Source organism: Candidatus Saccharibacteria bacterium (genome assembly GCA_016699955.1).
GTDB lineage: Bacteria > Patescibacteriota > Saccharimonadia > Saccharimonadales > UBA4665 > JAGXIT01.
In genome coordinates this window covers 403,701-460,454 of sequence record CP064993.1, presented here as the reverse complement: position 1 = coordinate 460,454, position 56,754 = coordinate 403,701, and the positions used below count along the sequence as shown (strand labels likewise).

General features: G+C 47.4%; 61 protein-coding genes, 2 tRNA genes and 2 pseudogenes (2 of these 65 running past the window's edge). 32 read left to right on the top strand and 33 right to left on the bottom strand.

All coding sequences use genetic code 11. From position 1 onward, the window contains the following. The 6 genes from IPL85_02395 to IPL85_02370 all read right to left on the bottom strand — a co-directional run. A protein-coding gene (locus tag IPL85_02395) for an MmcQ/YjbR family DNA-binding protein (GenBank protein ID QQS20274.1) crosses the window boundary here: on the bottom strand, positions 1-107 show its 5' end (the start). Its footprint begins 238 nt before the window's first position; 107 of the gene's 345 nt are visible here — the first part of the coding sequence; its start codon is at positions 105-107; its stop codon lies beyond the left edge, outside the window. Positions 108-157: 50 nt separating this feature from the next. After that, positions 158-1,381 (bottom strand): CapA family protein, encoded by a 1,224-nt coding sequence (locus IPL85_02390; protein QQS20273.1) that lies wholly within the window; start codon positions 1,379-1,381, stop codon positions 158-160. A gap of 131 nt (positions 1,382-1,512) precedes the next feature. Then, positions 1,513-2,157 carry an HAD family hydrolase gene (locus IPL85_02385; protein QQS20272.1) on the bottom strand — a complete coding sequence of 215 codons (645 nt, stop codon included), beginning with the start codon at positions 2,155-2,157 and terminating at the stop codon, positions 1,513-1,515. Next, positions 2,141-2,815 (bottom strand): HAD-IA family hydrolase, encoded by a 675-nt coding sequence (locus IPL85_02380; protein QQS20271.1) that lies wholly within the window; start codon positions 2,813-2,815, stop codon positions 2,141-2,143. The genes IPL85_02385 and IPL85_02380 overlap by 17 nt, the downstream gene beginning before the upstream one ends. Continuing rightward, positions 2,812-3,387, bottom strand: a complete 576-nt coding sequence (orn, locus tag IPL85_02375) for an oligoribonuclease (protein QQS20270.1) — start codon at positions 3,385-3,387, stop codon at positions 2,812-2,814. Before orn ends, IPL85_02380 begins: the two co-directional genes overlap by 4 nt. A gap of 141 nt (positions 3,388-3,528) precedes the next feature. Next, positions 3,529-4,098: an NAD(P)H-dependent oxidoreductase gene (locus tag IPL85_02370; GenBank protein QQS20269.1), complete on the bottom strand. Its 570-nt coding sequence runs from the start codon at positions 4,096-4,098 to the stop codon at positions 3,529-3,531. Between the two features lie 131 nt (positions 4,099-4,229). On the opposite strand from IPL85_02370, the gene IPL85_02365 reads away from it, so the two are divergent. Next, complete coding sequence (locus IPL85_02365) at positions 4,230-4,568, top strand: helix-turn-helix transcriptional regulator (GenBank protein ID QQS20268.1); 339 nt, start codon at positions 4,230-4,232, stop codon at positions 4,566-4,568. Between the two features lie 113 nt (positions 4,569-4,681). On the opposite strand, the gene IPL85_02360 is transcribed toward IPL85_02365, so the two are convergent. The 9 genes from IPL85_02360 to argS form a co-directional block, all read right to left on the bottom strand. Beyond that, positions 4,682-5,791, bottom strand: a complete 1,110-nt coding sequence (locus tag IPL85_02360; protein QQS20267.1) for a hypothetical protein — start codon at positions 5,789-5,791, stop codon at positions 4,682-4,684. A gap of 799 nt (positions 5,792-6,590) precedes the next feature. Beyond that, complete coding sequence (locus IPL85_02355; GenBank protein ID QQS20266.1) at positions 6,591-8,294, bottom strand: polysaccharide deacetylase family protein; 1,704 nt, start codon at positions 8,292-8,294, stop codon at positions 6,591-6,593. Between the two features lie 97 nt (positions 8,295-8,391). After that, positions 8,392-8,736, bottom strand: coding sequence for an IS30 family transposase (locus IPL85_02350; GenBank protein ID QQS20426.1), 345 nt, complete (start codon positions 8,734-8,736; stop codon positions 8,392-8,394). Between the two features lie 55 nt (positions 8,737-8,791). Then, the gene (locus tag IPL85_02345; GenBank protein ID QQS20265.1) at positions 8,792-9,562 is read right to left on the bottom strand and encodes an IS30 family transposase; all 771 of its coding nucleotides are present in this window, start codon (positions 9,560-9,562) and stop codon (positions 8,792-8,794) included. A gap of 288 nt (positions 9,563-9,850) precedes the next feature. After that, positions 9,851-10,246, bottom strand: a complete 396-nt coding sequence (locus tag IPL85_02340) for a peptide-methionine (R)-S-oxide reductase (protein QQS20264.1) — start codon at positions 10,244-10,246, stop codon at positions 9,851-9,853. After that, on the bottom strand, positions 10,243-10,638 hold the full coding sequence (locus IPL85_02335) for an MscL family protein (GenBank protein QQS20263.1): 396 nt from the start codon (positions 10,636-10,638) through the stop codon (positions 10,243-10,245). Before IPL85_02335 ends, IPL85_02340 begins: the two co-directional genes overlap by 4 nt. Further along, the gene (locus IPL85_02330) at positions 10,635-11,111 is read right to left on the bottom strand and encodes an NADAR family protein (GenBank protein ID QQS20262.1); all 477 of its coding nucleotides are present in this window, start codon (positions 11,109-11,111) and stop codon (positions 10,635-10,637) included. The genes IPL85_02335 and IPL85_02330 overlap by 4 nt, the downstream gene beginning before the upstream one ends. A gap of 24 nt (positions 11,112-11,135) precedes the next feature. Then, on the bottom strand, positions 11,136-12,053 hold the full coding sequence (locus tag IPL85_02325; protein QQS20261.1) for a hypothetical protein: 918 nt from the start codon (positions 12,051-12,053) through the stop codon (positions 11,136-11,138). Positions 12,054-12,055: 2 nt separating this feature from the next. Beyond that, positions 12,056-13,729 (bottom strand): arginine--tRNA ligase, encoded by a 1,674-nt coding sequence (gene argS, locus IPL85_02320; protein ID QQS20260.1) that lies wholly within the window; start codon positions 13,727-13,729, stop codon positions 12,056-12,058. A 297-nt stretch (positions 13,730-14,026) separates the two neighbouring features. Here argS and IPL85_02315 point away from each other — a divergent pair, with 297 nt between their 5' ends. Next, the gene (locus IPL85_02315) at positions 14,027-15,106 is read left to right on the top strand and encodes a mannose-1-phosphate guanylyltransferase (GenBank protein ID QQS20259.1); all 1,080 of its coding nucleotides are present in this window, start codon (positions 14,027-14,029) and stop codon (positions 15,104-15,106) included. Between the two features lie 14 nt (positions 15,107-15,120). Beyond that, the gene (locus IPL85_02310) at positions 15,121-16,461 is read left to right on the top strand and encodes a UDP-N-acetylglucosamine 2-epimerase (GenBank protein QQS20258.1); all 1,341 of its coding nucleotides are present in this window, start codon (positions 15,121-15,123) and stop codon (positions 16,459-16,461) included. A gap of 36 nt (positions 16,462-16,497) precedes the next feature. On the opposite strand, the gene IPL85_02305 is transcribed toward IPL85_02310, so the two are convergent. Beyond that, positions 16,498-16,893 (bottom strand): cupin, encoded by a 396-nt coding sequence (locus IPL85_02305; GenBank protein QQS20425.1) that lies wholly within the window; start codon positions 16,891-16,893, stop codon positions 16,498-16,500. Between the two features lie 111 nt (positions 16,894-17,004). Here IPL85_02305 and IPL85_02300 point away from each other — a divergent pair, with 111 nt between their 5' ends. Genes IPL85_02300 through IPL85_02290 form a run of 3 tightly spaced genes read left to right on the top strand, consistent with a single transcriptional unit; the run spans position 17,005 to position 18,254 of the window. Further along, positions 17,005-17,280 (top strand): hypothetical protein, encoded by a 276-nt coding sequence (locus IPL85_02300; protein ID QQS20257.1) that lies wholly within the window; start codon positions 17,005-17,007, stop codon positions 17,278-17,280. Further along, the gene (locus IPL85_02295; GenBank protein QQS20256.1) at positions 17,232-17,570 is read left to right on the top strand and encodes a hypothetical protein; all 339 of its coding nucleotides are present in this window, start codon (positions 17,232-17,234) and stop codon (positions 17,568-17,570) included. The genes IPL85_02300 and IPL85_02295 overlap by 49 nt, the downstream gene beginning before the upstream one ends. Before the next feature lie 48 nt (positions 17,571-17,618). Continuing rightward, positions 17,619-18,254 (top strand): sortase, encoded by a 636-nt coding sequence (locus IPL85_02290; protein ID QQS20255.1) that lies wholly within the window; start codon positions 17,619-17,621, stop codon positions 18,252-18,254. A gap of 236 nt (positions 18,255-18,490) precedes the next feature. Here the strand turns inward: IPL85_02290 and IPL85_02285 are convergent, their stop codons facing one another. After that, positions 18,491-18,646, bottom strand: coding sequence for a hypothetical protein (locus IPL85_02285; GenBank protein ID QQS20254.1), 156 nt, complete (start codon positions 18,644-18,646; stop codon positions 18,491-18,493). 167 nt (positions 18,647-18,813) lie between these two features. Between IPL85_02285 and IPL85_02280 the strand changes: the two genes are divergently transcribed. From IPL85_02280 to IPL85_02260, 5 genes are all read left to right on the top strand, one after another. Beyond that, positions 18,814-19,017 (top strand): twin-arginine translocase TatA/TatE family subunit, encoded by a 204-nt coding sequence (locus tag IPL85_02280; GenBank protein ID QQS20253.1) that lies wholly within the window; start codon positions 18,814-18,816, stop codon positions 19,015-19,017. Next, positions 18,965-19,354, top strand: coding sequence for a twin-arginine translocase subunit TatC (locus IPL85_02275; GenBank protein QQS20252.1), 390 nt, complete (start codon positions 18,965-18,967; stop codon positions 19,352-19,354). Before IPL85_02280 ends, IPL85_02275 begins: the two co-directional genes overlap by 53 nt. After that, a complete protein-coding gene (locus IPL85_02270) occupies positions 19,321-19,992 on the top strand; it encodes a twin-arginine translocase subunit TatC (protein QQS20424.1) in 672 nt (223 codons plus the stop codon). Before IPL85_02275 ends, IPL85_02270 begins: the two co-directional genes overlap by 34 nt. A gap of 70 nt (positions 19,993-20,062) precedes the next feature. Next, positions 20,063-20,245: a hypothetical protein gene (locus IPL85_02265; GenBank protein ID QQS20251.1), complete on the top strand. Its 183-nt coding sequence runs from the start codon at positions 20,063-20,065 to the stop codon at positions 20,243-20,245. Positions 20,246-20,324: 79 nt separating this feature from the next. Further along, positions 20,325-20,864: a hypothetical protein gene (locus tag IPL85_02260; GenBank protein ID QQS20250.1), complete on the top strand. Its 540-nt coding sequence runs from the start codon at positions 20,325-20,327 to the stop codon at positions 20,862-20,864. A gap of 176 nt (positions 20,865-21,040) precedes the next feature. Here IPL85_02260 and groL read toward each other — a convergent pair. Both groL and IPL85_02250 read right to left on the bottom strand, forming a co-directional pair. Continuing rightward, positions 21,041-22,677, bottom strand: a pseudogene (gene groL / locus IPL85_02255) (chaperonin GroEL). A 135-nt stretch (positions 22,678-22,812) separates the two neighbouring features. After that, positions 22,813-23,082 carry a co-chaperone GroES gene (locus tag IPL85_02250; protein ID QQS20249.1) on the bottom strand — a complete coding sequence of 90 codons (270 nt, stop codon included), beginning with the start codon at positions 23,080-23,082 and terminating at the stop codon, positions 22,813-22,815. 431 nt (positions 23,083-23,513) lie between these two features. Between IPL85_02250 and IPL85_02245 the strand changes: the two genes are divergently transcribed. From IPL85_02245 to IPL85_02230, 4 genes are all read left to right on the top strand, one after another. After that, positions 23,514-24,350, top strand: coding sequence for an integrase (locus tag IPL85_02245; GenBank protein QQS20248.1), 837 nt, complete (start codon positions 23,514-23,516; stop codon positions 24,348-24,350). Next, the gene (locus tag IPL85_02240; GenBank protein QQS20247.1) at positions 24,347-24,574 is read left to right on the top strand and encodes a hypothetical protein; all 228 of its coding nucleotides are present in this window, start codon (positions 24,347-24,349) and stop codon (positions 24,572-24,574) included. Before IPL85_02245 ends, IPL85_02240 begins: the two co-directional genes overlap by 4 nt. 148 nt (positions 24,575-24,722) lie before the next feature. Beyond that, complete coding sequence (locus tag IPL85_02235; protein ID QQS20246.1) at positions 24,723-25,610, top strand: amidinotransferase; 888 nt, start codon at positions 24,723-24,725, stop codon at positions 25,608-25,610. A 157-nt stretch (positions 25,611-25,767) separates the two neighbouring features. Continuing rightward, entirely contained in the window at positions 25,768-26,889 is a 1,122-nt protein-coding gene (locus tag IPL85_02230) for an alpha/beta hydrolase (GenBank protein QQS20245.1), read from the top strand. Between the two features lie 87 nt (positions 26,890-26,976). Here the strand turns inward: IPL85_02230 and murE are convergent, their stop codons facing one another. From murE to IPL85_02210, 4 genes are all read right to left on the bottom strand, one after another. Further along, on the bottom strand, positions 26,977-28,332 hold the full coding sequence (murE, locus tag IPL85_02225; GenBank protein ID QQS20244.1) for a UDP-N-acetylmuramyl-tripeptide synthetase: 1,356 nt from the start codon (positions 28,330-28,332) through the stop codon (positions 26,977-26,979). A gap of 97 nt (positions 28,333-28,429) precedes the next feature. Next, the gene (locus tag IPL85_02220) at positions 28,430-28,735 is read right to left on the bottom strand and encodes a hypothetical protein (GenBank protein ID QQS20243.1); all 306 of its coding nucleotides are present in this window, start codon (positions 28,733-28,735) and stop codon (positions 28,430-28,432) included. A 44-nt stretch (positions 28,736-28,779) separates the two neighbouring features. Beyond that, positions 28,780-29,868: a hypothetical protein gene (locus IPL85_02215; protein ID QQS20242.1), complete on the bottom strand. Its 1,089-nt coding sequence runs from the start codon at positions 29,866-29,868 to the stop codon at positions 28,780-28,782. Positions 29,869-29,889: 21 nt separating this feature from the next. Next, positions 29,890-31,254 (bottom strand): hypothetical protein, encoded by a 1,365-nt coding sequence (locus tag IPL85_02210; GenBank protein QQS20241.1) that lies wholly within the window; start codon positions 31,252-31,254, stop codon positions 29,890-29,892. A 179-nt stretch (positions 31,255-31,433) separates the two neighbouring features. On the opposite strand from IPL85_02210, the gene IPL85_02205 reads away from it, so the two are divergent. The 3 genes from IPL85_02205 to IPL85_02195 all read left to right on the top strand — a co-directional run bounded on the left by IPL85_02205 (position 31,434) and on the right by IPL85_02195 (position 36,763). Beyond that, a complete protein-coding gene (locus IPL85_02205) occupies positions 31,434-32,747 on the top strand; it encodes a tRNA (adenosine(37)-N6)-threonylcarbamoyltransferase complex transferase subunit TsaD (protein QQS20240.1) in 1,314 nt (437 codons plus the stop codon). Between the two features lie 408 nt (positions 32,748-33,155). Further along, entirely contained in the window at positions 33,156-35,798 is a 2,643-nt protein-coding gene (locus IPL85_02200; GenBank protein ID QQS20239.1) for a valine--tRNA ligase, read from the top strand. A gap of 116 nt (positions 35,799-35,914) precedes the next feature. Continuing rightward, positions 35,915-36,763, top strand: a complete 849-nt coding sequence (locus IPL85_02195; protein ID QQS20238.1) for an HAD-IA family hydrolase — start codon at positions 35,915-35,917, stop codon at positions 36,761-36,763. Positions 36,764-36,909: 146 nt separating this feature from the next. Here the strand turns inward: IPL85_02195 and IPL85_02190 are convergent, their stop codons facing one another. Both IPL85_02190 and IPL85_02185 read right to left on the bottom strand, forming a co-directional pair. Continuing rightward, positions 36,910-37,083 (bottom strand): hypothetical protein, encoded by a 174-nt coding sequence (locus tag IPL85_02190; protein QQS20237.1) that lies wholly within the window; start codon positions 37,081-37,083, stop codon positions 36,910-36,912. Beyond that, the gene (locus tag IPL85_02185) at positions 37,080-37,487 is read right to left on the bottom strand and encodes an HIT family protein (GenBank protein ID QQS20236.1); all 408 of its coding nucleotides are present in this window, start codon (positions 37,485-37,487) and stop codon (positions 37,080-37,082) included. Before IPL85_02185 ends, IPL85_02190 begins: the two co-directional genes overlap by 4 nt. 36 nt (positions 37,488-37,523) lie before the next feature. Between IPL85_02185 and IPL85_02180 the strand changes: the two genes are divergently transcribed. Further along, the gene (locus IPL85_02180; protein ID QQS20235.1) at positions 37,524-38,129 is read left to right on the top strand and encodes an HAD family hydrolase; all 606 of its coding nucleotides are present in this window, start codon (positions 37,524-37,526) and stop codon (positions 38,127-38,129) included. 128 nt (positions 38,130-38,257) lie between these two features. Here IPL85_02180 and carB read toward each other — a convergent pair whose 3' ends face one another. The 3 genes from carB to IPL85_02165 form a co-directional block, all read right to left on the bottom strand. After that, on the bottom strand, positions 38,258-41,434 hold the full coding sequence (carB, locus tag IPL85_02175) for a carbamoyl-phosphate synthase (glutamine-hydrolyzing) large subunit (protein ID QQS20234.1): 3,177 nt from the start codon (positions 41,432-41,434) through the stop codon (positions 38,258-38,260). After that, the gene (gene carA / locus IPL85_02170; GenBank protein ID QQS20233.1) at positions 41,431-42,534 is read right to left on the bottom strand and encodes a glutamine-hydrolyzing carbamoyl-phosphate synthase small subunit; all 1,104 of its coding nucleotides are present in this window, start codon (positions 42,532-42,534) and stop codon (positions 41,431-41,433) included. The genes carB and carA overlap by 4 nt, the downstream gene beginning before the upstream one ends. 235 nt (positions 42,535-42,769) lie before the next feature. After that, a tRNA-Ser gene (locus tag IPL85_02165) sits at positions 42,770-42,861 on the bottom strand. Positions 42,862-43,199: 338 nt separating this feature from the next. On the opposite strand from IPL85_02165, the gene IPL85_02160 reads away from it, so the two are divergent. Then, positions 43,200-43,276: transfer RNA gene (locus IPL85_02160), tRNA-Arg, on the top strand. A 1,134-nt stretch (positions 43,277-44,410) separates the two neighbouring features. Here the strand turns inward: IPL85_02160 and IPL85_02155 are convergent. The 3 genes and pseudogenes from IPL85_02155 to IPL85_02145 form a co-directional block, all read right to left on the bottom strand. Further along, positions 44,411-44,878: pseudogene (locus tag IPL85_02155) on the bottom strand (recombinase family protein). 125 nt (positions 44,879-45,003) lie between these two features. After that, the gene (locus tag IPL85_02150; protein ID QQS20232.1) at positions 45,004-46,041 is read right to left on the bottom strand and encodes an AAA family ATPase; all 1,038 of its coding nucleotides are present in this window, start codon (positions 46,039-46,041) and stop codon (positions 45,004-45,006) included. Positions 46,042-46,045: 4 nt separating this feature from the next. Continuing rightward, the gene (locus IPL85_02145) at positions 46,046-46,195 is read right to left on the bottom strand and encodes a hypothetical protein (GenBank protein ID QQS20231.1); all 150 of its coding nucleotides are present in this window, start codon (positions 46,193-46,195) and stop codon (positions 46,046-46,048) included. A 719-nt stretch (positions 46,196-46,914) separates the two neighbouring features. Between IPL85_02145 and IPL85_02140 the strand changes: the two genes are divergently transcribed. Further along, positions 46,915-47,472 carry a DUF4352 domain-containing protein gene (locus IPL85_02140; GenBank protein ID QQS20230.1) on the top strand — a complete coding sequence of 186 codons (558 nt, stop codon included), beginning with the start codon at positions 46,915-46,917 and terminating at the stop codon, positions 47,470-47,472. Between the two features lie 66 nt (positions 47,473-47,538). On the opposite strand, the gene IPL85_02135 is transcribed toward IPL85_02140, so the two are convergent. After that, complete coding sequence (locus IPL85_02135; protein ID QQS20229.1) at positions 47,539-48,084, bottom strand: NUDIX domain-containing protein; 546 nt, start codon at positions 48,082-48,084, stop codon at positions 47,539-47,541. A 127-nt stretch (positions 48,085-48,211) separates the two neighbouring features. On the opposite strand from IPL85_02135, the gene IPL85_02130 reads away from it, so the two are divergent. The 11 genes from IPL85_02130 (at position 48,212) to IPL85_02080 (ending at position 55,861) form a co-directional block, all read left to right on the top strand. After that, the gene (locus IPL85_02130) at positions 48,212-48,403 is read left to right on the top strand and encodes a hypothetical protein (protein QQS20228.1); all 192 of its coding nucleotides are present in this window, start codon (positions 48,212-48,214) and stop codon (positions 48,401-48,403) included. A gap of 41 nt (positions 48,404-48,444) precedes the next feature. Continuing rightward, positions 48,445-48,771 carry a hypothetical protein gene (locus IPL85_02125; GenBank protein QQS20227.1) on the top strand — a complete coding sequence of 109 codons (327 nt, stop codon included), beginning with the start codon at positions 48,445-48,447 and terminating at the stop codon, positions 48,769-48,771. Then, complete coding sequence (locus tag IPL85_02120; GenBank protein QQS20226.1) at positions 48,768-49,178, top strand: heme-binding protein; 411 nt, start codon at positions 48,768-48,770, stop codon at positions 49,176-49,178. The genes IPL85_02125 and IPL85_02120 overlap by 4 nt, the downstream gene beginning before the upstream one ends. Further along, positions 49,179-49,826, top strand: a complete 648-nt coding sequence (locus IPL85_02115) for an SDR family oxidoreductase (GenBank protein ID QQS20225.1) — start codon at positions 49,179-49,181, stop codon at positions 49,824-49,826. A gap of 9 nt (positions 49,827-49,835) precedes the next feature. Continuing rightward, positions 49,836-50,474: an HAD family hydrolase gene (locus tag IPL85_02110; protein ID QQS20224.1), complete on the top strand. Its 639-nt coding sequence runs from the start codon at positions 49,836-49,838 to the stop codon at positions 50,472-50,474. Beyond that, positions 50,471-51,022 (top strand): NUDIX hydrolase, encoded by a 552-nt coding sequence (locus IPL85_02105; GenBank protein ID QQS20223.1) that lies wholly within the window; start codon positions 50,471-50,473, stop codon positions 51,020-51,022. Before IPL85_02110 ends, IPL85_02105 begins: the two co-directional genes overlap by 4 nt. Before the next feature lie 321 nt (positions 51,023-51,343). Then, positions 51,344-52,393, top strand: a complete 1,050-nt coding sequence (locus IPL85_02100; protein QQS20222.1) for a hypothetical protein — start codon at positions 51,344-51,346, stop codon at positions 52,391-52,393. Further along, positions 52,371-53,186, top strand: a complete 816-nt coding sequence (locus IPL85_02095; protein ID QQS20221.1) for a hypothetical protein — start codon at positions 52,371-52,373, stop codon at positions 53,184-53,186. Before IPL85_02100 ends, IPL85_02095 begins: the two co-directional genes overlap by 23 nt. A gap of 128 nt (positions 53,187-53,314) precedes the next feature. Further along, positions 53,315-53,878 carry a hypothetical protein gene (locus IPL85_02090; protein QQS20220.1) on the top strand — a complete coding sequence of 188 codons (564 nt, stop codon included), beginning with the start codon at positions 53,315-53,317 and terminating at the stop codon, positions 53,876-53,878. Continuing rightward, positions 53,872-55,128 carry a YcaO-like family protein gene (locus IPL85_02085; protein QQS20219.1) on the top strand — a complete coding sequence of 419 codons (1,257 nt, stop codon included), beginning with the start codon at positions 53,872-53,874 and terminating at the stop codon, positions 55,126-55,128. The genes IPL85_02090 and IPL85_02085 overlap by 7 nt, the downstream gene beginning before the upstream one ends. A 4-nt stretch (positions 55,129-55,132) precedes the next feature. After that, the gene (locus IPL85_02080) at positions 55,133-55,861 is read left to right on the top strand and encodes a SagB/ThcOx family dehydrogenase (GenBank protein ID QQS20218.1); all 729 of its coding nucleotides are present in this window, start codon (positions 55,133-55,135) and stop codon (positions 55,859-55,861) included. 602 nt (positions 55,862-56,463) lie between these two features. Here the strand turns inward: IPL85_02080 and IPL85_02075 are convergent. After that, positions 56,464-56,754: the 3' portion of a hypothetical protein gene (locus IPL85_02075; protein ID QQS20217.1), read on the bottom strand. 270 nt of this gene lie beyond the right edge of the window; 291 of the gene's 561 nt are visible here — the last part of the coding sequence; the start codon falls outside the window, past its right edge; it ends in the stop codon at positions 56,464-56,466.

The following is a 56,754-nucleotide window of genomic DNA, read 5'->3' as shown; positions in this document are numbered from 1 at the left end:
CTAGTCGCATCGCCCACCTTGTACACGGCAACTCCCTCGCCAAATGGATAGTCTAGGTAGCTGTTAGGCATGCTAAGCAAATACTCTTCTACTTCCTTATGTGTCATGGCAGTAGTATAGAAGATACTTGGCATAAGATGAAAGACAGAATCTAAAATCACTTGCTATTCGCAAAATATGGCGGCTGAAGCTGGGTTTTTACCTGCTCCCAGTTGAGACGCTGTAATATGCCGGCTTGCACCTCAGAAGATGCTGGTTTTGTTATGTAGCCCAGGTCATCGCTGCCGATAATATCGAACATGAAGTTATAGGGCAATTTTTGTAAGCCGGCTTGCTGTATTCTCGCAAGACAATCATCATGATATGCGTTGCACATTTTGCCAACTGCAAGCCACTTGTTCAGTTGAGCTGCATCAGCGCCGTTTACTGTAAACTTGACATTTATGGCCGCCGAACGAGTCATTTCTGGTGCGACCTGCTGGTCAAAAATAAAGTTGCCCATAGAGTAGAAGATGGGATGGCCTTTGTATGCCTCACTCGGCTGCACAACGTGCGGATGGTCTCCCAGCACCATGTCTGCGCCATTATCTATCATAGAACGATAAAGGTCTACCTTCACCCTCTCAGGGCTAGAGCGATACTCCGTACCAGCATGCGGCATAGCAATGACAGGCATGTATGTACTGTACTTTTTCATTACTGCGATAGAGTCAGGCAGCGGTAGACGTATAAACCCATGATAGCCGCACATGGCAACGGGCAAAAAGCCTTTTGTCGTTTTTTTGTCACTGGTAGCTACAGTGGCGGGCAGCGATATGACCTCACAAATGTCTTCGAGCTCACGCGGGTCAGGGTGGCCGAAATATTGAATGTTGTTTTCCTCCAAATGCATTTTTGTTTCCGTAAAACCGGCAGCGCCTTGGTTGTCAGTATGGTTATTTGCCAGCGTCACAACGCCAAACCACTTTACTAGCTCAGGCAAATACTGCGGATTACAGTTGAATGACAGCGTTGCGTCTTCCTGTGCCGAGGTTTGTTGCAAACCAGCGACCGTGGGGCATTCGAGCCCAGTCACCCATTCATCGTACTGCTCACGGTGGAATTCACTGAGACGGGAAAATGGATAGGCATACTTGAGCTCGCTTTTCATAGCGTGATCGTTTATGTAGCGACTAAAATATGAATTGCCGGTAAAAAGTACGTTCGAGCTGACTGTCGTAACATACGCCTTTGATTTAAGCTGTGGTGCATTCCAGGGTGGTGGTTGCTGCGGGGTAAAGCGATAAGCCGCAGCGCACCCAGCCGTACCAACAAACACGGCCCCAACCGCAATTAAAAGTTGCCTTCTATACCTACGAGGACGCTCTCCTGCCCTATACATAAGCTTAGTATAACCCCAGCCCGGAGTATGCACCACTCTTCACGCGTTCAGACATCCAGGGAGCGAGAACGAAGCCTTAAGGAGTGGTGCTCGCATACGCCGGGTTCGGGTTTTATAAGTCGAGTATAGCGCTAGCGCTGCGTGAGCAGTGCGGGTATTTCTGCCAACGAATCAACTAGGTAATCCGCGCCGATTGCACTAAGTTCTTCACGCGAGGCAAAGCCGTGGGTAATACCAACAAATGGAATACCGGCTGCTTTGGCCGCTTGGCAATCGGTAACCATATCGCCAACCGTAATTGATTCACCTGGCTTACAACCAAGCTGTCGTAACGCCTCCACCATCATGTCGGGCGCCGGTTTCGGCCTAAAACCTTCGCGCATCGCAACGACGACTTCAAAAAACTGGTCAACATTCCGGTAGCTCAGGTATTCAATCGTTCGATCGTAGTCAGCTGAGGTCACGACTGCCAGCCGATATCCTGCCATTTTTAGCTCTTCTAACACCGCCTCGGCATGTTCAAAGAACGGCGAGTCCCTCCAGGCACCCTCAATTTTTAACCGGTACGTCTCAAGCCAGTCGCCATAGTCAACTTCCGACGAAAGACCTCTGTGTACCTCTGTATGGTGGTGAATATACGGTTGCAGTTCTTCCAGTGAAGGCCGGTATCCACTGTGCCTCTCGACAGCATGCATATACCCCTCAATGATGATATCTTTGGTATCCCGGAGCGTCCCATCTAAGTCAAACAGTATCGCTTTAACGCTTGCCATCATTGAGCCTTTCGATTAGCTTACCCAGCTCCGCCAGTGAATCAACGATATAATCTGCCCCGGCTGCTTCAAGCTCTTCTCGCGAACCAAAGCCGTGCGTTATACCGATCGTTATCCCCGCCCCAGCATTCTTGCCTACTTTTATATCGACCGGTAGATCCCCGACCATTGCCAAAGCATGAGGCGGAATACTGAGCTCCGAAGCAATCAGCAACAAGCCCTCGGGGTGAGGTTTGCCGCATTTCAGCTCATCCGGTGAAATGACAATGTCGAACTCCGGCCCTAGCCCGAGCTCCTGAAACAACAAATTAACTCCCCTGCGCCAACGGTTCGTAAAAACAGCCGTTTTTATGCCTGCATCGCGAAGCACTGCCAGCGTTTGCCGCATACCCACGTATTCTTCTACCAGTGCAAGAAATTCTTTGGACTGTTGGAGTTCATGATGACGATGAGCCAACTTTTCTGGATCATGGCTCGGCAGAAGCTGCTGGTAACACTCAAGCAGCGGTGGTCCAATTGCCTCGATGATGGCCTGACGCTCCTGTGTCTCACCATGTTCGCGCATGACATGTTCAAAGGCCTGCAAAACGTGCTCCGACGTATTTAGCAGCGTCCCGTCGAGGTCAAAAACGACTGCTTTAATGCTTGGCTCACGACTCAAAATATCTGCCGCTTATCGAACCACTCGAGGTAGTTTTGGAGCTCAGCAATAGATGCCTGTATATCCTCTTGAGCACGATGCACGTCTGCTTTCTCGTAGTTTACGCCAAACCGTCCCTGCATGAACACTTTCCAGGCACTCACGTCGAGCATACGGTAGTGCAGTTTCAAATCAAGTTTCGGCCAGTACCGCGCAATGAATTTGCGGTCGTTATATATGCTATTGCCTGCGAGAACGGCAGGTTCGGCGCCAAAATGTTGCTCTATGAGCGCCACCAGCTCTTGCTCGATGATATAACTTGGTTTTGCTGTTTTTTCATCGCTCGTTTTCCGGATAAATTCATCACGGTTTTCGGGATACCCCCGCCACCACGAGTTTTTTTGCATCCGAGCAACAACAATCTCAGCTGGCTGCGCCACTATTGCCTCATACGTCTCAAGCGTATTGAGCTCAAAATCTGTCACCTCCGCGGCTACCTCGAGAATGACATCTTGCGACGCATCGAGCCCAGTCATTTCTAGATCTACCCACAACAGTCGAGTCGGCAGTACTTTTTTGTCAATCTCACTCATATTACTTCTGAGTATACAGAGTTATGATATAAGAGTTAAGAGATAGAACGGGATATAACCTCGAATAACGAAAGAACCCTAGCTGTCTTCAGGGTCGTCCAGGAAAAAGACAGCGGTCGGAGGTTCTTTTCTTAGTCAAGTTTATTTACGTGCAGCGGCGAGTGCATTCCCATACCACACTACATCATCAAGAGCGGCCTTCAGCTGACCGGCACGGTAGCTACCAGCATCCTCAAAAGTACCGTCTTCTTTCATATTCTGAGCATCCATGTACGGTAAGCCAACAAATACGGGAGTTGCCACGGCTAATACGCCGGCTAAAATACCCCGGAGCTGGGCCACTGCTTGTGCTCCTTCGGTTGAACCATGTGAAGCCAAGGCGACTGGTTTCTTTGCCATTTCGTACGCCACATAGTCCAGAGCATTTTTTAAGGCACCAGAAATTGAACGGTTATACTCTGGAGTTACAATAACATAAGCCTCCTGACGTGCGAGAACATCGAGCCACTTCTTAGCCTCTCCCTCCGGCTTGCGGTCAGGATTGTACTGAGGTGAAACTGCCTCGTCAAACATTGGCAGTTTGTAGTCAAGAAGATCGATAACCTCTACGTCTACACCTTCATATGCCTTTGCTGCATTCGCAACCCAAGTTGCCATGTTCCCACTGACACGCCCCTGACGTACTGAACCAACGATTATGCCTAATTTCATCTTTTACTCCTCCTTATGATATACTTTATATAGTAAGTATACGTTTATAACTATACAAAGTAAAGTGCCATTTCTACGATTCACAGAAATGTCATCTCGAGCAAAGCCAAGAAACCTTTTTGGAGCAAACAATGACTAGTCAACCTACATTTACCAACCTAGAACCACAGATCGGATGCATCGCCTCAGCGCTGCGTGTTATTGGACAAAAATGGACCGCTCTTATCATCCGCGACCTTTACGCAGGACCCAAAAGATTTGGGGAGCTCGAAAAATCCGTCGGTACAATTAACCCACGCACCCTTAGCCAGCGCCTCGAGGCTCTCGAAACTCACGGTGTCGTCACAAAAAAAACTTATGCTGAAGTGCCTCCACGCACCGAATACACACTTACAGCCAAGGGCTACGACCTCGTGCCAGTCTTACAGACCATGGCCGCCTGGGGCAACAAATACCACGAAGAGTGCTAAGCCAAAACCGCGTTACGTTATGGAACTTCAGTCTTACCCGGATACCTGAAGTCCACTTGCTTTTGAGATCGAGTTTGGATTCAGCGGACAGACCTTTACGTCGTATTTTGTTGTCAGTCAGCTCCAGCATTCAATCTTGCAAGCTGATTGGCATAATACTTAACTAGCTGTGGGTTATGCTCGTACATCTTAGCGAAAATATTTACACCTTTATGCCGTAGGGTAGGCCCGCCTTGCTGTAGCACAAACGACATCCAGTCTGCGGAGCTAGTAACGGCGGAAAACGTCTCTGCCTTGTCTTCAACAACATTTTTGCTGGCGTATACACTAACTGTATTCGGTCGAACATCTTGTATATTAAAAATGGGCGAGTTATCTTTTACAATATAAACTTTACCTGGGCTAATTGTTGAACCACCGGTCTCAGATGCCTCATCATAACCTTGGGTATTCAACGTTGTAAAAGCCGGATCGGCAAACATCGACCCAAAGGACTGACAGAAGTATCTGTCAGCTATATGCCCCGACTCGTGTCTAAAGTCTCCAGCGACTGTACTAGGTCCAAGTACTATAAAACCCGCTCGCCGAGGATCAATGTACGAAACGGCTTTGGGGTTGTTAGGCACTGCGAAACGAACCTCCTTAGCCCCTACGTAGTCCCAAAATTCATGCGACTTCCCAACAAGCCCATCGGCATGATTTACAATAGCTGTTTTGATAGCTTTACGCTGTTCTTCATCGGCTAGATTAACAGCTTTATACAAATCTCTGAATGATTCATCGCGGGGCACAGTAAGCACGATGCCATATGCTTTATCAATCGCTTGAGCGAGATGCTCAAAATCTTCAAATGAAACAGTTGGATCGGCGGCAGCCTTGCGTAAATCCGAAGCCATCTGTCTTAGCTCAGGGCTTGCATAATGAAGGCCATAACTGTCAGCACTACGAAACGGCCGTATACTTTTTGACGGTGGGAATAAACCCTCCACCTCCTGAATTGCTGCTGCTGAGGGGCTAGGGCAGTCATGATGTAATAGCACAAGCTCTTGGTCGGCAAGCAACATGCCTTCAACAGACCCAGTTAGCGCCAGGTTTACCGCGTTAACTGTGACAGCCCCTTTAACAACGAATGCTCCTAAGTACTTAAAAAAATCAGCTAGCCCCGCCCGTAAGGATGACTCGGGCGGTGCGATGAGTCGTTCAGTGTGAATCGGTTTGTTCATAATAATTATATATGTAATATGCCAGACTGTTGTCGTATTATCAACTAAGTTACTCTGATTTTTTGCTTACATAGGGATGTATACATATCAAAAACTATTATTTGTTTCAGCCCTTGTTCTTGGTGTGGACTAAGATGATTCTATCCTTTGCTATTAGTAACATGTCCGGCCAGGAGTTCGCTGCTTATATAACCCGCCCCTTTAGGCTTCGCTCTCGTTCGCTAGCGCCTGTTGGCGCTTACAATGGTTTTACACCAAGCTGCGGTTCGGTAGTTAATGTCTCAGCAAACACTAAGCTCACTACTATTTACTTCCGGCTTAAGAACAAATCTGGACTGCTCCTCTAATCTGTTCTCCCAGAGAAGAAACTACAAAGCATCGTAATAGTACGTTGTTTCGAGCAGCCTCGATGTGGTATTAGCTTGTCCTTCCAAACACCAAATCTACCGTCTAATGGGCTAGTAGTATTGGCTACTTTCTTGCCAGTTTCTGTCGTGTATTCCTGTAGGTAATCTGCTTGGTACGTGAACAAGTAAGGCAGGTTTCTGACTAGGCTGAAGTAGGCTCGTCTGGTTCGCTGGTGTGGGTATTGCTTTGTCACACTGTCTTGTTCTTTGAGCCATTTACCATGCTTTTAGGATATACGACGGGCCATGGCTGTCCGTTATTTATATTTTATGGGCTAATAGCAGTCCGGATTTGTTCTTAAGCCGTAAATTAAAGTCTTAGCAGGACGAATTCGATGGCCTTTTATCGTCAGCGATGTACGCTAGTGTATTTTCAAACCGAGGCTTATAGCCTACTGCGCCTGTACTTCGGCTAGGGCAGATTTAACAGTCTGGACTGAAACACCTTTGTTTTTGAGGTAATTCATGTGCAGGTTGAAATTGGCAGGCGTCACCATACCCGCGGTGTTACTTGGTATGACAGGGCTGGTCGCAATTTCGTGGTACGTAAGTATGAGCCATGATTTTTGAGCAATGGCGTTGTCTATCAAGTTTTGCACTTCCGCCGTGGTCATAGCGTTGGTTACGACAATTGCCTTGAGTTTGGTAGCATCAATAGCGTCTCTATAGTTATAACCTGGGTCTATACTTCTTTGGTTATTGTAATACGTCTTGCCGGTATTGAGATTGGCGGTTGTGTACGCTCCGTATGGATAGGCAAAACTGGTAACAGGGGCTCCAAGAAGGTTTTGCAGGGCTATCTGACTGTTCGCAAATTCGTTAGTCATCTGAGTAGCTGACAAATTCGTGAAATTCGAGTGTGTCACCGAATGTGATGCAATTTCATGTCCGTCAGTGTGTAGCGATTTGGCCTGAGCGCCTGTCATATAGTACGTCGTGTTAAGTGTACCTGATATAGCGTAGAAGGTAGATTTGAAGCCAAGTCCGTTAAGCACTGGTCGAGCTGCTGTGTATTGATTTGCCCAGCCGTCATCAAACGACACACTGACAATCGCGCGGCTGTAGGGAACCGGTGTCACTTCTCTAAATGAGTAGTCGTCAGTAGCTAAAGTGCCGACGGTTCTCAAGCTCTGGAAAACCGCGATGCGACTGGCGTTCGCTGGTGCAGTTATTCTCGTACTATATGGCGTCCAGCTGGAGCTAGCCTGCGCGTCGCCCAACCAGGTTTCTTTTACACTGCCGTCTTGCATAGTCAAACGAATATACATCGGTGTCATAACGGATGACTTATACCAGTGGCTGAACTCATATACTTTACCCGGTGTGACAGCAATACTGTCGTACATCCAGTGACTGCCACCGTTTGAAAAGGCTGTCGTAGTGATCTCGGCACTGCGGCTGCCAGTATGGCCGATCGTGGCATATTTGAAACTAGTGGTATTGGTGCCCCATTTGCTGTAATACCAGTAATTTGGGGAAGTTCCATTGGCGGATGTTTCTAGTGAAGGATTCGCAATCAAATTGGTTGTTACAGGAGGTGGTGGAGGCGGAGGAGTGGTGTCGGTTGTCGCCACGCTATAATCATCGACAGTCAACTCGCCGACACTTTCAATGAAATGATAAATCGTCATTTTCGCAGCGTTAGCAGGAGTGACATATGTGTAAGAATTTTGTTTCCAGGTCGCGCTGGCGGCAGGTGTACCGAGAGATATATAACTGACAGCACCTGTTGTGGAAGTAACTACCGCTGCAACGGTTGTAGGTGTGGTGCTTTGATACCAGTTACTCACAGTGTATGAAGTATTCGGAGTTACATTGACGGGAGTAAAATACCATTTCGCATCGCCACTGGTATGAGCTGTCATCTTAATATTCAGAGCGTATGAGCCAGTATGTCCACCTACTTTATGCGAAAATGTCGTCGTGTTAGTGCCCCATTTGCCACTAGCCCAAGACGAGGGCGAGCCAACCGTTCCACTTTCAACTGAAGGGTTAGGTACTAAGTTTGGTCCCAATGCGCTGACATAGGAATTCATGCCAAATGCCGCGGCCACCATTAGTAAAATACTGACAAAAATAGTGACTATACGCTTCATAAAATCTCCCCTAAAGTTTTTAACGCAGCAAGATCGTTACGTTGTTTACCTAATGATATTTATACCACTCTATACGTAGTATGTAAATGAATAATGCCTACATTCTATCCCGAAGTGCAACAAAACCGGCTAACTGTCTTGCCTGTACGTAGTATCTCTGCTGAATAGGCGTGCGGAAATTGTATCGTTTTCTTGGACGGTTGTTAAGCTTGGTTTCTACGACTTTGAGTTGTCTTGGGGTAATCGTCTTAAAGTCGAATCGTTTTGGGTAGTATTGGCGGACAAGGCTGTTTAGATTTTCATTACTGCCACGCTGTGATGGCGTATAGGCATCAGCAAAGTACACAGCTATGGCAGCATTGTTTCGCAGACGCTCATACTCGGCAAACTCGGTACCACGGTCATATGTAACAGTCCGGATGGGAGCCCGGACTGTGCATATTGTTTCAGCCGCTTAGCGGTGTCGTCAGCTATCTTACGTGCGTCATAGCCAAGTACTAACCCGAGCAGACACTCCCACTTGTTCGATCAACGTGGGTGGCGATTCGGTCTCTAGTGTCCAACCCAACAATTGTGTCGCCTTCGAAGTCACCTAGACGAGTTCGCTGTTCAATCACTGCGTCACGGCTCTGAATTGGCGGCAGAGCTTTCTGCCTAGCCTTGATGCGTTCGTTCGTACCGTGATGACGGTACGGTCTGCCGCCGCGCCGAAGGTGCTTTTGAAGCTGTTTCTTATCTGTTTTGTTGGAGCAAAGATCGATATAGTCGTAAATGGTTTGCCAGTGAAGTACAATACCGTAGTTTCGTCTTAAGCCACCGGCAATCTGCTCGGGTGACCACTCATTTTTGAGTAGACGATGTCTGACGTACTGTTCGAGCCAGTCGCCAGACTGGTATGCCAACCGCAGCCGGCTTTGGTTTGCATTCAAACGTCGTGTGGTTGCAGCACGCTGGGCACTGCGCGGCTCATAGAAACGGTTGGCAAGATGAACTTCGCGTACTGCGCTGCAGTAATTTTCTCCTGCTTCGTATTTGTCCTGGGCGAGACCGCTACCTCGGGCATGGCGGCAGTCTTTGTCGAGAATGGTCGGGCGTTTGGGCAGTGGTATCTGGACTGGTTTGTCTCGTGTTTTGTTGCGAGCCAGCTCACGACTGATGGCCGAACGATTGACGCCAATCCTACTGGCGATATAGCTTTGGTTTCTGTGTTCTTGCAGTAGTGTTGCTATGACAACACGGTCATCTGAGATAAGATGACGATAGGACATTAGCTGTCTCCTTTCATCGATTATTAGTTGCTGAACACACCTAATTCTAGAGACAAGGCAGACGAGAAGCTAATGTCCTACTTTTTGAGGGGATAGTTTTGGTTTGTTGCACTTGGAGGTCGAATTCAAGATGTAGTAATTGCTCACTGCCTCAAAAACAGAGGTGATAATTGGTCAACAACTTGCCTACGCTAAACTGCCTTATCTGTTAGCATTTATGCGATTTTACACTTGTGTAATTACTTAACAGATACCAGGAGGGTGTGAGCAGTTACATAATGTATGCTATCATCCCAACTTTTCTTTAAAATTAAGCGCGCAGGAGTTAATGCAAAAGTGGTTTCCCGACGGATGGTCGTCGACGCCGGTAAAAAGGTGTCCAAGGTGGGCACCACACTTCGCACAAGTTACCTCGGTGCGCGGCATACCCAGTGACGTGTCTGGCGCCAGTATAAGCGCTTCATTACTGGCAGCTTCCGCAAAACTTGGCCAGCCAACTAGACCAGGCGTGGCCGATTCGTACTTCGACTCACTTCGAAACAGCAGAGCACCACAGTTTGCGCAGCCATACACTCCGCGCCGTGATTCGTCCAGTAACAAACCACTCCCTGGCAGTTCGGTTCCTTGCTCAAACAGCACCCGTTTTTGTTCATCAGAAAGGTTAGGATTCACCTGGGATGTCATTTTGACTTCTTGGGCTTCACTTCTTTTGGCAAATCTAGTTTATCGAGCTTAAACAATTTTATGAGCAGATAGATTGCCAGAAGCACCATGAGGAAATTAATAAACACATAGACGAACTTGCCCCATGCAAAAGACTCGTCACCGATGTAGGCTTTGCGTTCTTGCAATTTTGATCCGACAATGATGTTCAGCCACGGGTTGATAAAACTATCGACAAGCTGTTTTATAAGCCCCTGTGCCTGCTGACCAACTATAAAGCCCACCGCCAGCCCAACCACAGCTTTCTCACGCATAAAATTAACAAAGCCACCAACCTGGCGCCTCATTACTTCATCTGGCTCATCAAGCATCGTAACCAGGGCTTCTCTGGTACGTATTCTTTTTTCTGTCATCTCTGCTCCTCTCGTATTTTCATCCACAGTTTCCCCATCATATTCTCACCATTACCATTTGGGCCGCAACCCCAAAAGCTGTCTAAGGGATGATTTTCGACAATTCGCCGATTGCCTGTTTGACTTAAACACGTGCGCACATCTTCATTTTGAGCAGCTTTCGCGCGCAGTAACTCTTCCATGGCACGCACGCGTATGTCATGCCAGTCAGCCGATAATTTGCCTTCGCCAATTGTCCGGTTAATCTGCCCCACCGACCACGGGCTCGGTGCGTGCAAGATGGCGCTAGCAATATCTGGCTCGGTAGCAAAAAACTTACGCCATTGAAAGGCATGCTCAACCGTCGGAAACGTATGTTCATAAATGGTCACTGCATGTGCCGACCAATTACTGAGAGGGTCGTACGCATGCGTAAAGAAGAAGACAGTTTCATCGGTTTGATACGTCAATTGCTGCTCTGGATCAGGGTACATCTACATCCTCTCTGGGGGGGTAAGTTACTTTATGTACGCGCTTGCATGTTCATACTGGCTTGGGGGCAAAATTGTGAGTTGCGTAGGATAGGAATAATCTACCGTCTCAGAGTACAGATTGCTTGTACTCGACTTCTCCTCTACTCGTACAAATCGCTTTGTGCTTTGGTCGATATAAAACGACAGGGTGATATCGTAACCACTGTTACCAATGCCGCGCATTTCTTGTTTTGTCCTTTTCGCCGCTAAATCATTGACTGCTTGCAGACTTTTCCAGTCTGTCTGTACATTCGTGTACGCTTTGACCTTATGGCCATCGATATCAACTGTTTGCGCCGTACTGGGAACGACAAATACTTTTTTATCACGATAGGCTTGTAAGATTGCCTTTCGATCGTCAGAAGAAAAATTACCCATTATGTAGCGGGAAAGTGACGTGTTGATTTCATATTGTGCCCAACCTAGGTCATCACCACCGAACGCAAACACTTCGTTCATATCTTTAATCTGCAGCCATTTGCCCGCAACCGGGGAAAGGTTCGGAGGCAGTGCACAGCCCTCGCATGAATAGCGTACATAAGCTGGATATACTGGCGTTCCCAGATACCGCTCAGATGTATATTCGTTTCCCGATGTCACCGAGACAGTTTTTAGAAATGATTTGGGTTTCGCTGGATCAGATACATCAGTTTGTGTAAAAGCCATAACGTCGCCCCCAGATACTTCACCGCTTTTACGTATTTCTCTTTTGACATAAGTAGTACTTAGATTGTTCTCCAGTGCAGCATAGAAAAGCTGCGAATCGTTTATGGCCGTCCTCTCAAGGTGTGATTTGACTTGAAAAAAACCAATTACCCCAAGCACAGCCAATACAAGCGCGATAGTTAGAAGTTTTCTTTGTGGATTTGGTCCAATAAGTATCGGTGAATTGTTTGGCTGCATAACTACATCCTCTCTGGGGCATGGATACCGAGGAGCGTCAGACCCTGTTTAAGCGTGGTCGCATATAAGTCGACCAGCTCAAGGCGCAGTCGTTCACGATCATCACCGATGACACGGTTCTTCTCATAAAAACGGTTAAACTCCTGGGCAAGTTCGTACAGATAGGTGCAGACATAATGCGGCATGAGCTCAAAAGTAGCCTTTTCGATCACTTCAGGGTACTCTGTCAGCTTGCGCACAAGTGTCCGCTCATCTACTTGCAGCTCGTGATCAGTGTCTTGTGGCTCGTGGCTCGTGGCTTTGACAAGAATACTCCTAGCTCGCGCATGCGCATACTGCAAATAAGGACCACTATTTCCTTCTAGCGCGATTGACTCTACTGGGTCGTAAATAATGTCACCCCCTATGCGGTTTTTAGCAAAGGCGTATTTAACCGCAGCCAGCACAGTTTCCTCTGATGGATTCGTCCCGGTAGCCCGACCCGCCTCTCGTGCCGCCTCGAGAATTTCCATTGCCGTCACCACGTTTCCCTTACGGCTACTCATTTTTACTCCACCTTGCAGTTTTATTACACCGTGCGTAAGGTGACGCGTACGTTCAGCTGGTTCGGGCGCAAACTGGCCTATGCTAGCGATAACGACCTGCATATATTGCACCTGTCCGTTATCCGTAATAATGATAGACTGGTCAAAATGGTAGTCTTGCCACTTAGTCAAACTTAGCCCAACATCTTTGGTTTCGTATGTCGGCAAACCCTCTTGATTTATAAATACTCTTGTATGCAAGCCGTGCTCATCTCCGCGAAATATGACTGCTCCGTCACTTTCCTCATATACCCCAGCCGCCAACTGCTCTCGTACTGTTTCTACGCCTAGAGACGTCACTTCACTTTCTGGTATATAGCGCGCAAAAGGTGTCACCTGCAATTGCTCGTATAGCACGGCAAAATAGTCGTAGCTCCACTGCCGACACACCCAATATATCTTGGCAAAAGCCGAATCATGCTCGTTTTCGGCATGCAAAGCATAGACACGTTTGTTGCATGCAACAATTTCCGTCCGAGCCTTTTCATCATCTTCGTAAGCGTTGTTTCCTTCTACATAACGCTCTCCGAGCCATTTTGGTCGATCTGACTCTGGTATTTCACTCAAATTCTCGGGATATTCGCCACCAAGGTGCGCAATGATTGCCCACATACTTTTACCCGCATGCAACCCGACATCACCACCGTAATTGATACGTATTGTCTCGGCTCCGGTGTTTTCTATTAGTCGCGCGATGGTGTCACCGACCAGTGTTGTGTACAAATGCCCAGCGTGTAGGGGCTTAAACGGGTTCGGGTCAGAATACTCTACTAATATTTTCTGACCAGCCGAGCTCTTGGTCTTTTCCATCGTCAGGGATTCGAGCAATGCCACATCGGTTAGCTGTAGGTTCAAAAACCCCGGCCCCGCCACGCTCACCGCTGCTATGTGAGAGCTCCGTTCTCTCACACTTTCAGCTAGAGCATCGGCGATCTCGCGCGGGTTTTTGACCAGTTGTTTGCTTAGCTGCAGTGCCACATTGGTCGCATAATCGCTAAATTTTGCTTCTGGTCGCGTCAGTTCAACTTTGACATCTACCCCAAATAATTCTTTCGCCACATTCGCAACAACCAGCTCCAGATCATGTTTCATGCACTAAAGTATAACAGAGGTGACAAATCAAGACGACTTAAAAATATGTACAAATGGAACTCCAGCCACTTAACATCATGCATTTTCTCCTCAAAACACGGAAGGAGCCGAACTAAAGATACGGTTAAGTAAGTACTAGGAAGGAAAATGTGCAGGAGCTTAAACAACCCAGCAGTGCCTCGCGGCTCTGCCGGCGAGCAGGCTGGCTGGTGCGATATGCGCGAACTTGTCGAACAGTCACCCGTCAGTTATAGTGAGATTGCTTAACTGTTGTTACAAGAATTAAGGAGATTATTAGTGAGCAAAGATCATAACTATGCTGTTATTGTGGCTGGTGGCTCTGGTACTCGGCTGTGGCCAATTAGTCGGCAAGAGTTGCCGAAACAAATGCAAAGCCTCGTCAGTCAGCACTCGCTACTTGAAGATACCTACGAAAGATTACAGGGTGTCTACTCATCCGATCATATCCTCGTCTCGACTACAGTCAACTACGTCGAAAAAATAAAAAAAATACTGCCAGACATCCCCGAAGAGAACTTTGTTGTTGAACCGACAGCGAAGGGCCCTGCCCTGGCATTTGCACTTTTTGCCGAAGTCCTCTATAGACGGGATCCAAAGGCTATCATATTCTCGATGGCGTCTGACCATGCTATCGCAGAAAAAAATGCCTTTCAAACCGTTTTAGGGCAAGCCCACGATTACATTGGTAAGCATCCAGATCGTATTGCACTCGTGGGCGTCAAGCCAACTCGTCCCGACACGGGGCTTGGCTATATTAAGGTCGATACGGAAATACAAGCAGACCCATGCGTATACTCGGTAGAGAAATTCATCGAAAAACCTAGCTATCCGGTTGCAAAACGCTATGCTCAGAGTAGTGATTTTTTTTGGAATGTCGCCTACTACTGCTTTTCTGCAAAAACACTTCTCGAAGCCTACAACGAAGCCAGCCCCAGGAGTGTTGAGCAAATTCGAGCATATGTCGATAGTAATGATGTCGCTGACTTTGAAGCTGCGCCGAAAATGGTTCATGAAATTGAAGTCGTCAATGCCCGCAAATTCCCACTCGTTCTTATCCCTGCCGAGTTTCACTGGGATGACATTGGCAACTGGAGTGCGTTGCACGACCTTCTGGCTGATGCAAATGGGGACAAAAGCCGTGTTATTTCCCACACACCTCACCATATCGATGTCGACAGCCAAGGCTGTATGGTGCGCTCAGAAAATCCTGACAAACTCATCGCAACAGTAGGGCTTGAAAATCTTATCATTGTTGATACGGCAGACTCTCTGCTTGTCATGCACAAAGGTCACAGCCAAGACATCAAAACCGTTATAGAAGAAATCAAGCAACGCGGGCTGGAAAAATATTTATAGAAAGAGAGTATACGTTGGATTATTTTACCCCTGAAGCCATAAAGAAAATTGCTCAGTCTGAGAAAAAACTTGTGCACATTGTCCTCATTGCCACAAAACCTGACATCATCAAACAGGCGCCCCTCTACCACGAACTCATGAATCGCGGTGAGCTGGTGCTACTCTGTCATACCGGTCAGCACTACGACTTCCGTTATAGCGGTGGTATGATGGAAGAATTCGGCATCACGCCCGATATTCTCCTTACAATACAGGGGCCTCTGAATGCTAAAATAGCCCAAATGATCGAGCGTTACGGCGAGGTTATTGAATGGCTAAAGACTCAGGGCAAAACGCCCATTCCCTACATTCACGGTGACACAAGTACCTCTATGGCTATAGGCCTTGGATCCTACATGCACCGGGTGGCCTGCGTGCACGTCGAGGCTGGCATTCGTACTCTCACACCAAAACGTGAAATATACAAGCAATTCTATGACGACTTTAAGGCTGGAAACTTCAATTGGAATGACTACTACGCCGCACAACAGGTTCGTGGCAACTTTGAGCAAGGCAGTATGGAGCCTTTTCCTGAACAGTTTAATACTCGCGTGTCGGAACCAGCCTCCGGCTATCACGCCGCCCCTGTCGAGCTCGACCGAGATTTCATGCTTGCCGAAGGATTTAGCTCAAACACCATAGAGGTTACAGGCAATACTGTCGCAGACGCAACACGGCTTGCCATTGCCGACGCTGCTCAGTCAACAATACTTGAGAAGTATCCTCAGCTCGCAAGCGGCGAGTTCATTCGCTTCTGTATACACCGGCGTGAAAACACTCAAGACGAGAGACGTTTCACTGTACTCATTGAGGCAATGGAAAAACTAGTCCAAAAAGGCCGTTCCGTACTGCTTATTTCTCTCTTTGGCACGGAAGAAGCTATTGATTCGTTCGGGTTGCGTACACGTATCGAATCATTGGCCAAAGAAAACCCCGAAACATTTATTTACTCCGATGTATGGCCCTACTACCGCGATGTCATTGCTGCTATGCAGCGATGTGCGGCCGTAGCGACCGACTCCGGAAGCATGCAGGAGGAAATGAACATCCTTGGCGTGCCATGTGTGACTTTGAGGTTTGGTAGTGATCGTTCCGAATCTGTTCTCGCCGGCGCAAATGTACAGGCTCCACCGATTGATAGCGACTTTGTGGTCGCCATCATCGAGGGCGCGCTTCACAACAAACAAATGGCTAGCGTCGGCAATCTATATGGGGAGAATGTTTCCGCAAAAATTGTCGACGGCGTACTCGCTCGAGCTAGCAACGAACTGGGGCTGTTCCAGACCGAAGAAGCCCGGCCTGGCTTACTAGACTAGCTTCGGCTCGACACTACTTACGGAAGTTCGGGTTAGTTATTCCCCGCGCTCGGCTTTCCGTTGCTCAGGGGTCTCATTTGGTCGGGAATAATCATCCTCGAGGCGCCAAGTTGTACCAATTTCAGGCGTCGACGCTTCCATAATATCTGCGTCGGTTATCCCCTTAAAGCGATGTTTTTGTCCGACAATCGTACTGTAACCCTGCCCTAATTGGAGTTCAGTCTCTAAAAGCTCTCCATTATTGTCTTCCCAGACCAGGGCTGCCCGGCCGCTTAAAATAACATAGGTTTCCCTTTTAGCGTCATGTATTTGCAGGCTCATGCGACAGCCAGCGTTTACATGCATCAGCTTCATCATGTATGGCATATCCGGCGTTGCAAAATGCAGTTCATATCCCCAAGGTTTTTCGACACGCCGAACGTATGGCTGCAGGGAAAAATGCTTGGATCAAAGTACGGTACAGGGGCATCAGACATAAAATTCTCCTCTGGTGTAGGCGGTTATGGTTTGTTACAATACCCATTGTAAATTGATAACTGCTAAATGGGAACTGCCTGCAAACCAGGCAAGGGGGTGGAAATGCTTTTTGGACATCAAGACGATTTAACACAAACATCAGCTGGTTCAGTAACGGCACCGGATACGACTCAGCCAACAAACGTTACCGATCCGGTACCTTCAACCGGCTTCCCGACTGCAACCGATATTGCCGCACCGAGCGCGCCCGCGTTTGATAATCCCCTTGCCGACGAGTCGGTGATCAGCCTGACGTGTCACAGGCTGCGCAGGCTACTGACAATGACGTACCAAATGACTTAGCCGCAACCAACGACTCTACCGACCAACCGACCGCTGACGACGGCAGCGAACTACTGAACCTCAAACAACAAGCTCTTGGCCAGCTAACTCCCCTTGTGAATCACCTAGAGCAGACACCAGACGAAAAGTTTCGAACAACAATGATGATGATTCAAAGTACCGACAACCAGGCACTGTTAAAAGATGCCCTTGCTGCTGCCAAAGACATCACTGACGATAAAGCCCGCGCTCAAGCCCTTCTAGACGTTATCAACGAAATAAACTATTTTACACAAAAAAATAACGGCTAAAGAACCGCAGACTTGCCACTTCAGCCGTGATACTTGATACTTATTTTTATGCCCGATAAAAACTGGCGCCGAGCCAACACCGCATTACTTATAGTCATTGTTCTCATTAACTGCTATGTCATGGCGCTACCACTTCTCCCAAGCGTCTCTTTTTGGCTACAGAACCGCAATGGTTCGACCGAAAAGGCCTTAGTTGAGCGTCTCACAAAGCCAAACTTAACCCAGGATGCCCCCTCTACCCCTGATGTTTTTCACTCGGATGCTTCCCATGATGGCCTTATTATCCCAAAAATGCTGCTCGATACACCTCTCATTGAAGGCCCAAAAAAAGATAGCTACCGCCTGCTGAATGCCGGCGCCTGGCGCATACCTTTTGGCAGTACCCCAGACAAAGGCGGCAACACCGTCATTGCCGGTCACCGCTTTAGCTACACCGGACCACGCGGTGTCTTTTATTTTCTAAGTAAACTTGAGCCGGGCGATGACATTGGCCTGTGGTACCAGGGCAAGCTCTACCGCTACACGGTCGCGAGCAGTCGTACTCATGCCGCAACTGATACTTACGTTCAAGAGCCGACAGATGACACTCGCCTGACGCTGTATACTTGCACCCCACTATGGAATCCTGTCAGCCGTTTGGTTGTTGTCGCAAAACCTATTCCGAATACGGAGGAGTCGTTATGACAGAAAAAACTAAATTCTTCATATTGCTCGGGCTGCTCGGGCTTAGCATTGGCTTATTGATATACCTCAACACCAATGCTCAGAATGTTTTATTCAGCTAATTAACCTCGGTGTAATTTCGACTGCTAGCGCCTTCAGGGTTGGGAAAAGCTTAACTCGGTGCTTACTCCAAGTCGGTTTAGCTAGCGCGCAGCTACAACCCCACTAGGAGTGGGGTTGATCAAATAATGCAAAGACTACTTGCCTTGCTTTGCAGGACGGCGCCATACTCGTACGAGCAGGGCAGCCAGGACTATCAGTGCTGCGACACCAACAAATGCAATGACCATCGTTCCGGTGTCGGCCAGGCCGCCACCAGATGTGTTAGCCGTGCCGGTTGAAGCACCGCACACTCCGGTATTATCGTACTCTGCACTATTATACGAGCAGTTCCATAAGGAGCTGCAAAATTACTTGGAGCGAGCTGGTATAGTTGTTTCATAATAATTTTCTCTTGTTTAACTTTACACTGCTATGGTATCATCATTATAGCATTAGCGCTAAAAAGTAGAGGACAATTATGTTTACACAACTCGCAATACTCGATCTTTCCACTGGAAGCCTGGTTATTTTACTAATCATCGTTCTCCTACTATTTGGTTCCAAGAAATTGCCTGAACTTTCAAAAAGCCTGGGCGAGTCGGCTCGTGAACTACGAAAAGGCATGAAGAGTGAAGAGGACAAAAAGAAACAACCGAACAGCCAAGACCAGAATCAGGCCTAGTAGATCAGTCGCAGACAAAGCGCCGCTTTCCGCACACCTACGTGAAGTGAAGCGGCGCCTGTTCTTTGTAGCGGTTTCCGTCGCTATTTTCAGCGCACTTGTCTACAGTATTGAGCGTAAGCTAATAGAAATATTGCTCGCGCCCAGCCAAGGTCAGCATTTTGTTTACACTTCGCCAATGGGCGGAATAAATTTTCTTTTCAACGTGTGTTTTTATTTTGGCATAGCCCTGAGCATACCGGCTATCATTTATAACCTACTCAAGTTCCTGCAGCCCCTAATTAAGGGGGCAACGCAGCGTTTATTGTCTGGACAAGTATATCTTCGGGGCTCATAGGAATTGGCGGCATATTGTTTGGCTACTACGCGGGGCTACCTGCCGCTCTGCATTTTCTCCTTAAGCAGCAGTGTCATAATGGTCAAGTCGAAGCCATGATAAGCATAGAGAAATACTTTTCCTTTGTAGTTGCCTACATGGTTGGAGCAGCCTTAATGTTTCAGCTTCCGCTACTACTCATTATTATCAATCGCATTAAGCCACTTACCCCTCAGAAAATGTTCAAGTATGAGCGTGCTGTCATTATGTTTGCTTTTGTTTCAGCATTTATTATGAACCCGACTCCTAATGTAGTTGACCAAATGCTTACAGTCATACCAGTACTAATTTCCTATCAGGTTGGCATTCTCATAGTCTGGCTTGTAAACAAGAAAAATGCGCGGCGGCGATACGCCACACTATTTGACCAGGACACTGCTGCCCGAGACGCACGGCTCGAACGCGCTCGTACTGCTGCGCGACTACCCAGCGAAGTGCTTTCGCCCGCGCAACCCGAAGCGCCACTTCGCTCCACAACAATGCAAAAAACCCTGACTGCCTCGGCGGCAAACATACCGCAACCTCGGGCTGTTTCACCGAAGTATCTTAGCCCTCGACCAGGCTACGTCAGCTCCGGTGGACGGGTTCTCCAAATATAGTCCTTGACATTGCTTCAAAGCTGGATTACACTTGTGCTTGAAATAACAAAATAAACAGGTTCATCTCGCAATGAAACAACAAATTGACGCAATTATGCAAAGAGAAGTCAGCCGCAAAGAATTTTTAGGCATGAGCGGCTTAGCCGTTGCCTCAATATTCGGCCTCGGCAGTATTTTGAAGCTTGCTAACGGTCAAGGTCTGTTCGCCAACAAAGCCTCACGCGGCTATGGCAGCACTCCTTACGGTAAGTAAATAACTGACTATTTATAAAACTAGAGTCAAATATGACTCTAGTTTTGACTTTTACTAATTATTGTGGTAATGTTTATTTATGTTTAACCAATTTGGTCAACAACGATCTAAAACGCCAGGCAACCAGCCGCGTCGAGTGCCAAGCAACGCAGGCGCTCCAAACAGCTCTACGCGCAACAGCTTTTCTGCTCAGATTCGGCCAGATTTTTTGCACCCTTCACCATCAGCAGGCTCAGTCCGCGCGCAATCGACCAATCGCATGCAGCGGATAAAGCCAGATGATTTTCAACGTTTAACACCTAGTGCCCAGCGAGCCGCTCTTTTTGACCAAGCACACCAGCATACAACACAGGCGCGCCAAATGCACTATGGCACGCTTCGAAACCCAAGTTTGGCCCTGCCTGGTGGCTTGAGTGAGCAACAGCACAGAGACTTTAAAATGCTCCAACGCATCGACCCAGTAGCGGCACAAAATAAGCTTATGCACTACCACCACACTGCAGACGTCCGTTACAACAAACCAGGCACAACACCGAAGCCTCCTGCCGGCTCTGGCCTCACCTACCGCCGCCCACCGACAAACAACTCCAATAGTTCGCGCCGCTCTTTCGGAAAATAGATTGTATAAGCTTTCTAAAACTCGCCGGCCGGCTTTTTCGCTTTGCTTATAGCGGTGTATATCCAGGAAAATCGGTGGTACTTAACCTGAACAGAAATTAGACTAAGCCAAGTAAAATCGCCGTTGATAAGTATTCAGCGGCGATTTATACATTTATCCGTACAGCTTCCGCTAGACTACATGCCCATGCCGCCCATGTCGGGAGATGGGGCAGCCTTTGGTTCGGGGACTTCGACAACCAAGGCACCCATGGTCATGCTTGTGCCAGCAATAGACGCAGCATTTTGCAAAGCCTCTTTGGTCACGCGTGTCGGGTCGACAATACCGGCAGACTTAAGATCAACTAGTTTGCTCGGACTGTTGACGTCCACACCTTGGCCAACCTTGGCTTTTTGACCTGCGGCAGCCATTCGTCAGCATTCAGGCCACTGTTGCTCATGAGAATACGGAACGGTTGCTCTAGCGCTTTCACAAGCAATGCTCGCCCAGCGGCGACTGCGTCGTCATCATCGCTCGTAGACGTTCCGCCCGCAAGGTTAACCAGTGTTACACCGCCCCCAGGGACGATACCTTCAACCAGGGCAGCCTTTACGGCAGCCACGGCATCGTCAACGCGATATTTCTTTTCCTCTATTTCGGTTTCCGTCGCTCCACCTACCTTAATGACGGCGACACGGCCACTAAGCGCTGCGTGACGTTTCTGGAAGTTTTCTCTGTCGTACTCACTGTTTGCAGCCTCGGCCTGGGCGGCAATTTGTTTCATGCGAGCATTTACATCCGTGACAGCCCCTACACCTTCGATAATGGTAGTCTCGTCCTTACCAACAATAACCTTGCGCGCCGTACCCACGACGTCCAATTCAACGTTTTCAAACGTCATGCCACGGTCTTCCGTAATAACTTGGGCGCCTGTTAGAATCGCGATGTCTTCGAGCATTTCCTTGCGCTTGTCACCAAAAGCCGGCGCCTTGATTGCAACGGTGTTAAATACCCCCTTTAGCCGGTTCAGAACCAATGTGCCAAGCGCTTCGCCCTCGACATCCTCTGCGATAAGCACGAGATCTTTCTTACCAGCCTGAGCCAGTTTTTCCAAAATCGGCAAAAACTCTTGCACGGATGAAATTTTCTTATCGGTGATGACTATGGCAGGTTTATTGTAAACGGCTTCCATGCGACCAGTATCGGTGACCATGTACGGGCTCACAAAACCACGGTCAAAGGTAAATCCTTCCACCACTTCGCTTTCGAGGCCAAGCCCCTGCCCTTGCTCTACTGTAACCACGCCGTCGCGGCCAACTTTGTCCATGACATCGGCAATGAGATCGCCAATGACACTGTCGCCTGCCGAAATGGTCGCTACCTCAGCCACACGCTGTTTATTGCCTTGAATATCTTCACTCATACCCTCTAGTTTTGTAATGACTTCGTGTGCGGCCGCTTCAAGTCCTTTACGGAGCAATATTGGGTTGTGACCAGCTGCGATGAGCTTATTCGCTTCGTACAGAATGTGATAGGTCAGTACAGTCACGGTGGTCGTACCGTCACCGGCGACATCGTTCATCTTATTTGCAGCTTGCTTAATCAGCTCGGCTCCTACTTTGTAGCCCAATGTTTCATCATCGACATCGGCAATATCTACGCCCTTTGCCACCGTTACACCATCGTGTGTGACCGTGGGCGAGGCGTAACTCTTTGAAATAACGACATTCCGCCCCTTCGGCCCCATAGTTGTTTTTACAGCGTTGTATAAAATCTCTGCCCCCGCTAGCACCCGCCGGCGCGCATCATCATCGTAAAATACCTTTTTTGCCATGCTTATTTCTCCTTCTTCTCTAGTAATTTCTCTATGTTGTGCAACGATTCTACTGCTTTAGCGGTGTTTGTATCTATGTGGTTAGCCCATACGATGGCTAAAACAATAATGATTACACCAATAATAACTTCCATGCTACCCCTTCACCGTGGCCAATACGTCTTCTTCCTTAACCAAAAGGTAATTCTCAGTCCCTACTTTTACTTCCGTCTGGCTGTAACTCTTATAGATAATACGGTCACCGACTTTGACACTTTTTACTGCCGCAGCTACAGCCACAACTTTTGCAACCGTCGGCTTTTCCTGTGCTCCGCCCGGAATGTATAAACCACTTGCTGTTTTTTTTGCTGCTTCTTCTGTCTGGGCAACAATATAATCGGCTAGCGGCTGGATTGGTATATTCATGTTTTCCTCCTTTTTTAAGCGTAATTATTCTCACAAAAGCGGGAATATAGTTATTTATTCGTCGCCGTTAAGCGATTAAACTTTCCTCTTGGCTCTTATCTCATTACTTATGAGCCGGAGGCGAATAAAAGCGTTAGCACTTCTCGCAAGCGAGTGCCAACGCATTAGCACTCACTATACCCGACTGCCAAAACCAGGTCAAGCCCTGCGACTTAGCTCATCTAAAATCTTTCCGAAATAGTATTCGTTAGCTCATTAATAATGTTTCCAAAAAGCTACCTCTAGCCCTACGCTGTCAGGACTATGAGTACAAACGGAAAGAATTATCAAATGAGCAGATTATCCCGCCAGGAATATCTTGGCGTAATGCGAAAGAAATACAAACGTCTCAAGAAGAACCAGAAAAAGAACGCAGCAAATTACTTAGTGACGTGGTAGACATTACTGGCTATCACCGAACCTATGCTAGCGTCTTGCTGCGCTCCCCGCCGCCCAAGGCGATTATCCGTAAGCCGCGGACTGCTCGCTATTCGGTCGAAACTAAGCAAGTTGTTTTGCTACTCTGGCATGCCACTAGTAACATCTGCGCTGAACGCTTGCAGCCATTCATGCCAGAGCTTTTAGATAAGCTAGTAGCGTGCGGCGAACTGGCCGTAAGACCCGAAATCGATGATCAGCTTAGGCAAATTAGTCTAGCTACTGTTAAACGCATTGTCTCCCGCGAGAAGCGACGCAGCATCATCCGAATTGGCGGTACAACCAAACCAGGTAGTCTGCTAAAACGGCAGATTAGTGTGCGTTATGGTCGCTGGGACGAAACAACACCGGGTTGGTGCGAAACAGACACCGTAGCCCACTGTGGCGACACATTAGCTGGCACGTTTATCTACAGTCTAAATTTAACGGATGTAGCTACTAGCTGGAGTGAGCAGGTGGCTATTATGGGCAAGGGTGAACGAGCGTCTGTAACTGGCCTTGACAGTGCCCGTAAGCGTTTGCCGTTTAAACTACTGGGTATTGATTCGGACAACGGCAGCGAATTCATCAATTGGCACATGGCGCGCTATGCTAAGAATAATCGATTAACCTTTACCCGTTCTAGGCCATACAGAAAGAACGACCAAGCCCATGTCGAACAAAAGAACTGGACTGCCATACGGCAACTAGTGGGTTACCAACGTATGGACACAAATGAACAGCTAGAAAGCCTAAATGACCTCTACCAAAACGAGTGGAGGCAGTACCTTAATTTTTCCAACCAACTATGAAAGTTAAAGAAACCGTTAAAGACCAGGCTACGGGCAAGAAAACCAAACGCTATTACCCAGCTCAAACACCCTACCAACGGCTGATGAGTCACCCTAACGTCAGCGACAAGCAGAAAGCCATGCTACAATCACAATATGACAGCTTGAATCCCGCGAAATTACAACGTGAGATTCAACGGAAACTTAAAGCTTTAGAAACTAGTTTCAGCAAGATTGTTAAATGAGCTAATACGGCCCTGAAACTTTGACTAAAATACGCCTTTCGCTGTTTTACAGCTCGAAAAGCGAAATGCGCGCAAAAAAACAGTAGCCTATGGTCATTGGTTGTGAATCTAAAGGTGTGAGTATTCGTTAGTCCAGTATAATGCCACCATGCACACCAGCATTAACACGACTGTTCTTATGAGCGACGCGGAATACTTTGACGATGGTTACGCAATAAACCCCTTTATGGGTGGCTCTGAGCAGGTCAATATTTCTCAAGCCATTTCCGAACACAATCTTCTCACTAACACCCTGAAACAAATCGGAGTTGCAGTTTTGCAAGTCCCAGCACCTCCACGGCTTCAAGACGGCGTATATACTGCCAACTGGGGGCTTGTACGGGGCGACAAAGCCGTACTTTCTAGTCTACCCACCTCTAGACAAGGCGAGCAACCGTACGCGAAACAAGCGCTGGAAAACCTGGGTAAAACCATTTACGAAGTACCCCGTGGGCTAAAATTTAGCGGTCAGGGCGACGCACTGCCTTGTGGCAATTACCTGTTTTGTGGCAGCGGCTACCGCACCGACAGCGAAGTTCATCCGTTTTTAGCCGAAACACTAGGCTATGAAACAATCACCTTGCAGACCATACCACTTCTAGATGCCGGCGGTAAACCCGCTGCAAATGCCATTTCTGGATGGGCAGATAGTTATTTTTACGACCTAGATCTAGCACTGGCCGTCCTAAAGTTTCCAGCAGACAACCAAAAAGGTCTCATAGCCTGGTGCCCAGACGCCTTCCTGCCCGAAAGCAGAGACAGACTCCGTGAATTCGATGGTGTTGATAAAATAGAGGTCAGTTTTACGGAAGCCAAAGAAGCTTTCGCCTGTAACCTAGTAAGCACGGGCAGTTATGTAGTCATGAGCGCCAGTGCGCCAAATCTTAGAGCCGCCATCGATGTTCACGGGCTACAGACCATCCCACTCGCTATGCCACAACTAGCCAAAGGTGGTGGTTTCATCCGCTGCACCACCCTCACCCTTGACAACATATAGTTTCGATATTCCAATGTTCTATTGTATACTTGCCCCAACGGTGCATACGGTGGAGCACCCGCCTATAGTAAGGTAGATCAAACTAGCTACGTGGCTAGTCCTGTTGCAGGAGAAGGCATATCTTTTTTGTCCAAATTCATTTTTTGAGGTAACAAAATTGTCTGAGCCAAATACACACCCTTCTACCAACACAACACCCGACGAAACTCCAGGCTTGACTAGGCGCATCTTTTTATCAGCTAGCTTAAATCTTGGTGTCACCTTAGCAACCACGGTTGCTGCAGATGGGGCGGTTCGGCGTAGTTGGAATGAGGTAATAGGACAAGAGCCTCAAATTGAGACTGTTTATGGTACTAGCCGTGGTTCTACCAGTCAACGTCATCTTGTACACGTCGACGGCACCGGTACAACGCACTCTTGGTCGAGCCACACGCTCATCCCTAGCGCTGGACAATTTGCCCACATTCACGCAGTCAAACACGGAACGCATGGGGTAGACCCCCAAGGAATTGCACGGCTTGTGCATGAACGTATTCATGCCCTTGACAATACGCCTTCCTCGCAAAATCTCTACTCTCCGCTTCCTCATGAAGTTGTTCTAGTAGGGACAAGTCAGGGTGCTAATTTGGTCGTCGCAATGGCCGCTGAGCTCCTAACAAACCCGCTGTACCGAAACACACGTCTCGGTGCCCTTGTGCTTCGAGATCCAACTTTTGGCGAAGACAGTATCCTCGGCGTACAACAACTCGCTGCGCGTGGCATGAATGCAGGTCGTGCAGTAGTCTCCCAAGCCGGGCCACTTGAATACTATCTCGGTGAACTTGCACACGTCTCGTTTGATTCCATCCCTTGGTGGGAGAAGCCCGCTGAGGCCTGGCGCCGTACAATGCATCCCATTGGCGTAAAGACCCTCAGTGACCAATTAGACATGATTCGTAGTTTTCCAGAGCAATGGCCAGGCTTCGCAAAAGCGCTAGCAGGCGTGCCAATCCACCTCATCCAAAGCGGTAACGATGAGCTGGTTGATAGCATTTACTCACATGCTCGCCTGGCCGCTCAACGACCCGACATCATCACCCACGACTTGCCTGGCGCAACGCACGCCACATTCTACTTTGACGACGACCCCATGCACCGAGCACAGTATTATAACCAGTCTGCAGTTATTCAACAGATTCTCCTTTCTCTTGGATGGAAAGCAGAGTGGGATGTTGCCCGCCAACAGCCCTATGAAAGCCCAAAGAAAACAACTAGGCGGACAGTCGACGCTACGAACTAGCGCCACACTGCAAATTTACTGCCTGTTCTTCAGAGGCAATAAACCGTCTGTCCATCTCGTCGTTGCCTGAGTGAATGCGTTCGATAGCTACCGGTTGCGCAGTGCATCTTTTGCCGCGGCGACCTCGTCCCAAGGGACAGAAATGACGCGGTCGGGGTTGGTATCGTCTTGCTTCAAATAACGAAGCTCGGCAGCGCGCGGTCCGCCACGTAAAATGTCTTTTTCGTGGCCTTTACCCAGTAGTAACACAGCATCATCAGCACTATGTGCCCTACTTACCGCAAACTGAACCGCCTCTGTACGGTCATGCACCAGAAAAAGATTACTGTCACGCACTTTTCCGACTTTTTCTGCTCCACGCGCAATTTGATCCATTATTTCTTGCCCGTCGCAGTCGCGGTCATCTTCCTCGGTCACAACAACTTCGTCGGCGTACTTCCCTGCCAACTCGCCTTGCACCGCACGCTTGGCTTCGTCGCGCCGCCCAGCCGAACCAAACATCACAATGAGCTTGCCTTTAACAACTGGCCGCAGGTCTTTAAATAGTTTCTCAAAACTGTCTGGGGTGTGTGCGTAGTCGACCACAACCGAAAATGGCTGCCCCTCGTCCAGCGCTGTCATGCGACCCTCGACACCAGCGAGTGTGGCAATCCCCTGCTCTACCTGCTCGCGTGTCAAACCCACAGCCTGTCCAACACACACCGCAGCCAAGGAGTTATAAACGTTAAAACTACCCGGCAGTCGGCTGGTTATATGGTAGGTTTCCGTTCCAGCGGTAGCCGTGTAGCGTATGCCATCGGCTCTCAGCTGCACGTCTTTCGCGCGCACATCGCCAGCCTCAACCCCATAGGACACCCTGTTTTCGGTTTCTAGCCCAAAGTCGACACTCTGAGGGTCGTCGGCATTTACTACGCCCAGACGCCTCCCACGTGCGTTTCGCTGCGTCATTTCAAACATCCGCCGCTTCGCTGCTCGGTAGTTCTCAAATGTCTTGTGGTAATCTAGGTGCTCGTGAGTAATATTCGTAACCACCGCTATGCTATACGGCACGCCCCATGTCCGATGCTGCGCGAGCGCATGTGATGTCGTTTCTAGCACTAGCCACTCCATGCCCTCGGCTTTCATCTTTTTTAGCCGCACCATCAGTTCCCGCGGTCCCACGTTCGTCATGTGCTGCACCTGTGGCTGAATGTTTTTACCCACGCCGTAAGCCACTGTTGTCATGAGCCCAGCCTTGTAACCAGCCTCAACCAGCATGTGATGTATGAAAAATGTCGTGGTGGTTTTCCCGTTTGTCCCTGTTACTCCCACCACCTTCAGCCCTCGCCCCGGAAACCCGTACACCGCATTCCACAACACCGCCTCGGCCAAATGCCCCAGCGGCCCCACCTTCTCAAACACCTTCACTGGCACCACCCGTTTTACCATACTTCGTATATTCATATATGGAATTATACATATAGTCGCCAAGAGACTTCCTTAATCAGTAAAACAAGCCCAACTGTTGGGCTTGTTTTACTGATTATAGATGGAGATGATTTTAATTTAGTTTTTCGGTCATCTCATCAGCAATGTCGAGCATCATCGCTTGCATCATCTCCTCGTAATGAGGGATCTGCTTTTCGACCCAGTCAAGAATGTCATCCTCTGCCTGCCCTTTTGCCTGCATTGCTTCAACCTGTTCATAGGTTTTATCGTCAAGCAGTTCAGGAAGCGCCGTTGCCAAACGAGTATTGGCAAGCAGCTCAACCTTGGCGAGGATAATATCTTGATCTTGCTCAGGTAAGTCACCTACGCCAAGTGCTTCTACCAATTTATGTTTAAAATCCGTTTTATTAATTTTCATCTTTTTCTTCCTTTTATTTTGTTACCTACTCTGACAGCATACCACTATTTCCAGCCAAAAAGTTTGGCCATAAACTCATTAAACTGAGCCTGCTGTGCGGCATTCAACGCATGATTGCCATCATAAACTTGCAGTGTGTTACCGACTTGGTGAAGATTGTAATGGCCTCCGCCTTGGTTTGCGGCTTCCATAGCCTGACGGATTGAGTCCACTTCGTGTCCAGGTGCAGCACCGTGTGCGAGTTGCCATGGGTATTGGTTAGTATCTAATGTACTGGCTGATCCACCAGCTCCGCTGTTGTTAGCACTACTATTGTCAAGCCACCATTTATCGGCATTCGTGCCTTGTCCTGGTTGATCATTTGGGTAAACATCACCGTAAGTGCTTTGGACTGGTGCGTCATGATGAATGACATTGGAACCAGTCCACCGTCCTAGGCCAAAGCCAACGCTGGCTGCTAAGGTACCCACTGCACCAGCCGCTGCGCGTCGACGCTGGTTTCTATGAACAATCTCGCTTGTATGACCTTCAACAAGTATAGTTTGGTCTGAAAATGTACCCCGTTGTGCAGCATCAACTGTGGCCCCACCAAACCGTTCATAGAGCTCCTGCGAACGATTTGAAAGTGCAGTCTCACCTGCGGAAGTGTTTGCGTAGTGCCGTGAGGCGGCACCGGCAATCCCGTGGCCTATCTTGCGACCGCCATAGGCGGCGGCAACGCCACCTGCCAATGTGCCTAACCAAGCAACACCTAGCGCAGCAACTCCAAGGCCACCCGCAAGACCAAGCGCGGCGGCTGGAATTGCAACGCGGACAATTTTACCAAAGCGTCCCGATTCCGACCACTTACGTGCAATATGATTCTGTAGGCTACTAAAGCGGCCGGTGTTCGCCTGAAGCTGCTGTAGACCCAAAATGCGATTTTCTAATCCTATTGCTTCATCAAGGTGCATATTAAGAAGTTGTGCGCGACGATGCTCTGGAGTAATTTCACCATTCGAAGTTGTAAGATGCGCGACTCTACGGTTGAACACGGTAGCATAAGCAGCCCTATATTCCCGCCGAGCGTCTTCGACTTGCTGGTCGAGCTCGTTCGAGCCTCGGTTGCTCACCCCATTATTCATCTTATCCATCGCACGCAGCCTACCCCCTCCTCATGTAGCGGCCCCACCCAGGTAAAATACCGCTCCGTCTGTTGGTTGTCTTTTGTCCCCCGGCGCAGGCAGGGCCGCGCTATCCGACGCTCCGGGGCGCCCGCGGCCCGCCGCTCCCGTATTGGTAAGCCCCCCGAGAGCCCCGGCCCGCCCGCGGGGCGACCCTTCGCCGCCGCGTCGCCTGGGCCGTCCGTCAGTAACCGCCCCCGCCCCGGTCAGCACCTCCCCGCGCCCCCGGTACCGGGGCTGCGCCCCGGCGGCCCGCGCCCGCCGCGTCTCTCCCCGGGCCAGCCGCGGCGGGCGCGGGGCTCGGCCCCCACCCCGGGTTCCCGCGCCGCCCCTCCGGCCGGAACCCCACGCCCACAGGGGCCCCCGCGCCCTTAGTCGACGCAGGCGGCTACGGCCTGGTGCAAGGCGACCAAGGTGACCATTACGCATATTAGCCGAAAGAGCGGTGTAGTTCCCTGCGGCCTGGCTCAATGCCATTCGTTCGGCATAGATCGCATCGTTCTCTGCATAAGCCTCGTCTATTACAGCGTCCACCCCTGGACGATTCTCGCCAGGTTGAGATTGGGAGTTGGAGCGCGATGTATTATTGGCTCCACCACCCGTGAGTAATTGTCCGTATTCGTCTACGCTATGTACATTATTTTTTTTGATGGCTTTCAGACGAGCGGCATCTTTACGGGCATACATTGAGTCTGCTTCCTGTTTCGCCCGTCTTTTAGCTGCAGCCGAGCTAACACCATGCTGCTCAAGATCAGCTATCCTGCGCTGTACAAATGTGTCTTTTTCTTGTGGGTCAACCTCTCTTCGGAGACGTACAATTAGGTCGGCTTGCGACAGGGATAAGCCCTCGCTGGTTTGCAGATCCAATATTTCCTTGACCTCTTCCTCAGCTTGTTTAACTTCTTTGCGAGCAGCTGAATTGCGTTTTCTCGTCAGAGTATCACGCGCTGGTTGTGGAAGATGCTTGGCATCATCTGGCTCAACGCGTAATGCGTCAGCCCGTTCTTTTGCGCCATCGACAAGACCGTGTCGTGGGTTCTGCGCGTCCGCAATTACGTTACCCTGGGCATCGGTGTACGTTCGACCGCTAGAACCAAAAATACGCAACTCTGCCTCGTCGTTATAAGCTTCGATTTGCGCAACTCGCTCAGGGCTGTTGTTATATGCTTCAGTATCTGCTTCGGTTTTCTGGCGGTTTTCCAACTCAGCGTCTAGTACGTTCCATTGTTGTTTTACCTCGTGAAAACTACTCCTGGGAACATGAGCTGCCAACGCCTGTCGCTGTAATCGCACAGCGTCGGCCTCGGGTGTATTAGCTGCTGGGTGGGGGTTGGGGGATTGATTTGGGTTTGCCATTGTATTTAATTCCTTTCTAGTGAAATGTGAGTTCTAAGTACTTTATTGTTGTTTTTTATGTTTTTTATGTTGTTACCTGGCTATATTAGCAAATCTTAAGCGGTTTGTCAACTATATCCCTACTTGTTTGCTATTGTGTCAAATATTTTACAACAATATTTGTTATACTGGGGTGACATATGATAATACTTGGGTTAGAAACCAGTTGTGATGAGACGGCGGTGGCAATCGTGCAAGACGGCGATACGCTCCTGTCAAATGTAGTAGCGAGCAGCATGGATTTGCAGGCGCAATATGGTGGCGTGGTGCCAGAACTTGCCGCTAGAAGCCACATCGAAGTTATCAATTCTGTTTTGGATGAAGCATTAACAGAGGCGGGTTGCACCTGGGATGACATTGACGGCATTGCCGTCACCTATGGCCCCGGCCTCGGCGGATCGCTACTGATTGGAGTGCTCACTGCCCGAACCATTGCGATAATTCATAACAAGCCGCTATACGCTATCAACCACGTTGAAGCGCATGTCTATGCCAATTTTTTGACGACAGTCAAAAAGTTACAAGCGCGTAGCGCGAGCGACGAGCGGAGCGAGCTGGGAGAGTGCGAGCAGACAGTGAACGAAGCGATATTGGCACCCGAAGAGAGCCAAGTCTCTCTTCAAAAACAGTTGTCCGAATACAAACTTCCCCTTACCCAACCCCACTTCCCTCTCCTTGCCCTGATCGTCAGCGGCGGTCACACGCAGTTAGCCTTGTTTAATGACCATTTTGATTACACCCTACTCGGGCAAACGCATGATGATGCGATTGGCGAGGCGTTTGATAAAGTCGCAAAAATTGTCGGGCTTCCCTACCCCGGTGGCCCAAGCATAGGCAAAAAAGCGCTCGAAGGTAACCCGCAAGCCTTTGATTTCCCCAAAGCCAAGATAAGTCACATTAGCACTCAGCTACAAAAAATCAGACACACAAGAAAAGCATCTGCGCCGCAGCCCAGCAATAGCATTGTCTCCAAGGGCGACACAAATTCAGCTCTTATCTCTTACTCCTTAACTCATGACTCTGGTACAAATAGTAGCTACGACTTTAGTTTTTCCGGGCTCAAAACAGCCGTTTTACGCACTGCACAGCAGCTTATAGGTGCAGATCACACGTTTCCATCCAAAAACCTACCAGAACGACTCTCTGAGGCTCAGAAGGCCGACGTAGCAGCCAGCTTCCAACGTATCGCTATCGAAACGGTCGTTGATAAAACCCTGTTGGCCTACGAAGAGTTTAAGCCGGCTAGCGTTGTCATTGCCGGAGGAGTAGCCGCGAGCGCTGAGCTTCGCCGTCAGCTTGCCGAGCGACTCCCCTGCCCTATTGCCTATACCGACCCCCGTCTTTGCACTGACAATGGCGCTATGATAGCGACCCTCGGCTGCTTTATGATGAAGTGCGGTAAACCAGTTTCTGACCCATATAGCTTAGGTATTCATCCCAACCTTAGTATGTAAAGAGAATACTCGACTTTCGCTGAATTTTATCTGTCTTTCTCAACATATACTTTTCCCGCTGCTTTCACATGAAACACAACCACCCCACGGCCGACCCTTACAACCTCATTATCAAGCCAAGCCGGAGCATGTAAAGCAAGTCCTACCCGGAGTAACCACACAGAGTTTGTTGGTATATTTCGTAGGTTATGCACTCACCAATTGCGCCACGCTCTAGTGCTACAGCTGGTAGCTGGTGGGGGCGCCGAGCATTATAGGCAAGAGCCCAGGGTGACTCAGACGAGTTATATCGAAGTGGGTAAGCATCATAGTTCATACGGTAACAAATTGTGAGTGGTTTTCGTGAATTATTGTAGAAGAACATTATCAAATATACGCCTTTTAGAACAGAGGTGGTACAATGGTGAAATGCAATTACCAAAAGTATACGAACCAGGAGAGTATGAGAACGATATATACGCGCTGTGGGAACAGGGCGGGGTGTTCGTGGCTGACCCATCGAGCAAAAAAGAGAAATTTTCTATCGCCATGCCGCCGCCAAACGAAACCGGCACGCTTAGCCTGGGTCACGCACTATTTTTAACCTTGCAAGACATCATGGCACGCTACCAGCGACAACAGGGCAAGGACGTGCTATGGCTACCGGGTACCGACCATGCGGCATTGCCTGTCAATGCTATCATCGAAAAGCAACTGGCCGACGAAGGCCGGACAAAACATGACATCGGTCGAGAAGCCTTCCTGAGTAAAACTCGCGATTTTGTCGAACAGAGCAGGGGAACCATGCTTGGGCAAATGCGAGCAATGGGGTCAAGTTGTGATTGGTCTAGGCTGCGCTATACACTGGACGATGCCTTGAACCGCTGCGTCAATGAAACGTTTGTGAAGATGTACGATACGGGCATTATTTACAGGGGTCATCGTATTGTAAACTGGGATCCAAATTTGGAAACAAATGTATCAGATGACGAAGTTGTTTATGGTGAAGAAAAGGGTAAGTTTTATACATTCCGGTACGGACCTTTTGAAATTGGCACGGCACGGCCAGAGACAAAATTTGGCGACAAATACGTCGTCATGCACCCAGATGACGAGCGTTACGCTCAGTACAAACACGGCGACACACTAGATGTAGAGTGGATAAACGGTCCAATTCGCGCAACAGTTATCAAAGATGAAGCGGTGGACCCAGCCTTCGGCACTGGAGTAATGACCATCACCCCATGGCATAGCCAGGTCGACTTCGACATGGCTGAGCGACATGGGCTAGACAAAGAACAAATCATCGATTTTCACGGGAAACTCCTGCCTATTGCCGGTGAGTTTACAGGCATGGATATTGCAGAAGCTCGATCAAAGATTGTCGAAAAATTAAAACACAAAGGGCTTTTGGTCGGCATAGACGAAAACTACGTGCACAATGTCGCCTTCAACGAACGAGGGAAGGGGATTATTGAGCCGCAAGTGCGCTTACAATGGTTTGTGGATGTCAATAAGCCGGCTGTCGACTGGAAAGGGAAGCAGAGGAGTCTAAAAGAAGTCATGCAGTCAGTCATACATGACGGTGACATCGAAATCATACCTAAACGGTTTGAGAAAATCTACTTCCACTGGATAGATAACCTTCGCGACTGGTGTATTAGCCGCCAAATATGGTGGGGACACCGTATACCGGCTTGGTACCGCACCGACACAGACGGAAAAATGGAGACATATGTTGGTCTTCAGCCACCCACCGACGAAAGCGAAGGCTGGCACGAGTGGGAGCAAGACCCCGATACACTCGACACCTGGTTTAGCTCAGCGCTTTGGACATGGAGCACGCTTGTTGACGCGGAACTTGCTCAAGACTTAACCATACCGTTTGATGATCTTCTCAAACAAAGCCAAGATTTTCGAGCATACCATCCGACATCTGTCATGGAAACTGGTTGGGATATCCTGTTTTTCTGGGTTGCGCGCATGGTTCTTTCTACGACATTTATGACCGGTGAGGTGCCATTCCGAACCGTTTATTTGCACGGCCTCATCCGCGCCGAAGACGGTAAAAAAATGAGCAAAAGCCGACCGGAAAGCATTATTGACCCGCTCGATGTTATTCCAAAATACGGAACTGACGCCCTGCGTATGGCACTCATTATGGGTGTGACCCCTGGAAATGACCAGAATTGGGGTTGGGGGAAAATTGAGGCCAACCGAAATTTCTGCAACAAGCTATGGAACATAGCACGCTATACGCTTGATAGAGTAGGCGACAAAACTGAACTGCCAAACCCCGAGCCTAAAACCGACGCCGAACATTGGGTGTTGAGCAAGTTACAACATACTACAAAGATAATATCGAATCATTTAGACGCGTACCGGTTTAGCGAAGCGTACGATGCGCTATACCACTTTGTGTGGGATGATGTCGCCGATTGGTACATTGAAGCTAGCAAAAACGAAAAGGGCGGGGAAGTGCTACCTTTTGTGCTCGAGAATATTCTGAAGCTGGCACACCCGTTTGCCCCGTTTGTCACAGAAACAATTTGGCAAGTTATACCCTGGACGGGCGTAAGTGTGTTGGCGAACCAGCCCTGGCCAAAGGGCGTTCGCACCCATAAAGAGGCAGCGACAAACTTTGAAAATGTAATGGCTATTGTAACCGAGACACGTGAGCTTGTGCGTGACCTAGGTTTAAGAAAACCACAGCTATACTACACGGACGTACCATTCCTGGCGGCAAATGCCGAGCTTATTGCCCGCTTGGCTGGGCTTGCAGAAGTGCTTGAGGTAAGCGACGGCTCAGGGCTTCACCTGACCAGCACATCATATCGTTGCTGGTTGGACGTCGATGCGTCAGTAGCACACGCCCACCTCGAGAAGCTTGTTGTTCGAATAGGTGAAGAGTTGCAGCGCATAGCCAGCCTAAAAGGACGACTAGCAAATGAAAACTACGTGAAACATGCACCAAAAGAAATCGTGACGGAAACCAAATCGCAGCTCGCTGACGCCGAAGCTACGCTAGAGCGGCTACAAGTTGAACAGCGCCGCTTTGCCGAGCTCGGCTGAGAAAAGTGTAACGCTTAGTTCAGATTTTGCTTCCTGATAAAAATACAGTAAATAGTCACTGCGAAGTGCCTTATGTGGCTAGTCAAATAGTTGCGTAGCTAGTACAATAGGGTCATATGGATGAAAAACGGTTGGGGGCAGTCGTGCAGCACGCACGACGAGCAGCGGGGTTTACACAACAAAGTTTATGCCAGCGTTCTGGTTTAAGCTACTCCACACTCGCCAAAATAGAGAGAGGGGCAATAAAAGCTCCCTCAGTATTTACCATCCAGCAAATCGCCACAACCCTTGGTGTGACGCTCGACGAACTTCTGGCTGATGTTAGCAACCGTCCTAAAAAACCAGTCGAAAAGCGAACATCTGTAAACGGCGTCCAGTTTGTCTACTTCGATATGAACGGCTGCCTGGTGCGCGGTATTGGCAAAGCATTCGCCAAACTTGCTGAAGAGAGCGGGGCGTCACCAGACACAGTAGAAACGTTTTTTTGGCAGCATAACGATGCAGTTTGTCGAGGTGAAAAAACTGTTGACGAGCTGAACACAGCACTAGCTGAGAGACTTGGAATAATAGTTGACTGGTACCAATACTACCTCGATGCCCAAGAGGCAATGCCCGGCATGAACGAGCTGGTTGCCTGGGTATCAGAAAACTACCGCGTCGGCATTTTGACAAACACCATGCCCGGGCTGATTCAACCAATGCTAGATCGTGGCTTGTTGCCCTCAGCGAATTACGAAATTATTATCGATTCTTCGGTGGTACACGCCATGAAACCGGAAGAACGAATATACCAAATTGCTGCAGAGAAAACGAGGCTTGCCCCCAACCAGCTACTTTTGATAGATGATGACCGTCCCAACTTGGTTGCAGCAGGTGGCCAGGGGTGGAACACTATGAAATTCCAATCATACCAACCGGAAGAGTCGATTGCAGCCATATACGCATCTCTTCAGCCCGTCGCCTAAAAAGGCGCAGCACTTCAGCCCCTATCCCTTGATCCAAACATGGTAACAATTATGTCGCGGTTGCAACACATTTGTTACCATTTGCGACTAGATTGCGTAGTACAAAGTCGGGCTAGCCGGCAATTAATACTTTGTACGAGCAAACATTATAAGAAGGTGAGAGCGACGGTAAGAACAACAACGAAGGCAATACCACCAGTCACAGCTGCGCCCTTTAGGGCAGTTTTGCTATTGCCGTAGCCTGTTCTTTGCTGCAACTTGGTATATGCCCATGTCCCTGCGCCAAGCGCAAATATAAAAGCTATTAAAACCGGGTTCATAATTCATCCTCCATACGTAATTTTTTGGCCATTACAGCGAGTGCGACATGATCCGGTTCCAGACTTGACTTATGGAACGCTACATCAAGTTGATCGGCTGTGTTAAATGGAATAAGGTGCACGTGGGCGTGTGGCACATCAACACCGACAATGATTTCTCCAACGTGTTTTTTGCCCGACTTAGTACGTAAGTGAAGCGCAACTTTTTGAACAGTGCGTCGCAGAGCGGCATAATCTTGCTCCTCAAGATCCCAGACATACTCGACCTGTTTTTTGGGTACAACCAAAACATGCCCTGGCTGGGCAGGGGAAATGTCGAGAAACACAAGCGTTTGCGCGTCCTCATAGATCTTATGGCAGGGAATTTCTCCCTTAATAATCTTTGTGAAAATCGAGTCTTTCATACTCCCACAGTATACGTTAGCTGTTACAATAGTGCCATGACAGAGGTAGAAAAGTTGCTGAAAACGATTGACGAGCGTGGCTATACGCACATCATTTTCGACCTCGACGCAACACTAACACTCTTGAATCTTCCGTGGCGCGAGTGGGTTGACTTGATAGCCCAGCGGCTACCTCCAGACCAAGCCGATTCTTTTCGACGCATTACCGAAGATGACGGCAGCAGCTGGCAGCAAATCGCCAATGAACATGTTGAGCGCTACGAAACCTTTCTCCCAGCGCTTATAGAGGCGAGTGAGGAGTTTGAAAGTATGTATTTTGCTCATACGCCGTACGATGAACTAGTCCGTGCGGTGCACGAACTAGCAGAGCAGGGAAAAGTCATGTACGCATGGTCGGCAAATATGCGTTCTACTATCGAGCGAGCTCTATTGGAACTCGGCATTCGCCACCATTTCAACAAATTAGTGACGCGCGAGGATGTGCGGCTGGCCAAACCGCACCCGGAGGGCTGGATGCTGCTAGATGATAGCACACCGAGGGAACAATTCCTCTTCGTAGGCGATAGCAGTAATGACGCGGGCGCCGCACAGTCACTGGGCATAGACTTCTTTGAAATCACCTACTTCAAGCAGGGTCAGTAACCGAACCGTTTCCTGAAGGCTTCGCTCACCTGACGTCTGGAGCCGCTGACAGTGGTGCACGCACCACACTGAGGTTAGACGAAGTAAAACACCTATCTCATACCCGAGCATCCCAGGTAAAGTGCACGCTAGTGTACCGGGCGCACGTACTCACGCCAATGCTTTGGCTCAAGATTTGCTAGGGCGGGGTCGGCGAGGCAACGAAGAAGTAAGCGACCGGTTTCGGGATTGGTAAATAGCGGGATGTGATTATCGATTGCCAGGCGGCGCATGAGGTATGCTTCGTCGCTTGTTTCCTCTCTCGAAGGTACGCTAACCATGACATCTAGCTTGTGATTTTGAATTAAGTCTGCCAAGTTAGGTTTTTGATGGCCTTGGACTTTATGAACCTGTTTAGTTTTAATACCATGTTCTTTCAAAAAACTGTGCGTGCCAGGGGTAGTAAAAATTATCCAACCAGCCTTAACAAGTTGTGCGGCCTCCTCAACAAATTTGTGCTTTTGCTCGTCCGCTAAACTAATAAGCATACGTCTGCCAGCTATACGCTGCTCGGTCGCCAGCCAGGAGCGGTAAAAGGCTGGCTCGATTTCTGAACCAAAACACGCCACCTCACCGGTAGAGGCCATCTCAACGCCAGCAACGGGGTCAGCTCCCTTCATGCGGTTATATGAAAACTGCGGGGTCTTCACCCCCACGTGATCAAGACTGAGCGTCAAATATATCTCAGGATGCTCCTGACCGAGCATCGCCTCAGTGGCGATTTGAATAAAATTGTAGCCCGATACTTTTGAAACAAACGGGAAAGAACGCGAAGCGCGAACATTACACTCTATTACCTTGAGGTCGTTATCCTTGGCAATGAACTGAATGTTAAACGGCCCGGTAATGTCGAGATTTTTCACTACCTGTTTTGTAATGAGCTTGGCGCGCCGCACCGTCTCGAGGTAGAGCCGCTGGGCAGGGTAGACGACCGTGGCGTCACCGGAGTGAATACCGGCATTTTCAATGTGCTCGGATATAGCGTAAATAACAAGGTGACCGCCTAAGGCAACTCCGTCAATTTCGAGCTCTTTGGCATTTTGTACAAACTGAGAGATAACGGTAGGATGGTCTGGAGATAATTTTGTAGCTGCCGTAAGATACCGCTCCATTTCCTTTTCTGAACGCACAACACTCATAGCGCCCCCAGACAGCACATACGATGGGCGAATCAACACCGGATATCCGACCACTTCCGCAAACTGCTTAGCCGCCGGCAGGGAAGTCACCTCTGTCCATTCTGGTTGGTCTATACCCAATTTGTTCAGCATGGCAGAAAACTTCTGCCGATCTTCTGCCATGTCAATTTTACGTGGTGAAGTCCCCAGTATAGGATAGCCGGCTTTGTGGAGCGGCAAAGCTAGATTGTTTGCTATTTGACCACCCACAGATACGACAATGCCGTTTGGGTTCTCAAAATCAGCAATGTCTTGAATACGCTCCAGTGTTAGTTCGTCGAAATATAATCTGTCCGATCGATCAAAATCAGTCGATACAGTCTCAGGATTTGAGTTAACAATAATAGTCTGGAAGCCATTTTTCTGAAGTGTTTTCGCCGTGTTCACCGCCGACCAGTCAAACTCAACAGAAGAGCCAATGGCGTAGGGGCCGGAACCAATGACAATTGCCACCTTTTCGCTCAGAGGATCGACATCGTGCGTCGTACCATGATAGGTAGCGTACAAATAGTTTGTTTCGGCGTCGAACTCGCCGGCCAGGGTATCTATCTGCTTAATAGCTGGAGTGACACCATGTTTTAGCCGTAGCTTACGGATTTCACTTTCGGTTTTACCCTGAAGCCCAGCAATGACTTGGTCACTGAAACCCATGCACTTTGCCCTTTTAAGAAGCGTTTTGTCGAGCTTACTCTTACGAATACCTTCTTCTGTCTGAACTATTTCGGCTAAGTGGCCCAGGAACCACGGGTCAATGTGCGAAGCCGCCTGAATTTCCTCAATCGTCACGCCTTGGATCATCGCTTCATAGATCGCAAAAAGTCTTCTGTCAGTAGGGTGTGTGATTTCATCCATAGGATCTGCAATGTCATGCGGATGCACACTAAGCCCTTGGGCACCGATGTTAAGCATGCGCACAGCTTTCTGAATCGCCTCCGGAAACGATCGGCCCAGCGCCATCACTTCGCCAACACTTTTCATTTCGCTACCAATGTGATGATCGCTGCTTTTAAGCTTTTGCAGATCCCAGCGCGGCATTTTTACAGCCAAGTAATCAAGAGCGGGCTCGTAAAACGCGGAGGTTTTGCCCGTGACACTGTTTTTAATTTCGTACAAACGCTTGCCAAGCATGAGCTTTGAAGCAACAAATGCCAGCGGATAGCCGGTGGCTTTGGAGGCAAGAGCACTACTGCGACTTAGGCGCGCATTTACCTCTATAACCCGGTACTCACCGCTTGAAGGGTGCAAAGCGTACTGGATATTGCACTCGCCAATAATGCCCAGGTGATTAATTGTGCGTATTGCGACCTCGCGCAGCATATGATATTCGTAATTTGTGAGGGTTTGTGAGGGGGCAACGACAATTGATTCACCGGTGTGCACGCCCATAGGGTCAAAGTTTTCCATGTTACACACGGTGATGGTGTTGCCGTCGCAGTCGCGTACAACTTCGTATTCAACCTCTTTCCAACCCACAAGATATTCTTCAATCAGCACCTGGGGTACCGCTGCGAGTACTTCTTTTACCCGAGTTTTTAGCTGAGCAGGCGTATCAATCCGGCCAGAACCAAGCCCGCCGAGACTATAGCCAGAGCGCATCATAACGGGATAGCCGAGCTTTTTGGCCGCAGCCAGCGCCGCTACGACTGTTTTGGCAGTGACGCTCCGTGCCGTTTTGGTGCCAATCTCAGCGAGAGCACGCTTAAACAGCTCACGGTCTTCGGTTGTTTCGATAACTTTCACCGGCGTTCCGAGTACACGAATACCGAGTTGCTTGAGTATGCCACGCCGTTCCAGCTCCAACCCAAGGTTCAGGGCCGTTTGCCCGCCAAAACTAAGTGCAATCGCATCTGGTTTTTCGCGCTGCAAGATTTTCTGTACCGTTTCGACATTGAGCGGCTGAAAATACACCTTGTCTGCCATGTCATCGTCAGTCTGCACAGTGGCAATATTTGGGTTTATGAGGACAGTTTCGATATCTTCCTCTTTGAACGACTTGATTGCCTGCGAGCCTGAGTAATCAAATTCGCCAGCCTGACCAATGCGTAGACCACCCGAGCCTAACACGACGACCTTTTTTATGCTTTTCATAGCATCGCCCCGAACTTTTTAAACAAATCTGCAGAATCAGTCGGGCCATGGCAGGCCTCTGGGTGAAATTGCACCGAGAAAAACGGCTTGGTTATGTGTTCAATGCCTTCAACTGAATTGTCATTGAGATTTCTGTAGCTTACGCGCCATTCTTTGGGCAAGGTTTTCTCGTCTATAGCATACCCGTGGTTTTGACTGGTGATAACGCAGCGCTTGGTTGTGCTTTCTTGGCACGGTTGGTTGTGACCACGATGGCCGAATTTCAGTTTGTACGTGGTTCCTCCAGATGCAAGTGCCATGATTTGGTTACCTAGGCAAATGCCGAGCAAGGGTTTGTCTCCGGTGAGCACCTTTTTGGTTATAGCAATCGTTGCGGTGTAATCTGACGGGTCGCCAGGACCACTCGAAAGCACGACACCATCATACTTTTCACCTGAGTAGTCATAATTATATGGGACGCGCTTCACTTGGAGGTCAAGCGCAAGCAGTGAACGTAAAATGTTTTCCTTGAGGCCACAGTCCACTAAAATGACTTGCTTTTTGTCTTTTCCAGCGTTGTACACAACAGGCTCTGCGATGGAAACCATGGGGATAGTAACCGTTTTTGGTGGCGCAACCGGCTTTTCGCTAAGTGTCCCGGCCATGACACCCCTGGTGCGAAGATATTTGGTAAGAGCACGGGTATCGACACCACTGAGCAGCGGTATACCCTGGGCACTCAGCCATTCTGGCAGAGAGAGCTGCCCGCCACCGTGGCTCCAGTGCGGCGCAACTTCCGAAACAACAACACCACGCACTTGGATTCGGTCGGATTCTGCAGCAGACAAATCGACGCCATAGTTGCCTATCAGCGGATAGGTGAACACTAGGATTTGCCCCGCAAACGATGGGTCGGTTAGCGACTCGACATATCCGGTCATGCCAGTACCAAACACGACTTCGCCGTCATAAGAATCACTTTGCCAGTCCGGCATAGTACCCTCAAATACTGTCCCGTCACCCAACGTCAATCGTCCCGGTTTTTGCTTAAAAAAAACGTTCCTTTCGGAACGATCAGTGCGTGTGCTTACAGTGCGTGATTTTAGTACTTTTTGCTCCATCTTCCCAAGTAATCTACCAGACTCAGCCCAACCATGCAACCATCTTTGCAACAATTTGTCTACATACAGAGAGGGGACGACGGTTAATATTACGACATTCCGCTGGCGGAGGAGGCGAGATAGCGCCCAGCTTGCTGGGCTTCTTCGCTACGCTACGCCGAACTCTATCGTTCAAATCTCCCGCTTCTCTGTCGATAAGCAAAACGCCCACCTTGACAGGTGAGCGTTTCACTCCTGGCGGAGGAGGCGAGATTCGAACTCGCGATAGAGTTGCCCCTATACTGCATTTCGAGTGCAGCGCACTAGACCGGACTATGCGACTCCTCCGTTAAGAGTATTGTAACAGATTGACAGCAACATTTCAGACTAGGCACTACATAATAAATGTGCTACAATCACCCCTGTTGCAGAATGAGACAAAACCTGTGTTTTTTCTCATCGCTTCGCTGTTCTTTTTCCTATAGAGGCGTTTGAAAAACCAGACTGAATCCGGCTTTTCAAACTAATTTATCACGTACCAGCTCTGCTGGCACGACAAAACACTAAACCAAGAAGCGAAAGCGACTGTTTAGTGTTTTGAGAGGAACGGTCGACTGAGGTTAGAGCTTAGCAAAAGGAGTAATAGCTCGTTTTGGCAAGTGGAAACCGTTGTCGCACCGAGACGAGCACCCGTAGCTCAGCTGGATAGAGCGTTGGCTTGCGGAGCCAAAGGTCGTAGGTTCGAATCCTGTCGGGTGTACCATAATTGAATAAGAGGCGCGAAAGCGTCTTTTTTCCTCTGTTCTGGAGAGTTTTGAACCTTTTTGTACAGCTCTTCAAGTTTCGGATACTTGTCCACGATTGGTGTGAGGTATTTTATTGGCTCGAACACTAGTACACCGTTCTTCAATAACAGGTTTTGACCGATTATCGACAACACTTCTTTTTTCTTCAAGTCATCGTCCCCCTCGAAGTCTTCTTTCGCATACCGAGCGAAACTAAAGTACTTATCGAGTAGCTGTCTGTGTTTCTTGTTGTGTTCTTCTTGGCTTGAGAACTGACCCCTTAACATAACGAGGCGATTCTCAAGCTCCTGCTTCTCACTTTCGTAAAACTCATCATCAACTTGACCCCGGTAACGTAATCGCCCAAGCTCACGAATCTCATTCTCAAGACTCGCTATGGCTTTAACCTGGCTTTCGTATACGCGTTCTTGAACTTCAATCTCGGCTTGGTTAAACTCATCGAGATATTCGCAAGCCCACCTAAAGAAGTCATCCATAATTGTGTACTTGCTAATCTCTTTACGGATTGCAACCGTCAGTTCTTGCGGAGTGATACTGCTGTTTGGCATGGACTGTGTACAATCCATATCTTTTCGTCTACGAGTGCAGTAGCAGTATTCGTAAGTGTGAACATTGCCGTTTTTCTGTTTACGGACAATCCGACTATAGGTTATCGTACAGCCACACTCGCCACATTTTACAAGGCCCCTGTATGGGAATGGGTCATCTTGTTGGATTTTTTCCTGTGGTCGAGGGTTATTACGCCGACTAATCAGCTCCTGCACTCTGTCAAACTCCTCGGGCGTAACCATTGCTGGGTGTAGTCCTTTATGAATCTTGCCTCCATACTTCAAATAGCCCTTAAAAAATGGATTTCTGAACATGACATATACGCCAGCAGTTGAAAGAGCTTTCCCGCCCTTTTTCGTTCGCTTAATAGTTCTCAGCCCCCACTCTTTGTCTGCAATTCGTGCAATTTGACTTACCGAATACTGCCCAGTTAGCATGTAGTCCCACATTCGCCGCACGATATAAAAACGCTCCTCATCTTTGATAATAGTACTAGTATCTCGGTCATTTATGTATCCACAGGCTGGCACACCGGGCATCCACCCTCTTTCCGCTTTTGAGTGCATACCACGCCTTACGTTTACCATAAGGTCTCGTACATACTGATTCGACATACTCGACTCAACTGCGAATAAGACGGCGTTGTCACTAGGTAGGTGTACTTTTTCATGAGTAACGATTGCTTTAATCACTCCGTCTTGAAGCATCTGTTGTAAGATGCCGTTTTCCAGAGGGTTGCGTGATAAGCGGTCTAGCTTCCAACAAAGGATGGCGTTGTATTTGCCATCTTTAATATCAGCAATCATTCGCGTGAACTCAACACGGTTATATGGGGACTTGGCGGATTTTTCCTCGGTTAGTACAGCCCTATGTTTTATGTGTATTCCTAGGTCTTTGGCCTTTGCTTTCATGACTCGTTTTTGGTCTTCGATTGACTGCACCTGTTTACTTGAGTCTTCTGTCGATTTTCTTGTGTATAGTACAAACTTTAGTTCTTTTAAGTTATCCATATTATTCTTCCTTGGCTTATGCCTTAATTATAATTTAATGATGTGAAAATAACTACTATTCTGTCAATTCAATAACAGAGGTGGTGGGCTTCGAGCTGAGCGTGGCAATTTAGCAACCATATATACTACTGCGTTTTTGCCGCACTCGTTATCGGATAATATTTTTGTCCGCCACGGCTAGCTTCTTGCATGTCGAGCTCATCGTTCAAAACAAGCTCGTCAATATAGTCGCCAATCTTTTTGAGACCACCACTTACGCCATTGGCTTTAGCTTGCTTTGTAAGCTGTGTTTTTGTAAGACCAGGATATTGAATGACTGTTTCCACTACCTTATCGAGAGTTTCTCGGTGCTTCTCAGACGGCGTTTTATCGCTACCAACATACTCGAACTCACTCGCATTCTCATGGAAGCGTAGCTCGAATGGCACAGGCTCCCACACATCTCGGTTCTTGGTCTGTTCCAGCTTTACAAACTCGCTCTGTCCAACTCGGCTGACCGCTATATGGCAATCAACAGCAGCGAGGATATCAGATGAACCTCTAAGGGATTGAGCTGGACTAGACTTTTTTGCCCCATCTTTACGGTTGTGGTGAAGAATCAAGACCGAGAGCCCACTATCAGCTAGTTGTCGGTAGTAGTCCATGAGTCTTGCCATGTCACCGGACGTATTTTCGTCAGTTTTTTCGCCCATAAATCGAGTGAGTGAGTCAAAAATAACCAGACTAGCACCAAGCTCTATCGCTTTTTCCGCAATGCCATCTGTGTAGAGTTGGTTCATCTTGTAACCAGTACGAGACAGCAGGTGGATTGGTAAATCATCTGTCGCCGCGAGCTGCTTAAACCGCTTCTGTAGCCTTGGTCTTCCGCTCTCCTCGTCGACGACCAGTATGCCAGTCTTCTTGGTGTTGAAGTTGCCAAATACTTTCTCCCCTTTTGCTACTTTTACGGCTATTTCCATGTAGAGCCAGGTTTTGAAGCTACCTGGCGAGCCAGAGAGTATCGTTACACTTTTATCTGGTATTAGCTGGTCAACTACCCATACATCGGGTGGAAAATCTTCGTGTAATAAATCTCCCACTCGCTCTGTTAGAAGGTTGAGTTTTCCTGATTCTTCCCCCATTCTCCAGAGGTCTTGGTAGGTTTCTCTTACTAATCTCGACATGCTATTATTCTTCTCTGCTCATCTTTTGAACAAGACTAACGAGGCGTATGAGGGCGAGCCCATCGTACATAGCTTGTTGTTTACTGATTGATTTTTTGAAAACCCGTTTGTGGATTTTCTGGAACTCCTTTATTTGTTTATCGTTTAGGGTCATCTCCCCACTCCTTTGCTGCTTAGTTCGTTTTTTGGGTACACTTAACAAGCCTGGCTGTGAATTTAGTCAGATTTACGTTAGTGCATCAGGAATAGAACGGTATTTGGCCGTCTATTTTTGTGATTTTCTTGAACGCCTACAAGTTCCTCCAAACTTGCTGCCTATGGCATGAAACGCCGCGTTAATTGCTGGGTAAGGTGCTTTATCCTTTGAACCTATTTTATCTGGAAAAAATTATGCTTGCAAATGTGGTCAGAATATTTATTTATAATAAAAATTAGTTTCTATTCTAAAGAAAAATTAGGCCCCATATCTATAAAATGCTGGCCTCTAGTGTTTCATAATGACGATAATGTAAAATTATCAACAGTCTACTTTATGGTCAATTATACCAACTAATATCATATTTATGAAAAACGTCAAAAAACCGAAAACCTCACTGCTTTTCCAGTGCTTTTGCAATAAAACTTTATAATAAAAACTCCAAAAAATGACCATTTTCATCACTGCGTAATTTTGTGAAAAATACTATATAATAAAAGGGCTTAAACCAATTTCCAGATAATAGCTTTTGCTATTTGACTTGTGCTTTAGAATCGGCACTTGTCAAAAGCATTTTAGGCGCAAGTCTGGATGTTGGTTTAAGCACCTAGACAAGTGCCGTTTTTTGTTTGGAGCTTGTTTAGGGCTAATATAACTTGGCCTAAAGGAGGGCTCAAATGAATACAAAAGAGAAAAAGTCAGTGTTTAAGAGATGGTGGTTCTGGGTCATTGTCGTCATCGTACTTATCGGTGCTGGTAGTGCAATGGGCGGTAACAAGAGCGATACCGCAACTAACACAGGTACTAATAGCGGCAGCCAGAGCAATAAGGCAGAAGAAAAGACCGAGTTCAAGGTTGGTGAAACCGCTACCTTCGATGACAAGTCAATTACCGTTACCGACGTACAGCGTAACTACGACACAGGTAACCAGTTTGCTCAACCTGAATCAGGTAAAGAGTTCGTTATTGTAACCGTTAATATCGTTAACAACAGCGATTCTAATCTCGACTACAATACCTTTGAGTTCAAGATGCAGGATTCAAACGGTGTTCAGCAGAATGAAGCGATTACCGCTCTTTCAGAGGGTAAGCTCAACAGTGGTTCACTCGCCAAGGGCGGCAAAGTTACCGGCAAGCTCGCCTACGAAGTTCCGAAAGATGACACAGGTCTAAAGCTCCTGTACCAGAACTTTAGCTTCTTTGATAACAAAGCTATCACGTTCAACCTACAATAGTTTCAGATACAAACAAGAATCCCGCCAGCTCAGGCGGGATTTCTTTGTGCTAAATCAACTAGCAATTTAGCTATCGAGTAATCTCTTAACATTTTGGACTAAACTCTTGCCAACCTTATCGGTGAGAACAACAGCAAACTTATCTGGATTAGTCTCAAGTTCTGCTTCTAGTACATCTATGTCAAAAGTTTCAAACCCCGCACCGTCGCCGTCTTCAACTTTCAAATCTGACGCACTACCTTTGAACGGATATGCAAAGAGTCCTCGCTGAGCGTAGCTCAAATAATCGCCCTGAATATAGTCGGCTCTCACGACACCTAGGCTGTGTAGGTCTTTTGGCTTTACTTCAACTCCTGTTTCTTCGAATGTTTCACGAACTGCCGCTTCTAAATAATCCTGACCACTCGATATATGACCACTCACGGCTGTAGTCAATTTTCCTGGGTCATTCTTTTTCGTAGTGCTACGCTTTTGTAAGATTACTTCACGATTGGCTGTATAGAAGCAAACATAAATGAGTCGGCATACCAAGCCTTCCCTGTGCACACGGTCACGTTCTGCTTGTCCTATAACCTCATCATTATCATTAACTATGTCTAAAACTAAACTCATTCAACTCATTGTACCACTCGGCGATTTTACATGCTCTACGACACGTTCTAAGCGTGTTTGAGCGTAGTTAGCCTGAAACACGCCCAAATTACTTTAACAACAGAGATGAGGACATTAAAATTAATATATGAAGATGTCGAGAATTGTCGAAGAATTGGAACGACAAGGCATTGAAGTGACATACGAGAATATAGCTATTTTTGCGGTGTTTGCATCGGAAGAGGGATTGGTAGAGCGATTAAATCTGAACACGAGTGAGAACAGTGCAAACAGTTACGAGCAGCTAGTGTGGCTGGAGTCTCTACTTTCAGACTTGTGACAAGATGAACGAACTGTTGTAAAAGTGGTAAAATACCTTTAATGAATAGAGTAAAAATTGTCACGTTTGTACCTCTTGCTAGTGCTGATGAAGTTCGTCAAGCATTAGGTATGGCGGGTGCTGGAAAAATTGGCGAATACAGTTATTGCAGCTACTCTGTCACTGGCAAGGGTCGCTTTACGCCTTCTGGGGATGCAAATCCATACATTGGCACGGTGAATACGCCAGAGATAGTCGAAGAAGAACGCATTGAAGTTGTTTGCGAGCGAGAAAGTGCGAAAGCCGTCATCGAAGCCATGAAACAAGCTCATCCGTATGAGGAAGTGGCGTTTGATGTTTACCAATTATTAGATGAGGAGGAATTATGAAATATATTAATATGGCAACAGTATCCTATGAGACTGCAGCGCAAATCGTTGATGTAGCGATTTCAGAGGGTAAAAATCTTGACGTAGCTGTATCTGTCGCAGTCGTAGACCTTGGGCTTAATCTGGTAGCTTTTGGTAAGGCAGATGGCGCAACCACGCACAGTATTGAAACTAGCCGACGCAAAGCCAACACTTCGGCATCTACCAAGAAAGAAACTGGCTGGATGTCTGAGGATTTGGAGATTAAATTACCATTGGGCGCCGATAATCTCCTGACAAATATTCCTGGAGGACACCCTATAGTATTCGATGGCAAGGTTGTAGGTGGCTTTGGCATTGCTGGAGGCACTGTTGAGCAAGATGCGCAAGTTGCCGAGGCCGTGAAAACCAAGATTGGGAGTGAGTAAATGATAGTAATAACAGGTGCTAGCGACGGCTTAGGCTTAGAACTAGCTAAACTCTACAAAGAAGCCGGCAAGGTTGTGGTTAATATTTCTCGCCGTGAGTGTGAATATGCCGAATATAATATTGTCTTGAATCTTCGGGAGGGTGCGGAAATACAAGAAGCTGCTCGTCGATTGCTTGAGATAGCAGAACCGATTGAGGCACTAGTAAATTGTATCGGCACATTCAGCACTGAACCTTTTGGCGACATTACAGAGGATGAGATTAAACGCCTCATGTCTACTAACGTTAAGGCACCGATGTTACTCACGTCTGAACTAATTGAACGCATAAAAAGTGACGAAGCTGATGTGCTCAATGTAATCTCAACAGCAGGGACAAAAGGAAATTCTGAGCATCCGGTGTATGCAGCATCAAAATGGGCTGAGCGAGGCTATACTAAGGCTTTGCAAGCAGAGCTAAAAGGTACCAAGTGTCGAGTTGTCAGTTTTTGCCCAGGTGGAATGCAGACTGGATTCTTTGAGAAAACAGGTGAAAATCCGACTGACGATTCCTGGATGCAGCCCAAAGATGTCGCCGTCCTTATGAAAAACATTCTTGATTTGCCGAAAAATATGGAAGTAAGTGAAATAATTGTTAATAGAAAATAGCCTGGAATCATGAAATATAAATACATTCTACTAGACTGGGATGGCAATCTTGCCAAGACGCTTGATATTTGGCTCGCTGCTTATAAAGCAGTTTTGGATGACAGGAATATTGTAAAAACAGACCAAGAAATAGCTGCGGGGTTTGGGCTGCTGTCTAAGCAGATGGTTGACTGGGGCGTAGAAGACATTGACGCTGCAATGCTGCAAGCTGACACGATTGCAAAGCGAAACTTGCCGAATGTTGAGCTTTATCCGGACGCATTATTTGTACTAGAGAAGCTTCATGAACGTGGACATAAGTTAGCACTGATTACCACATCAACACACGAGAACGTCGTTCATCTACTTGAAAAGTACGGCATTAAACAACTTTTTAGTACGATAATTGCGGGTGATGACACAACTAATCACAAGCCGCACCCTGAACCTCTAGAGCTAGCATTAAAACAGCTTGGCGGAGATAAAGAATATGCAGTTATGATTGGTGATTCAGATAAAGACTTAGGTGCGGCGAAGAATGCTGGTGTTGATTCAATATTGTTTTACCCAGATGAGCATCAGAAGTTTTACGACCTAGAGAGCTTGAAGTCGTACTCACCTACCCATATCGTCAATGATTTCAAAGAGATTTTAGAAATAGCGGCATGAGTTCAAGTAAATTTCCTCATGGTGTAATAGACCAGCACCATCTCAACCGCAAAAACGACTACCTCTTTCGTATCTCCATGAAATCACTCATTAAAGATGAGAGCGGTAAAGTTTTGGTCGTGAAAGAATCCGGGCGCACTTGGTGGGACCTGCCTGGCGGCGGCATGGACCATGACGAAAGCATTAAAGATGCTGTTGCTAGAGAGTTGCATGAAGAAGTTGGCCTAACTGGCGATTTTACTTACAAAGTCATTCATGTCGAGGAGCCGTCGTTCTTAGAACATGCTAATGTATGGCAAGTTTGCATGATATTTCAAGTCAAACCAGAGAATATGATTTTTGTAGCTGGTGAAGATGGAGATGAAACACTTTTCATCGACCCAGAAGACCTAAAAAGTTCAGACAGCCTTGTCGAGCGAAAAGTTTACGAGTACTCCCCTACTAGCCAAATAGCCACAGTCAATCGAAGTTTTGACTTCTTCAATTACCGTGTACCAGTAAAAGAGTCAGTCCGTGAGACTGGCTTTTTTACTGGTTGCATGCGGTAGCATGCGAGAACCTACGAAGTAGCGCTGGGCGCCAAGGAGTCGCGCACAGGAGCTTGTTCCGAGTAACTCAATTGGCTCAAGCTCTAATACACCGTCTTTCAACAATAGATTTTGACCGATTATTGATAGCTCTGCTTTTTTCTTAAGGTCGTCGTCACCTTCAAAGTCTTCTTTGGCGTAGTGAGCGAAGTTGAGTAAAGTTACATGCTGAAAATAAATCGCTAATACTTTTTAGATAAACCTAACAAACTCTTGGGCTGATTGAGTATCTATTTATAGCCATGAGATGTACAATCAAGTTAATTTCTAACGAACAACAATATGGATTATACCGGACAGATTCAGCCTCAAAACACACCCGCTCTACAAAACATTCAAAGTGATTCTAATACTCCCTCTCTTTTTAGTAGCAAACAACTAACTACTGTGGCGTTACTTGGGCTACTATTCGGCCTTATTTCGTATGGCATTGGCTATGGTATAGAAAGTGCATCAAAGGCCAGTTGTGATATTGGTTTTGGATTTTGTGCAGCAGGTGGTTATTTAGGTATCGGAATAGCATTTGTATTAAATGTAGTGGTCGCAGCCTTTGTGCTACGAAAATTAAAGGTAGCAAACTATGTTCAAATAGTGGTGCTCGCAACACTCTCGCTCTACTCAGCACCCTCTTTTCTTACTCTCGCACACCTAAATACACTCATGTTAGTAGCTGCTGCGGGTCTATTAAATGCACTGGCTTACGGATTTTTCTACTGGTTCTTTAATGCTCTCAAGTTTGACCCTACTAACAAGCTAATCATTGCTGTTGTAGTAGCAATTTTAGCTATTACTGGCTCAATGCACTTAGGTGATAAGGCGAGTGTTCAGCAATATGAGGAGGAACAGCAGTCAAAAATTGAGAGTTATGATTTTAATCTCTATAGGCCAACTTATGTACCTGCGGGTTATAGCGTCTATAGCGTTTCACCCTCGTATGACAATTATCCTGCTGCCTATCTATATGTTAATTATCTATACGGTAGTAATGATATTGGCGACCCCAGCCCGTTCCATATTTATATATTTAATGCTTCGTGGGAACGATTTAATCCACCGACAGATTGCGGCCCCGAATATCCTAACGACATCATGACCTTTGATTTTCCCTGTGAGGAGATAGGTGAAACTCCTAATGGCGATAAAATATACCACCACGATTCAAATTTTAGTAATCAGTACAATACTTACGCAAAGATTGACAATAGTATTGTTGTACTCGCAACTAGCAGTAAGCACCTTACCAATTCAGATTTAATAAAGATTATGAGTTCACTCAAGCCAACAACGGCTAATGAGCTTCAGGCACTCTATGAGCAAGATAAAAAACGATAATTGTACATACCGCAAGAACTCAAGCTGGAATCTTATCTATGAGAATGGCTTACTGATACTAAATGCTGGGGCGGACAAGATTTTTGCAATTGAGGACACCTCAAGCCAAGTAGGCAAAGAATTGGTGGTCTTGTGGGATCAAGAACAAATAAGTTTAGATAAGTTATCACCTGAAGCTCAAGAAGTTGCAGAACAACTTAAAACCGCAGGCATACTATTGAATGTAATTGAACAAAAGCAAACATTTGGTATTTCATACTATTTTCTTGGCAGCAGCGATGAGCAATTATCAAAAAGGATAGAGAATGAGCTGGGCGAAAAGTATAAGTCGGTAAGTTCTAACGCTGATTTGTTGTTAATCATTCGGACTAATGGCAAGCTGGTTGAGCTAACAAGCTCTAACTACTATAAAGAGCTTGCAATACCCCACTTGTTTATCGACCTAGCTTATGAGCATTCCATATCAGTTGGCCCTCTGGTTTTTCCACGGCAGTCTGCCTGTATCAGTTGTTTGATAGGGCGAGTAATTACGTATTGGGGCGACGCGGAGCCACCTACTAAGCCCGCAATTCAGCATAATTCTGGGTTGATAGCTGGTGTTGTCGGCTTAGAAATTAAGAAGATTTTAGAACAGTACGATAGAGAATTAGTTAATAACACCATTGCATATGATTTTGAAAATCACAAAGTTAGGAAAAGCAGCGTATATAAATTGCCAATGTGTCCTGTTTGCGGCTCAAGCAAGATAGACAACGTCGGTTCAATTAAGTTACCATGGGGGCAAATAGGATAATGAAAAGACTAGTAACACAATTTGATGACACCAGAACAAAAGCAACCGTGGCTACTCCTACGTGCTCTTCTTGCTGCTGTTGCTGCTGTTGCGTAGCCAGTATATTAACCACATCATCAGTAACCGTAATGAACGTCAGGGATTTAGCTAAAGATAACAATGTAACCTCTGGGTCTGCTGCAAGCTACAAGGTTCTCGGTTTCTTAGCATTTCCGATAGCAATAGCTCTTGGAAGCGTCAGTGCATTTATATTAAGTGTATATGCAATTGCCGTAATGGTAGTTGCTTGGATGTTAATTCTCAAGTTTATTTATAAAAAAGTTGGTCTACATGAACCCTCAAAAGTTATTGGTACAACCGTTGGTATAGGAACCGTATTCTTTATTGGTGAGTTTATAGGTGGTGGTACGTTAGTCCTTTACGGTTTTGGCCTTTCAGGTAGCAGCAGCGATAGCGGCGGAGCTGGTCCGGTTGTGTATCTTTTGCTTGCGGTAGCGTTACCATTTCTACTCGTCCCATTAATACGCAAGTTAACCCGACCGCTTTTAGCGAATGCCGGTAGCATGGCTATGCCAGTACAGGCAACTACTCAAGAGCCCCGTGTAAGCCCTACTCCTATGAACACTATTGAAAGCCAGCCTGTAGTCACGCCTACACCTGAACCCAATGACCCCACCAACTTCAGATGGTGAAAATAAGCAGTAACCTTAAAAATGAGTTGTTGCTTACTGCTGCAAACTTCAGACACGGTATAGTTCTTAAGCCTCAAACTGCACAAACCGGGCTTTCTGATATACCAAGCATTTGGCATGTCGGCATTCCACAGAACTCCAGCGAACCATGGAAAAGTGCAGCTGGTGGTGTTAGTAGAAATCTTAAAGACGCATCTATCGCAGCTATTGGTGAGGGGCTAGAGAGATATTCAGCCTCTGCTTATGAGTTACCTGTTAAATTACGCTCGGAAATAGATACACCGGAACTTATTGGTCCCGAGGATTTTTCATTATTTAGCAAGGAGCAAGTCAAACAAACTGATTTTCCTTTCGCCAATCTATATGAAGACGAAACAGGTTTTACAAATGTTTATTCAGTTTATGACAATCAGGAAAAGTGGGTTCCTCATGGTCTGGTTAGCCTAAGAGATGACTTTAGTACGGGGCTTTCTACATCTTCCGGGCTGGCTGCTGGCTACTCAAAGCAGTTCTCTCTACTCAGAGCCATTCAAGAGTTAATAGAACGTGATGCCTTAATGACAACTTGGCTACACAGTGTTCCAGGTAGAAAAGTTGAAACACCGAAGAAATATCTTGACGAGATAATACACAAAGGCGGAAATATAACGTGCATTGATGCTACACCCGCCTATAGTCCGCACCCTGTTGCTATTGTCGCTGGATCATTGCCAATTAGAGGTAATCAGCGATATTCGCTTGGTTCGGCATGTAGAGAAACGTGGGAAGAAGCCCTAGAAAAAGCATATTTGGAATGGGTACAAGGAGTATTTTTTGCTGGCTATTATTATTCACTCAATCCCGACCTGCAATTTAATTCATATGATGAGGTCAATACTTTTGATAGCCACGCTGTATATTACACAGTGAATCCCTCCGAGTGGGCAAAAATTCCACTCTTAAAAGGCGACAATTACAAAAGGCAGAGTCAAGAAGTTAAATCTCGCAATAATACGATTGCCCTAACCAAACTTATTAAAGCACTGCACAAACAGAATATTAGACTGTTTTATCGTGACCTTACCACTTCTGATTTATTGCAATTGGGTGTTTATACCATACGAGCATTATCACCCGATATGTTGCCAATATATTGCCATCAAAAGTATCCGTTCATTGGTGGAACGGCTAGTGATGTACTTAGAAGATACCCTTGGGCAAAAAAACATAATCTGGAGTTTCCTAATTCAATGCCTCACCCGTTAGGATAAAAGTATGAACGAAGATACTAATAGCCCCCTCTTTGATATTTTTTGGGAGAACTCCAAGTTTTCTGAAGTAAATATTGGTGAGTTTCAAAAACTTATTGAAGAATATAGCGGTGCAGAGCATGAGATGCCCGCACTACAATATCCTAAGCCAGACCATAAATTACCTATGCCAACTGACAGACAAGTTAAGCAGATGCAAAGAAGAAAAAGTGATAGACTTTTCGCTGAAAAGAAAATTAACAAAAAACAACTCGGCAGTCTTTTAGCGGCATTCTCAAAGAATAATAGCGATGGGCGTACTTATCCTTCTGCTGGAGCTACATATGGTGTAGACATCTTTTGCTTGGTAAATAATTATGACGGAGAGCTGAATCATAAAGTCTGCTATTACAATGCAGATAATCATAGCCTGTCTGAGGTAAAAGCTTTACCAGACTGGGAATCCTACGCTCCGCTATTAAATATAGATACTGACAATTCAATGCCAGCCGTAGTATTCGTTTTCGTGCTGTTCGCTAGTAGAGTGACGTCTAAATACGGGGAAAGAGGTGGGCGATTCGCCCTAATAGAAGTTGGACATGCTGCTCAGAACCTATCCCTAAGGCTCGTGGAAGAAAAAATGGTTGGAGTGGAAATGGGCGGGCTGCTTGATAATGAAATCAAAGCATTGTTAGGTCTAGAGGATACTTCCGCAGCCATAGCTCTAGGCTTGGCGTGTGGCTTCGCCAAATAAACAATATAGGCAAGCACGGTGGTTAGCTAATTTTTCGCCTTTTCTCTGGCATTTTGCTGCTGATCCATTTGTATAAGAGTGTCTATGTAGCCTACTAGGTTATAAATTGCCTCCTGATATTCAGCGTCAGTGTCGTACTTTATGGCGGACTTGGCAAGAGCAACTTTCTAGCTCTCTAAATCTTTTCCAGTAATTGTACGCATGATTTGCGCCCATATTATTGTGATAGGGGTATGAACTATATAGGCAAGCACGGTAGGTAGGTATTTCATACGGCGTTTGAGCTATTATAGGCAAGGAAAAGTGACCTAACCTGCTCTATAATGCTGTACCAAATTAAGGCGGTCAGTGAAAACTGGCCGTTTTAATTTGGTTATGCTAGAGGTTTGAAGCTACTACCAGCGAACAGTGAGCGTAGGTCGTGGGTTCGTACAGGAATGAGCGTGCAGGAGCTTGCTCGTAAAAAGCTAGTTCCGTGCAAGCGCAGCGCATCCTGTCAGCCAAGCTAAGCTCTGTAGATAGGCAAATGACAACATTTTACAAATGTAGGGGCGAGACCCTTACATTACAAATTGTCACCCACTAATTTGTACGTTTAAACGCTATTTGGAAGGAGTGTGATAGGAATCATAACTGATCTCATCTATCGGTAAGCTTCTTGCTGTTAGTTTATCATCTGGATTAAGCTTGCCATCTGCGCACGCCGGGTCATTTGGGATCTCTGTCGTTAATGGCGGCACATCGAAGGTACCGTATTGAGGATCTTTATCAACATGCCAGCCGTCGCTGACGGCGGTCAGCGTGCTACCATTGCAGCTGAAACCAACCTGTTCCGAAAATAAGACACCTGCAATTACATATGATATTTTCGCCTGGCCGTTTTCGTAAGTAAT

Excerpts from the sequence above, each read along its gene's own strand:
- IPL85_02360 (QQS20267.1), bottom strand. The coding sequence starts at position 5,791 with ATGAACAAACCGATTCACACTGAACGACTCATCGCACCGCCCGAGTCA.
- IPL85_02115 (QQS20225.1), top strand. The coding sequence starts at position 49,179 with ATGATAGTAATAACAGGTGCTAGCGACGGCTTAGGCTTAGAACTAGCT.
- IPL85_02235 (QQS20246.1), top strand. The coding sequence starts at position 24,723 with ATGCACACCAGCATTAACACGACTGTTCTTATGAGCGACGCGGAATAC.
- IPL85_02180 (QQS20235.1), top strand. The coding sequence starts at position 37,524 with ATGACAGAGGTAGAAAAGTTGCTGAAAACGATTGACGAGCGTGGCTAT.
- orn (QQS20270.1), bottom strand. The coding sequence starts at position 3,387 with ATGAGTGAGATTGACAAAAAAGTACTGCCGACTCGACTGTTGTGGGTA.
- IPL85_02250 (QQS20249.1), bottom strand. The coding sequence starts at position 23,082 with ATGAATATACCAATCCAGCCGCTAGCCGATTATATTGTTGCCCAGACA.
- IPL85_02300 (QQS20257.1), top strand. The coding sequence starts at position 17,005 with ATGGGAACTGCCTGCAAACCAGGCAAGGGGGTGGAAATGCTTTTTGGA.
- IPL85_02205 (QQS20240.1), top strand. The coding sequence starts at position 31,434 with ATGATAATACTTGGGTTAGAAACCAGTTGTGATGAGACGGCGGTGGCA.
- IPL85_02365 (QQS20268.1), top strand. The coding sequence starts at position 4,230 with ATGACTAGTCAACCTACATTTACCAACCTAGAACCACAGATCGGATGC.
- IPL85_02130 (QQS20228.1), top strand. The coding sequence starts at position 48,212 with ATGAAGATGTCGAGAATTGTCGAAGAATTGGAACGACAAGGCATTGAA.
- IPL85_02120 (QQS20226.1), top strand. The coding sequence starts at position 48,768 with ATGAAATATATTAATATGGCAACAGTATCCTATGAGACTGCAGCGCAA.
- IPL85_02085 (QQS20219.1), top strand. The coding sequence starts at position 53,872 with ATGGTGAAAATAAGCAGTAACCTTAAAAATGAGTTGTTGCTTACTGCT.
- IPL85_02095 (QQS20221.1), top strand. The coding sequence starts at position 52,371 with ATGAGCAAGATAAAAAACGATAATTGTACATACCGCAAGAACTCAAGC.
- IPL85_02080 (QQS20218.1), top strand. The coding sequence starts at position 55,133 with ATGAACGAAGATACTAATAGCCCCCTCTTTGATATTTTTTGGGAGAAC.
- argS (QQS20260.1), bottom strand. The coding sequence starts at position 13,729 with ATGAAACATGATCTGGAGCTGGTTGTTGCGAATGTGGCGAAAGAATTA.
- IPL85_02370 (QQS20269.1), bottom strand. The coding sequence starts at position 4,098 with ATGAAATTAGGCATAATCGTTGGTTCAGTACGTCAGGGGCGTGTCAGT.
- IPL85_02110 (QQS20224.1), top strand. The coding sequence starts at position 49,836 with ATGAAATATAAATACATTCTACTAGACTGGGATGGCAATCTTGCCAAG.
- IPL85_02140 (QQS20230.1), top strand. The coding sequence starts at position 46,915 with ATGAATACAAAAGAGAAAAAGTCAGTGTTTAAGAGATGGTGGTTCTGG.
- IPL85_02190 (QQS20237.1), bottom strand. The coding sequence starts at position 37,083 with ATGAACCCGGTTTTAATAGCTTTTATATTTGCGCTTGGCGCAGGGACA.
- IPL85_02280 (QQS20253.1), top strand. The coding sequence starts at position 18,814 with ATGTTTACACAACTCGCAATACTCGATCTTTCCACTGGAAGCCTGGTT.
- IPL85_02090 (QQS20220.1), top strand. The coding sequence starts at position 53,315 with ATGAACGTCAGGGATTTAGCTAAAGATAACAATGTAACCTCTGGGTCT.
- IPL85_02390 (QQS20273.1), bottom strand. The coding sequence starts at position 1,381 with ATGTATAGGGCAGGAGAGCGTCCTCGTAGGTATAGAAGGCAACTTTTA.
- carA (QQS20233.1), bottom strand. The coding sequence starts at position 42,534 with ATGGAGCAAAAAGTACTAAAATCACGCACTGTAAGCACACGCACTGAT.
- IPL85_02325 (QQS20261.1), bottom strand. The coding sequence starts at position 12,053 with ATGCAGCCAAACAATTCACCGATACTTATTGGACCAAATCCACAAAGA.
- IPL85_02210 (QQS20241.1), bottom strand. The coding sequence starts at position 31,254 with ATGGCAAACCCAAATCAATCCCCCAACCCCCACCCAGCAGCTAATACA.
- IPL85_02185 (QQS20236.1), bottom strand. The coding sequence starts at position 37,487 with ATGAAAGACTCGATTTTCACAAAGATTATTAAGGGAGAAATTCCCTGC.
- IPL85_02265 (QQS20251.1), top strand. The coding sequence starts at position 20,063 with ATGAAACAACAAATTGACGCAATTATGCAAAGAGAAGTCAGCCGCAAA.
- IPL85_02260 (QQS20250.1), top strand. The coding sequence starts at position 20,325 with ATGTTTAACCAATTTGGTCAACAACGATCTAAAACGCCAGGCAACCAG.
- IPL85_02290 (QQS20255.1), top strand. The coding sequence starts at position 17,619 with ATGCCCGATAAAAACTGGCGCCGAGCCAACACCGCATTACTTATAGTC.
- IPL85_02335 (QQS20263.1), bottom strand. The coding sequence starts at position 10,638 with ATGACAGAAAAAAGAATACGTACCAGAGAAGCCCTGGTTACGATGCTT.
- IPL85_02330 (QQS20262.1), bottom strand. The coding sequence starts at position 11,111 with ATGTACCCTGATCCAGAGCAGCAATTGACGTATCAAACCGATGAAACT.
- IPL85_02100 (QQS20222.1), top strand. The coding sequence starts at position 51,344 with ATGGATTATACCGGACAGATTCAGCCTCAAAACACACCCGCTCTACAA.
- IPL85_02240 (QQS20247.1), top strand. The coding sequence starts at position 24,347 with ATGAAAGTTAAAGAAACCGTTAAAGACCAGGCTACGGGCAAGAAAACC.
- IPL85_02105 (QQS20223.1), top strand. The coding sequence starts at position 50,471 with ATGAGTTCAAGTAAATTTCCTCATGGTGTAATAGACCAGCACCATCTC.
- IPL85_02385 (QQS20272.1), bottom strand. The coding sequence starts at position 2,157 with ATGATGGCAAGCGTTAAAGCGATACTGTTTGACTTAGATGGGACGCTC.
- IPL85_02345 (QQS20265.1), bottom strand. The coding sequence starts at position 9,562 with ATGTCCTATCGTCATCTTATCTCAGATGACCGTGTTGTCATAGCAACA.
- IPL85_02125 (QQS20227.1), top strand. The coding sequence starts at position 48,445 with ATGAATAGAGTAAAAATTGTCACGTTTGTACCTCTTGCTAGTGCTGAT.
- IPL85_02145 (QQS20231.1), bottom strand. The coding sequence starts at position 46,195 with ATGACCCTAAACGATAAACAAATAAAGGAGTTCCAGAAAATCCACAAA.
- carB (QQS20234.1), bottom strand. The coding sequence starts at position 41,434 with ATGAAAAGCATAAAAAAGGTCGTCGTGTTAGGCTCGGGTGGTCTACGC.
- IPL85_02220 (QQS20243.1), bottom strand. The coding sequence starts at position 28,735 with ATGAAAATTAATAAAACGGATTTTAAACATAAATTGGTAGAAGCACTT.
- IPL85_02150 (QQS20232.1), bottom strand. The coding sequence starts at position 46,041 with ATGTCGAGATTAGTAAGAGAAACCTACCAAGACCTCTGGAGAATGGGG.
- IPL85_02340 (QQS20264.1), bottom strand. The coding sequence starts at position 10,246 with ATGACATCCCAGGTGAATCCTAACCTTTCTGATGAACAAAAACGGGTG.
- IPL85_02215 (QQS20242.1), bottom strand. The coding sequence starts at position 29,868 with ATGGATAAGATGAATAATGGGGTGAGCAACCGAGGCTCGAACGAGCTC.
- IPL85_02135 (QQS20229.1), bottom strand. The coding sequence starts at position 48,084 with ATGAGTTTAGTTTTAGACATAGTTAATGATAATGATGAGGTTATAGGA.
- IPL85_02195 (QQS20238.1), top strand. The coding sequence starts at position 35,915 with ATGGATGAAAAACGGTTGGGGGCAGTCGTGCAGCACGCACGACGAGCA.
- IPL85_02200 (QQS20239.1), top strand. The coding sequence starts at position 33,156 with ATGCAATTACCAAAAGTATACGAACCAGGAGAGTATGAGAACGATATA.
- murE (QQS20244.1), bottom strand. The coding sequence starts at position 28,332 with ATGAATATACGAAGTATGGTAAAACGGGTGGTGCCAGTGAAGGTGTTT.
- IPL85_02355 (QQS20266.1), bottom strand. The coding sequence starts at position 8,294 with ATGAAGCGTATAGTCACTATTTTTGTCAGTATTTTACTAATGGTGGCC.